The organism is Brevundimonas sp. 01N35 (genome assembly GCF_056399785.1).
The window spans coordinates 1-56056 of the sequence record NZ_JBFTRZ010000003.1 but is presented as its reverse complement, the minus strand read 5'-3'; the positions used below and the strand labels follow the sequence as shown (position 1 = coordinate 56056).

Sequence of the window (56056 nt, the reverse complement as noted above, 5' to 3'; positions counted from 1 at the left end):
GTAGCTGACGTCCACGCCGGCGCTGGCGCGACCGCGTGTGAGGACGTCCGAGGTCACGCCCATCATCGGCGGCAGGTCGTCGACCGAATAGACGTCCAATCGGGCGTCGACGAACGGTTCCCAGCGCAGGCCCATCGGCGAGATCAGGGTGCGGCGCCAGTCGACCTGGCCCGTGACGCGGCGGCTGTCCACCCCAGGAAGGCCGTCGGTCGGTCCAGAGGGAATCAGTTCGGGAGACAGCGTCGGGAAGCCGACATAGGCGTCGCGCGTCAATGCGACCGCCGAGCCGTGCAGACGCAGCCGGCCCCCGAACACGGGGCCTTCGGGTTCCCACCGAGCGTCGATCAGCGGCGCGACCAGCGGCAGGGTCTTGTCGTCCTCGAAGATGTTCAGGGCGGGCGTGACGGCGTTGAACTGCGCGACCCGCAGGCTCTGGATCGAGAAGGCGGCCACCGACAGATAGGACCGCTGGGTCTGACGCTCGGCGTAGATCTGGCTGATCAGACGGCGGCGGTCGCCGTAGTAGAGGCCGTTGTCCTGATAGGGATCGCGCACATTGTAGCGGTCGAAGAGGGTCTTGTCCGAGGTGCGCTCGGCGGTGAAGCCCCAGCGCCAGGGCCCCTCGAGGTCGAATTTACCGTGCGCCAGCACGTAGCTTCTGCTGGTGCGGTCGCCGAAGCGGACGTTGCTCTCGGCGTTGCCGTCGCCGTTCAGATCGAAGTCGCCGAAGTTGCGCTCATAGGTGTAGCCGCCCCGGACCACGATCATGCCGTCGTCGAAGCGCCGCCGCCATTGCAGGTTCAGCAGCGGCGCGACCTTGGTGTTGATCTGCGGGCTGATCAGCCAGTCTTCGGACGGGGAAACGACGTGGAGATAGGGCGTCTCCAGCGAGAAACCCCGCCCTTCGTCATAGTCGGGGAAGGGGATCAGGAAGCCCGAGGCCCGGTCCACGCTGGGATCGGGGTGGGCGAAGACGGGCAGGTAGAAGACGGGGATTCCGCCGACACGGAAGACCACGTTGCGATACAGGATGGCCCGCAGATTCTCGTCCTGGACCGCCTTGTCGGCCTGGATCGAAATGCTGGGCTGTTTGGGGCCGTTCACGTCGCAGATCGGGCAGGGCGTGAAGATGACGCGGTTCAGTTCGCTGACGTTCTGGGAGCGGCGAACCGCCGTCGCGGCCATCAGGCTGGCGCCATTGGCGAGGCGCAGGGCCAGATCGGTGGCCACGCCGGCCTTGAAGTTGGAATCCAGTTCGATGCGGCTGGCGTGAACGACCGTGCCGTCCGGCGCGGTCAGTTCGGCGTGGCCGACAGCGGTGGCGGCGCCGGTCTTGAGGTCATAGGTGACGCCCTCGGCCCGCAGGCTGTGGTCGCGGAAACGCGCGAAGACCCGGTCCAGCGCCGTGCCGTCGGCGGTGATGACGTCGCCCTGGCGGCTGGCGGACGCGGCGTCCACATAGACGGCGCCCGGCTCCAGGCCGTCAGCGCCGGGCGCGGGCCGGGCGGCGGTCGTCGGGGCGGGGCGGGGCGTCGAGGCGGGGTCCTGGGCCATCGCGGGAAGGGCGGGCAGGCAGGCGATCGCAGCGGCGCCGGCCAGGAGCCGGGCGCGCAGGGCTCCCTCTCGGGATGTGCGGCGATCACTCATGCGGAATCCACTCATTGCCGGGCGACCGGAAACCGTCCGATTAGCCGTCTTCGGTATAGAACAGCAAGGTAAAGGCGGCGAGCGCCGTCAACACGGGCGGCAGCCAGGCGGCCAGGACAGGCGGCACGACCTCGGCCGAACCCATGGCCGAGGAAAACTGGTTCACGAAGAAGAAGGCGAAGCCCAGCACCACCGCCGCCACCGTCATCTTCGCCAGATCGCCCAGGCGCATCAGACGCAGCGAGAAAGCCGCCGCCAGAATCGACATGGCGGCGAACATCAGCGGCGTGGCCAGAAGCTGTTGCAGGCGCAGGCGATAGGCGGTCGAGGCGAAGCCTGCGTCCTCGATTCGCTGAATCTGGTTCGGCAGCGACCAGAAGGGCGTCGACTGCGGGCGGGCGAAGCGCTGGAACGCCTCCTTGTCCGCCAGGTTGGAGGGGAGGTCGAGCGTGGCGTAGCGCACGGCGCGCTGGCCGGTCTGCGCCCCCGTGGCGTCGGTTAGGCGCCAGCGTCCGGCGTTCAGGGTGGCGGTGGCGGCGTCGATCCGCTCGGTGAAGGTGCGGCGGCCGCCGGTCGTGGTCGTGTAGATGAAGAAGGTGGCGTCCAGCAGGCGTCCGCTGGCTTGTTCCTGACGCGCGCCGCGAATGATCATCTGGCGCGCGGCGTCGCCCTCGCGCAGCCAGACAGCTTCCTGTGTTTCGACGCCGGGGGTCGAGCCGGAGATGCGGCCCCGCTCGCGCTGCCACATGCCGTCGCCGGCGGCGGCCATGGGGCCGAACACCGTGACGGTGAGGACGCCGAGCACCAGGGCCGCCGCGGCCGCGGGCAGGACGAAGCGCCAGGCCGAGACGCCGGCTGCGCGCATGGCGATCAGTTCGCTGCGCCGGTTCAGGCCCACGAAGGCCGCCAGGGTGCCGAACAGGAAGACGAAGGGCAGCAACTGGACGATCACGGTCGGCGACTTCAGCAGCACCAGGCCGAAGATGCGGGCGCTGGAAAGCTCGCCGGACGAGTTCAGCCCGCGCGACACCTCGACGAAGTCGATCAGCATCACCAACGTCGAGATGATGGCCAGGGCGACGGCCAGGGCGCGCAACTGCTGGATCAGCACATAGCGCTCTATGCGGCCGAGACGGACCCTCATGCGAACCTCGCCTTGAAGCGCTCATAGGGCGCCCAGATGCGCCGCCGGTGCGGCTTGAGCGCGCGGAACAGCAGGCGAAGGGCCACGAAACAGGTCGCCAGCGGCAGCAGATACTGAAGCAGGTTCAGCGCGCCGTTCCAGGCGCTGGCCGCGACCAGGCCGTAGCCGATGACCCGCACCACGAGGAAGACGCCCGCCGCCTTGGCGATCCGCCCGCTGTAGCCGGTGCGGCTGAACGATCCGCCGAGGATGGCCGTGAGCGCCAGCGCCATCGCCGCCAGCGCGTAGAGGGGCGAGGCCAGGCGAGAATGGGCCTCGGCCATCAGTTCGCCGCGGGTTCCCGCGCTTTCCAGCAGGGCCGGCGTGGGGTCGAACAGTTCGGTCAGCCACATGTCCGACGGCTTGAAACGAATGCGCTCGGTGGTCTGGGTATAGGGCGACAGGTCGAACACCTGTTGGTCGAACGACAGCTGGTTCAGCACGTCGCGCGACGAATAACGCTGCATCGACCCATTCTGCATGGTCAGGACGGGCACGCCGTCGACCCGGCCGAAGCGCGCGGTCTCGGCGTCCCAGGTCGTCACCGTCTTGCCGTTGTCCAGATAGACGAACAGGTTCTTGAGCAGGCCGTTCTGCTCGATCTGCTGCACATAAACGGTCAGTCCGCCCGGCCCCTGAACGAACTGGCCTTCCTCGACCAGCAGGGCGGCTAGGTCGGTGCGGATGGCGAAGGCCTGACGCCGCGCCTCGCGCTGGGCCCAGGGCTGGACGAAGACATTGGTGATCAGGGCCGCCACGGCGACGATGACGGCGATGCGGATGGCGGGCCGGATCAGCGACCAGCGACTGACGCCGGCGGCGTAGGCGGCGGTCAACTCCTGTTCGCGCTGCAGACGCGTCAGGGCGATCAGGGCCCCGACGAACAGGCCGATGGGCAGGATCACGGCGACCAACTGCGGCAGGGCCAGCAAGGTCAGCTTGGCCATGACCCAGACGCTCTGGCCGCGTTCGACGATGACTTCGAGCTGATCCAGGCTCTGGCTCAAAAGGCCGATTCCGGCCAGCGCCGCGCACGCCGCCACGACGGGCAGACCGATCTGGCGGAAAAGATAGCCCTGAATCAGCGTCATGGTCGGGAAAGAAAGCGTTTCGGGAGGCGAGCGAGTTGCAGCCGCGAGCGATGCGGGCCATGTAATACACATCCGAGCGCAACGGCGAAACAGCCGGTGCGCCTATGTCTGTTTCAAGCACGACCGGGGCACAGAACCTCGGCCTGGAGTAGGTTTAATGAAAATCGAGTTCGTCGCTTCGCCCGGCTCCGCCGAAATCCTTGCCGTGCTGGTCCATGACGGGCGCGCGCTGGTCGGCACGGGCTCGGCCCTGGACGCCGCAGCGTCGGGCGCCCTGACCAAGGCGATGACGAACAGCCGCTTCACTGGCGGCGCGAACAGCACCCTGACCGTGGCCGCTCCGGCCGGCGTCGACGCCAACTCGGTTCTGCTGGTCGGCGCGGGCGCGTCGGACAAGCTGGACGACCTGGCGGTCGAAACCGCCGCCGCCGCCGCCTATCACGCGACCAAGCTGTCGGGCGCGGAAGTCCTGACCTTCGACGCCGCCCACCTGTCGCCCGAGCACGCCGCTCGCGCCGCCTTCGCCGCGCGTCTGGCCGCCTACCGTTTCGCCAAATACCTGACCAAGGAGAAGGCCGACAAGATTCCCTCGGTCACGACAATTCGCGTCGTCACCTCGGACGTGAAGGCCGCCGAGGCCGCCTTCCAGCCGCTGTCGGCCGTCGCCGACGCCGTCCTGTTCTCGCGCGATCTGGTCGCTGAGCCGGCGAACGTCCTCTACCCGGCCGAGTTCGCGCGCCGCGTGAAGGACCTGGAAAGCCTGGGCCTGGAAGTCGAGATCCTGGGCGAAGCCGAGATGGAAAAGCTGGGCATGCGCACCCTGCTGGCCGTCGGCATGGGCTCGGTGCGTGAAAGCCAACTGGCCGTCATCAAGTGGAACGGCGGCAAGGCGGGCGAGGCCCCCATCGCCTTCGTCGGCAAGGGCGTCTGCTTCGACACCGGCGGTATCAGCCTGAAGCCGGCCGACGGCATGGAAGAGATGAAGTGGGACATGGGCGGCGCCGCCGCCGTGGCCGGCCTGATGCACGCGCTGGCGGGCCGCAAGGCCAAGGTCAACGCCGTCGGCGTCCTGGGTCTGGTCGAGAACATGCCTGACGGCGCGGCCCAGCGTCCGGGCGACGTGGTCGTGTCCATGTCGGGCCAGACCGTCGAAGTCCTGAACACCGACGCTGAGGGCCGCCTCGTTCTGGCGGACGCGCTCTGGTACACGCAGGAGCGTTTCAAGCCGAAATTCATGATCGACCTGGCCACCCTGACGGGCGCCATGATCATCTCGTTGGGTCTGGAATACGCGGGCGTCTTCTCGAACGACGACGGCGTGGCGAACGGTATCCTGGCCGCCGGTCCCAAGGTCGGCGAAAACGTCTGGCGCATGCCGATCCCGGCGCAATACGAGCGTCACATCGACAGTCCGATCGCCGACGTGAAGAACACCGGCAACGGCCGCGCCGGTGGCTCGATCACCGCCGCCCTGTTCCTGCAGCGCTTCACCAACGGCGTGCCGTGGGCGCACATCGACATCGCTCCGACCGCCTGGGTCAAGGACAGCCGCAACCCGACCGTGCCGGACGGCGCCGTGGGCTGGGGCGTGCGTCTGCTGGACCGTATGGTCGCCGACACCTACGAAGCCTGATCCGACGCATTTAGGGGGTAGGGCCGGGTGTCTGACGCAAAGCCGGAAATCTGGTTCTACCACCTGGAGCGCTCGACGCTGGATCAGGTGCTGCCGGGCCTGCTGGAGAAGACCCTCCAGCGGGGCTGGCGCGCGCTGGTGCGCGGGGCGACGTCGCACCGCCTCGACGACATCGACGAACATCTGTGGACCTATCGCGCCGACAGCTTCCTGCCGCATGGCCGGGCGTCGGACGACCACGCCGCGCGCCAGCCGATCCTGCTGTCCGAATCGGGCGACAACCTGAACGTTGCTCAGGCGCTGTTCATCGTCGATGAGTCAGAGCTGGGGGCCACGGAGGGGTACGAGCGGTGCTTCATCATTTTCGACGGTCGAAACGAACAGGCGTTGCAGTTCGCGCGGCAGCGCTGGCGCACGCTGAAGGCGGCGCACGCCAATCTGGCCTACTGGAAACAGACGGACGAAGGGCGCTGGGAAAAGGCGGCCTGATCGCCGCCCTGACCGTCTCGGGGCTGCTAGCGGTCGCCGGCTGCTCTTCTTCCTCGCCCGCGGCTCCGACCGCCCCCCGCATCGTTGAACAGCGCCAGAGCCAGCCGGTCGTCACGCGTCTGCCTCAGACCGACGCCGACATGTGCAAGGCGGGCGAGCTTCAGTGGCTGGTCGGGAAACCCAAAACCGAGATTCCCGTTCCGGTGGATGTGGTGAACCGAAGGGTGGCCTGCACCACCTGTCCCGTTACCGAAGACTACTCACCTTACCGATTGAATATCTTCTACAATCAGAAAACCGGCATCGTCGAACGCGTGGGCTGCGGCTAGGCCGAAAACGGAGAGAGACGCCATGAAGACGATGCTGATGCTGACCGCCTTCGCGAGCGCCGTGGCGCTCTCGGCCTGCGCCCCGAGCCAGAGCACGACGCCGACCCCGGGCGCCGAGGCGACGCCGGTGACCTGCAAGGCCAGCGATTATCAGGAATATGTCGGCCGCAACCGCTCGACGATTCCGACAGCGCCGGCCGGCCGTATCTTCCGCGTCCTGTGCAGCAGCTGCGCCGCCACGATGGATTTCCGCGAGAACCGCGTGACCTTCACCTACGACGACAAGAGCGATCTGGTGACGCGCGTCAACTGCGGCTGATGCGGCTCAGGGGGCAGGCTTGACCGTGATGCGGACCGCATCGGCCCCCTCGGTCCCGACTTCATAGCGCGCCGTTCCGCCGCGCCTCATCATCATACGTGGCGCGGCGATTTCTTCGCCGTTGCGCGCCAGGCTGATCTCGGTGACCAGCAGGTCGTCCGCGCCGTCGCCCTGCTGGGTGTAGATGTTGGCGTTGAACTCAAGCGCATCCTTGTCCGCGTTAAGCGTCAGGGTCGCCGGGTGGCCTTCCGCCACGAAGGTGCGCGCCACGACCACGTCCTTGCCGGCCTCCATCACCTGAAGCTCCACCGCGTAACGCTGCGGCGTGGCGTCTTGCGCCAGGGCGGCTGCCGGCGAGAGCAGGCTCGCGGTCAGGGCGAGCGCGACGAAGGTTTTCATCATGACGGCTCCATGGATCGGGTGAGCAAGCCGTCGCACGATTCTCGCGAATGAAAGAACGTGGGTATTACCGAAGCGGCGGCTCGTTTCGCTGCAGCGCATAGATGGCGTCGGCGATGTCCTCGGCCTTGGCCGCGACCACGGCCTGCGCGTCGGCCAGGCCGCGATTGTAGAACCAGCCGCCAATCTGCCCGCCGAAGAATTCCAGCACCATCTCGGCCTGAAGCTGGCTGATGTCCTGATCCAGTTCCTTGGCGAAAAAGTCGCGGATGCGACCGCCGATGGCGGCGCGCTCTTCCTTGGTGAACTGGATCGGCTTGGTCATCAGGAAGCTTTGTTCATCAGGAAACGGCGGCCAGGGCTTCTTCGGCCTCGACCCAGGCGGCCTCGGCGGCCTCCAGATCGGACTGGGTCTTGGCGCGGGCGCGCGTCAGGCCTTCCAGCGCCTTGGGATTGGACACGGCGGCGTTGGACAGGTCGTCGTCGATGCGAGCGACCTCGGCGGTCAGGGCGGCCATGCGCTCCTCGGCCTTCTTCACTGCGTGGCGCAGGGTTGAGGGCGAAGGCCCTGATTTCTTGTCGTTCTTCTTCTTGCCGCCTTGAGCGGGGGCTGCGGCTGCGGCCTCCTGCTTGATCTGGCTGGGCTTGACGGCGGCGGCCTTGGCGCGGTCGAGGACGAACTTCTGATAGTCGTCCATGTCGCCCTCATAGGGCTTCACCGTGCCGTCCGCGGCCAGCCACAGACGGTCGGCGACCATCTCCATCAGCGAGCGGTCGTGGGTAATCAGGATGACGGCGCCGTTGTAGTCGTTCAGCGCGTCCAGCAGGGCGCGGCGGCTGTCGATGTCCAGGTGGTTGGTCGGTTCGTCGAGGATCAGGACGTGGGGGGCGTCCATCGCCACCATGTTCAGCAGCAGTCGGGCGCGCTCGCCGCCCGACAGGCTCTCGACCGTGGTTTCCTGCTTTTCGTAGCCCAGGCCGAACTGAGCCAGCTTGGAGCGGCGGCTGCTTTCGTTGGCTTCCGGCATGGCCCGGCGGATGATCTCCAGCGGGGTGTCGGTCGGGTCCATGGCCTCGATCTGATGCTGGTGGAACCAGCCCACGCGCATCTTCTTGTCGCGGTGAAGTTCGCCCTCGGAGACGTTCAGTGCGCCGGCGATCATCTTGGCGAAGGTCGACTTGCCGGCGCCGTTGACGCCCAGCAGGCCGATGCGGTCGTCCAGGTCCATGCGCAGGTTCAGATTGCGCAGGATCGGCTTGCCGGTCTCATAGCCGACGTTGGCGCGTTCCAGACGGATCAGCGGCGGCGCCAGAGGACGCGGCGGCGACGGCAGGGTGAAGGGGGCGACGCGTTCCTCGATCGTCGTCGAGACCGGCTCCATCTTGGCCAGGCGCTTCATCCGCGACTGGGCCTGAGCGGCCTTGGAGGCCTTGGCCTTGAAGCGGTCCACGAAGGCTTGCAGGTGAGCCCGCTCGGCGTCCTGCTTGGCCTTGGCCGACAGTTGCAGGCGAGCCTTCTCGGCGCGCGCCTTTTCGAACATGTCGTAGCCGCCGGTGTAGAGCTCCAGCTTGCGGTTCGCCAGGTGCAGGGTGTGGGTGCAACTGTTGTTCAGCAGTTCGCGGTCGTGGCTGATGATCAGGGCCGTGTGCGGATATTTCTGCAGCCGGCTTTCGAGCCAGAGCGCGCCTTCCAGGTCGAGGTAGTTGGTCGGTTCGTCGAGCAGCAGCATGTCCGGCTCTGAGAACAGGGCCGCGGCCAGGGCTACGCGCATCCGCCAGCCGCCCGAGAACTCGGACATGGGGCGCTGCTGGTCCTCCTGGCTGAAGCCGAGGCCGGCCAGGATTTCACCGGCGCGGGCGGGCGCCGAGTCGGCGTCGATGTCGATCAGTCGCGCCCAGATCTCGCCCATCTCTTCCGGCGGCGCGGTTTCCAGCCGGGTCAGCAGGTCATGGCGTTCGGCGTCCGCTTCCAGAATGGTGTCCAGCACGCTGTCGGGCGTGGCCGGGTGTTCCTGATCCACCGAGCCGACGCGGGCGGTCTTGGGCAGGCTGACTTCGTCGCCGTTGGCGGCCAGTTCGCCCAGGATCAGCTTGAACAGGGTCGACTTGCCGATGCCGTTGCGGCCCACTAGGCCGACTTTGGAGCCCGGCGGCAGGCTGACGGAGGCGTCGTCGAGGAACTGGCGGCCCCAGGCGTTGAACGTCAGGTTGGTGATCTGGAGCATTGCGAGCGTCTGACGTTCAGGTGGCGGTTGGAAAGCGGGGAGGGCGCCGCTATAAGCCCGCGACCCTCAATCCTCCAAACTGCAAAGAGTCTTCGCCATGACCGAACGTACTTTCTCGATCCTGAAACCCGACGCCACGCGCCGCAACCTGACCGGCGCGATCAACGCCGTCATCGAAGGCGCAGGCCTGCGCATCGTCGCTCAACGCCGCATCAAGCTGACCGAAGCCCAAGCCAAGAAATTCTACGAAGTGCACGCCGAGCGTCCCTTCTACGGCGAACTGGTCGGCCAGATGATCGCTGAGCCGGTCGTCGTGCAGGTGCTGGAAGCCGAAGGCGCCGTCGCCAAATACCGCGAAGTCATGGGCGCCACCAACCCGAACGACGCCGCCGAAGGCACCATCCGCAAGCTGTTCGCCCTGTCGATCGGCGAGAACTCGGTCCACGGTTCGGACTCGCTGGAAAACGCCGGCATCGAAATCGCCCAGTTCTTCACCGACGCCGACATCGTTGGCTAAGGCTTTCTTGTTGGGCCGCGGTCAAAAGGCTCCGCCTTTTCGACCCGACGCGGCCTGGCAGGGATAAAGCGGCCCGCCTTCGGAAACGGAGGCGGGCCTTTCTTTTGGGTCGCGGGCAAAAAGAAACGGCGTCGGCTTTGCAGCCGACGCCGTTCTCATGTCCGTAGGGAGGTCGCGCCTACCAGATGCGGGCGCGCTTGTCCGGAGCGAGGTACTCCGCCTGACCCGGCTTGACGCCGAAGGCCGTGTACCAGGCGTCGATGTTGCGCGGCGGAGTGGCGGCGCGGGCGGCGCCCGGCGAGTGCGGGTCGGTGGTCAGTTGCTCCTTCAACGCCGCCTCGCGCGACTTCTGGCGCCAGACCTGGGCCCAGCCCAGGAAGACGCGTTGATCGCCCGTCAGGCCGTCGATCACCGGGGCCGGCTGGCCGTTGAGGCTGCGATGATAGGCGTCCAGCGCCATCAGCAGGCCGCCAAGATCGGCGATGTTCTCGCCCATGGTCAGGTCGCCGTTGATATGCACGCCCGGAATGGGCTCCTGAGCGTCGTAGAGGGCGCCCAGGACCTTGGCGCGGGCGTCGAAGCGGGCGGCGTCCTCGGGCGTCCACCAGTCGCGCAGCACGCCGTCGGCGTCGGACTTGCGACCCTGATCGTCGAAGCCGTGGGTGATCTCGTGGCCGATGACGGCGCCGATGCCGCCGTAGTTGATCGCCGGGTCCGCCTTGGGATCGAAGAAGGGCGGTTGCAGGATGGCGGCGGGGAAGACGATCTCGTTGCGCGGCGGGTTGTAGTAGGCGTTCACCGTCTGAGGCGTCATGATCCATTCCAGCGGATCGACCGGCTGGCCGATCTTGCCGCGCTTCCACGCCCAGTCGAAGGCCGAGGCCCGCTCGACATTGCCGTAGAGGTCGCCCGCCGACAGCTCCAGCCCGTCATAGCTGCGCCATTTCTCGGGGTAGCCGATCTTCACGCCGAACTTGGACATCTTGAGCAGGGCCTGCTCACGCGTCGGCTCGCTCATCCAGTCCAGGTTCTTCAGGCGCTCGGTCATGGCGGCGCGGAGGTTGGCGACCAGGGCCTCCATCTGCGTCTTGGACGAGGCCGGGAAGTGCAGGCGGACGTATTCCTGGCCCAGCACCTCGCCCAACTGGTTGTCGACCAGGGCGACGCCGCGGTTCCAGCGCGGGCGGTTCTCGGGCTGACCGCGCAGGGTCTTGCCGCGGAACTCGAAGCGCGAGTTCACGAAGGCGTCAGACAGGTAGGGGCTAGCCTGATCGACGATCTGGAAGGCTGCCCACGCCTTCAGCGTGTCCAGCGAGGTAGCAGCGAAGACCTGGGCGATGCCCGGGATGGCGGTGTTTTCCATCAGGACGATGGTGTCCACGTCGCCGATCTGGGCGCTTTGCAGGAAGGCGGCCCAGTCAAAGCCTGGGGCCAAATTGGCCAGGTTGGCGGTCGGGGCCGGATTGTAGATCTTGTCCATCTGGCGACGCTCGACCGTCGTCCACTGCTTCTCGGCGACCTTGGTCTCGAAGGCCAGGATGTCGGCGGCGGCCTGGGCCGGCTCAGCCCAGCCAGCGGCGGTCAGGGCGCGGGTGACATAGGCGACGTAGGCTTCACGCTGAGGCGCGAAATCGGGTTTCAGGTAATAGTCGCGGTCGGGCAGGCCGAGGTTGCCCTGACCCATATAGGCGGTGTTGAACTGGGGGTTCTTCAGATCCTCGGCCACGTCTATGGCGAACAGCGAGCCGCCGAATTTCGCGTGGCTCTCGCCCATCAGGCGGGCGATGTCGGAACGGTCCGCAGCGGCGCGCACGGCGGCCAGATCGGCGGCCAGGGGCTGGGCGCCCAGCTGGTTGACGCGGGTCTCGTCCATGAAGCTGGCGTAGAGGGCGCCGACCTTCTGGGCGTTGGCGTTGGTCGGGTTGGCGGCGCTGGTCTCGATGATCGACTTCAACTGGCCTTGGGCGTTCTCATAAAGGGCGTCGAACGGGCCGAAACGGGCCTTGTCGGCGGGGATCTGCAGGTTCCTGAGATAGGTCCCGTTGGCGTATTCGTTGAAATCGTCGCCCGGCTTCACCGCCAGATCGCGACCGCCCAGGTCAAAGCCCCAGGGGTGGATTTGGGGCGCGTCAGCAGCGGCATGGGCGGGGTGGGCGTTCTGGGCTGTGGCGGCCTGGGCGGAGAGCGCGAGGGCGAGCGCCAGGCCGGCGGCGCCCATAAGGCGGGTCTTGAGCATCGGGTCTTCCCCATGTGGAAACAGGCGAGCGCAGTCGCCGGCAGAGCCGGGTCGAGCTTGAGCGGCGAACCTGCTCCCGCCTGGAACCAACCGTCACATTAATAATAGTTAAGGAAAGCGTCGCCGTCAGTGCGCGACGAAGGCCGCTAGCGTCTGCGGATACAGCGTATGTTCCGCTGCCTTGACCCGTTCGGCCAGGGTTTCGGCGGTGTCGCCGGGCAGGATCGGCACGCGCGCCTGACCCAGGACGGGGCCTTCATCGACCCCTTCGGTGACGAGATGGACGGTGCAACCGGCCTCGGCGTCGCCGGCTTCGATGGCGCGGGCGTGGGTGTTCAGGCCGGGATAGAGGGGCAGCAAGGATGGATGGATGTTCAGCATCCTGCCCGCCCATTTCTGCACCAGCCAGGGCGTCAGCAGCCGCATATAACCGGCGAGGGAGATCACCTCGATGTTCCGCTCTACCAGCAGGGTGTCCAGCGCGCGCTCATGCGCTTCGCGGTCCTTGCCGAACGGCTTGTGTTCAATCGTCAGGGCCTCGACCCCGGCGGCGCGAGCCTTTTCCAGACCGGCTGCGTCCGCCACGTTGGAGACCACGACCACGACCTCATAGGGGGCGTCCGCCGCCTGTCCCGCCGCGATCAGCGAGGCCATGTTGGTGCCGGAGCCGGAGATCAGCACGGCCACGCGCGTCTTGGGCTTGGCGGTTTCAGTCGGCATGGGGCGGCTCGGGCGACGGATCGGGGAGGAGACGAGGGATGCGACCGCGACGGCGGCTTGGCAAGCCCCATGCCGCTATCAGGGGGGGCGTTACAAAGTCCGTTGCCGGATGGACCGGCTTGGCGCTAGCGTCCCGGCGCCGGGATATCCGGTGCGTGAGGGGGAGTTTCACAATGCGTCATCTGCTTACCGCTGTCTGTGCGACGGCGATTTTGGCCGTGCCGATGGTTTCTGCGGCTCAGGAAGCGTCCGGCGGAGGCTCTGGCCCCGTGCGCTCGGCTGCCGACCGGCTGCGCAACGCCACCGCCGAGCAGGTGGAGCGCAACTGGGCGCGCGCGACGCCCGAGGAAAAGGAGGTGACGACCAGCCATTCGATCACCGCCCACGGTCGCGCCATGCGCTACAAGGCCACGGCTGGCACCCTGACCATCCGCGACGACGCGGGCATGCCGACGGGCAGCCTGTTCTATGTCGCCTATACGCTGGACGGCCAGCAGGCGGGCAGCCGGCCGGTGACCTACCTCTACAACGGGGGTCCGGGCTCGCCGACCGTGTGGCTGCACATGGGGGCCTTCGGCCCCGTGCGGGTGCAGACCGACAGCCCGGTGGTCGAGCGCCCGGCGCCGTTCAACGTCGGCCCCAACGACATGACCCTGCTGGACAAGACCGACCTGGTCTTCATCGACATGGTCGGCGCCGGCTATTCGCGTCCGCTGGGCGAGACGCCGGGCTCGGCCTTCTGGGGCGTGGATCAGGACGCGGACGCCTTCACCCGCGCCATCATGCGCTACACGACCAAGTTCAACCGCTGGTCCAGCCCGAAATATGTGCTGGGCGAAAGCTACGGCACCCTGCGCACCGGGGCGGTGGCGCATCAGCTGGAAAGCCGGGGGATGTCGTTGAACGGCGTGATTCTGCTGTCCTCGATCATGAACTACGGCGTGCGCCAGCCGGGCTATGCGCAGAACTTCATCACCCTGCTGCCGACCTATGCAGCCACGGCCTGGTATCACAACAAGGTGCCGAACCGCCCAGCCACGGTCGAGGCCCACGTCCAGCGGACGCGCGAGTTCGCCATGGGGCCCTATGCTGCGGCCCTGGCCAAGGGTCACATGATCTCGAACGCCGAGCGCGCCCAGATCGCCCAGCAGATGAGCGAACTGATCGGCGTCTCGCCGACCTTCATCGACAACGCCAACCTGAGGGTCGAGCTGTCGCCGTTCCGCAAGGAACTGCTGCGTGACCGCCGTGAGACCATCGGCCGTCTGGACACCCGCTACCTGGGCATGGACGCCGACGCCGTGGGCGGCGAGCCGGAGGAAGACCCGTCGAGCAGCGCCGTCACGGGGGCCTATTTCGGCATCTTCAACGACTATGTGGCCAATACGCTGAACTACCGGACCGACATGGAGTATCGCCAGTCGGCGCGCGGCCTGCCGGGCTTCAACTGGAACTGGAGCCACCGTCCGCCGGTGGGTGGTCCGCAGACCACGCCGAACACGGCGGTCGATCTGGCCACGACGATGCGGCGCAATCCGCATCTGAAGGTGCTGTCGCTGAACGGCTATTACGACGGCGCCACGCCCTTCTTCTCGACCGAGTTCGATCTGGCCCAGATGATGCTGGAGCCGAAGCTGCGCCAGAACCTGGAGTTCACCTACTATGAGGGCGGACACATGATGTACACGAGCCGCCCCGCGCTGGTGGCCCTGCACCGCGATCTGGCCAAGTTCTACGAGGAAACCGAGAACGGCGGGGTTCGATAGGCCTCAGGCTGTGCATCTCCCTTCCCCCTCGATGGGGGAAGGGCTGGGGATGGGGTGTGCGCATGACATTTCGGATAGGGCTCATGTGACGCGTCGGCGCCTCCTGGGCTTTCTTCGGAAACGGCTTGCCCTCACCCCCACCCAACCCTCCCCCATCGAGGGGGAGGGCTCTTGATAAATCCGGCCCAAGAAAAAAGGCCCCGGTCTCGCGACCGGGGCCTTTGTCATTTCAGGCGCGAGGCGCGCTTCAGGCGGCTTCGAGTTGGCCGCAAACGAAGGCTCCTTCGCCCGCGTTCAGCAGGGCGGCCAGGACCGGCTCGGCGTTCTCGGGCGAGACGATCAGGATGAAGCCGACGCCGCAGTTGAAGGTGCGGCGCAGTTCGTGGTCGGAGATGCCGCCGACGACGCTCAGCCATTCGAAGACGGGGGGCAGGGACCAGGCGTTCCAGTCGAACGCGGCCTGCAGGCCGTCGGCGATGCAGCGCGGCGGGTTTTCGATCAGGCCCCCGCCCGTGATGTGGGCCGCGCCCTTGATCAGGCCGGCCTTCATCAGCGGCAGGACCGGCTTCACATAGATGCGGGTCGGCTCCATCAGGGCCTGGGCCAGGGTGCGGTCCTTGGCGAAGGGGGCGTCGTCGCCCCAGGCCAGGCCAGACTTTTCCACGACCTTGCGGATGAGCGAATAGCCGTTCGAGTGCGGGCCCGACGAGGCCAGGCCGATGATGACGTCGCCGGCCTTCTGCTGGTCCAGATAGGGCAGAACCTGACCGCGCTCGACGGCGCCGACCGAGAAGCCGGCCAAATCATAGTCGCCGCCCGAATACATGCCCGGCATCTCGGCCGTCTCGCCGCCGACCAGGGCGCTGCCCGACTGGCGGCAGCCCTCGGCGATGCCGGCGACGACGCGGCGCGCGGCGTCCACGTCCAGCTTGCCCGTGGCGTAGTAGTCCAGGAACATCAGCGGCTCGGCGCCTTGCGCCAGCAGGTCGTTGACGCACATGGCGACCAGATCGACGCCCACGCCGTCATGACGGCCAGTCTCGATGGCGATCTTCAGCTTGGTGCCGACGCCGTCCGTCGTGGTGACGATCAGCGGGTCTTGGAAACCGGCAGCCTTCAGGTCGAACAGGGCGCCGAATCCGCCCAGCGAAGCCTCGGCGCCGGGGCGGCGAGTCGACTTGGCGAGGGGTTTGATGGCGTCGACCAACATTTCTCCGGCGTCGATATCCACACCCGCATCGGCGTAGGTGAGGCCGGAATTCGGGGCTTTCGGGGTGTCGCTCATCGGTCACGGCTCGAAATCGGGGGCGAAAATCTGTCGCAGCGCTCTTGCCACGACGGCGTCGCGCGGGGCTATAGCATCGGAATGACGCCAATCACCACCAATGACGCGCTGATCGAGTTCTGCGAACGCCTGGCCAAGGCCCCGTTCATCACGGTCGACACCGAGTTCATGCGCGAGACGACCTACTGGCCCAAGCTGTGCCTGATCCAGGCCGCTTCGCCCACGGACGCCGCGATCATCGACCCGATGGCCGAGGATCTGGACCTCGAACCCTTCCTCGCGCTGCTGCGCGACGAATCGATCATCAAGGTCTTCCACGCCGCCCGACAGGACGTGGAGATCTTCAATCGCCTGGGCGCCATGCCCAGGCCGATGTTCGACACCCAGGTCGCCGCCATGGCCGCCGGCTTCGGCGATCAGGTCAGCTATGAACAGCTGGTCCGCCAGATGCTGCGGCAGGAACTGGACAAGGGCAGCCGCTTCACCGACTGGGCGCGTCGCCCGCTGTCGGAAGCGCAACTGGTCTACGCCCTGGGCGATGTGACCCACCTGGCCACCCTCTATCCCAAGCTGCTGGAGCGGCTGCAGAAGGAGGGCCGTCTCGACTGGGTCATGTCCGAAATGGCCGCCCTGACCGATCCGGCCCTTTACGACGCCACGCCCGAGAATGCGTGGAAGCGTCTGAAGCCCAAGAAATACGCCGCCAAATACCTGGCCGCTTTCGTCGCCGTCGCCGTCTGGCGTGAGCGCGCGGCCCAGGAGCGCGACCAGCCGCGTGGCCGTATCCTCAAGGACGAGGCGATCGACGAGATCGCGACCCAGGCCCCGACCGACCCCGACGCTTTCAACCGCCTGCGTTCGGTGCCCAAGGGCTTCGGCGGCTCGCGTCTGGGCATCGAGCTGGCGGCCGAGCTGAAGCGCGTCCTGGCCGACCCGGAAGCTCATGCGCCCAAGCTGGAGCGCCCGGCGCACGGCCAGCCGGCGCCCCCCTCGGTGGTCGAGCTGCTGAAGGTGTTGCTGAAGGCCAAGAGCGACAACGCCGGCGTGGCGACCAAGCTGATCGCCAACGTCGCCGATCTGGAAAAGATCGCCCTGGACGACAACGCCGACATCGAGGCCATGAAGGGGTGGCGCCGCCAGTTGTTCGGCGAAGACGCGCTGAAGCTGAAGCGCGGCGAGATCGCCCTGGTGCTGAACGGCGCCCGGGTCGAAGTGGTCGAAATCGAAGGCTAGGGATCAGGCCGGTGGCGAAGCCGGCTCCCACAGTTCGATCGGATTGCCCTCGGGATCGTGGATGCGCGCAAAGCGTCCGATCTCGGGGGCTTCCCATTCCGGCTTGGTGATCACCTCGATCCCGGCGGCCGTGAGGGAGGCGATCAGATCGTCCAGTCCCTCGACGCGCAGGTTCAGCATCCAGCGGTGGTCGGCGGCGAAATAGTCGCTGTCTTCCTTGAACGGAGCGAAGACGGTCGGGCCGGCCTGCTGATCCCAGACCCACACGCCCTCGGGCGCGCCGACGCCGAGGTGCGTCAGATACCAGTCGGCCAAGGCCTTGGTGTCCTTCGAGCGAAAGAAGAAGCCGCCGATTCCGGTGACTGGCATGGTCGTTCCTCCCAAAACGAGATCCGAGCGACGTCAGACCGACGCCGCATCCTGAATTTTCAAGCCTAGCCCCATGGCCTCGGCCAAGGCCTTGGCCCGGCGGCGCGTCTGTTCGCCCAGCAACATGTCAGCGTAGCCCTCGGCGGCCGTGATCCGCAACGCGCCCTTTTCGACGGTGGCGGCGGCGTTGGCGAGGAGTTGCGGCGAGCGGCCCGACAGGTCGCAGGCCAGCCGCATGGCCAGCCCGAGGGCGCGAGCGCGCTTCTGGCCCGTTTCGGACAGCAGCCGGTCCACGGCGCCGGGAGACGGCGTCTTGGCGTCGCCGCCGTAGCGGGCGTTCATCGCCACGGCCAGGAAGGCGCGTTCGGCGTGGGTCTGGCCCGGAATGGGCGAGCGCAACACCTGATCGAACACCAGTTCGACGCGATGGTCGGGGTGCAGCCGGGCGCCGAGGTCGGCCAGACGGCAGACCGACGAGGTCAGAACGGCGTCGCGTTCCTCGCCAAAGGCCTCAGGCATGGCTGAGACGACCGGTTGCAGCCAGCCGTCCAGCGCGCGCGGCAGGGCCGGGTCCACACCCTGACGCCCGCCCCAGGCCGAACAACCGGCCAGCAGCGGGTCGACGGCCGCCATGTCGGGCGACATCCCGGCGTAGAGCAGGCCTTCGCGCACGCCCCAGGCCGAGAAGGTCACGGATTTCAGCCCCAGGGCGTCGATCAGCCCATCCAGCACCAGAGCGGCGTAGGGCAGGGTTTCGGCCCGGCGCTTGGACACGCCCGGCAGCTTTTCCAGCGACGCCTTGGACTGGCGCGCCACCAGTCGGGCCAGATCGCGCGCGTCCGCGGCGGTCATGGCGTATTCGTGCACGATCCGCAGCGGATGGTTGCTCATGGCGATATGCATCTGGGCCAGGCTGCGCCAGGCGCCGCCGACCGCGTGCAGGGCGTCGGTGGCGAAGGGCGCAGCGACCGGCTCCAGCCGTTTGGCGATACGGGCGCGCAGGCGGTCGGCGTCGAACCCCTTGGGGTCGGCCAGGGCGAACGGCCCCAGAGGCAGGGTCACGCCCTTGCCCAGCGGCTGATGCCGGGCGCTGTCGCCGATGCGGGTCAACTCCAGGCTGGCGCCGCCCATGTCGGCGGCGACGCCGCGCGATCGCGGGGCGCCAGCCAGGACGCCGAGCGCTGAATAGCGGGCCTCTTCCTCGCCGCTCAGGACGCGGACCTTGAGGCCGGTCTCGGCGGTGACGCGGGCGCAAAACTCGGAGCCGTCCTGGGCCTCTCGCACGGCGGCGGTGGCGGCGACGATGGTCTGATCCGGCTGCACGCCTTCGATCAGGGCGGCGAAGCGGCGCAGAGCGATCATGGCCGAGACCACGCCTGGAACCGACAGATGCTTCGTGGCAGCCATGTCACGGCCCAGCCCCGCCAGAACCTTTTCGTTGAACATGGTCCAGACCGCCCGGCCTTCCAGCCGGTAGAGGACCAGACGCACCGAGTTGGAGCCGATGTCGATGACGGCGATCTGGCGTGACGGGTATTCGGCCTCGACGCCCATCAGCGGCGCTTCCGGGGCTTGAGACCCGCATAGGACAGGGCGCCGGGCAGGGTCTTCACCTTGCGGCCGCGGCCCGACAGGCTGGGATTGGTCATGAAATATTTGTGGGCCGAGAACGGACGTTCAGGACCGGAGGGCGTGACGCGACGATAGGTTCCGTCCGACTCCAACACCCAGCTCTGGGCGTCGTCCTTCAGATTGGCGACCATGATCTGGTCCAGCACCTGATCGTGGACGGTGGCGTTCAGAATCGGCGTCATCAGCTCGACGCGACGGTCGAGGTTGCGCGGCATCCAGTCGGCGGACGAAATGAAAAGGCGCGCCTTGTTGTTGGGCAGGTCGTGGCCGTTGGCGAAGGCGATGATGCGGCTGTGTTCCAGGAAGCGGCCGATGATCGACTTGACCCGGATATTCTCGGACAGGCCCGCCACCCCGGGGCGCAGGCAGCAGATGCCGCGAATGACGAGTTCGATCCGCACGCCCCACTGACTGGCGCGGTACAGGGCGTCGATGATTTCGGGGTCGACCAGGGCGTTCATCTTGGCCCAGATGGCGGCGGGCTTGCCCTTGGCGGCGGCCGACATCTCCTTGCCGATCATCTCCAGCAGGCTGGTCTTCATGTTCAGCGGCGAGACGATCAGGGCCTCCAGTTCGTCCGGGGCGGCATAGCCGGTGATGTAGTTGAACACCCGCGTCGCATCGCGCCCCAGCACCGGATCGCAGGTGAAGAGGCTGAGGTCGGTGTAAATCTTGGCCGTCGTCGGGTGGTAGTTGCCGGTGCCGAAGTGGCAGTAGGTCCGCAGGGCCTCGCCCTCGCGACGCACGACGACGCTCAGCTTGGCGTGGGTCTTATACTCGACGAAGCCGAAGACGACGTGGACGCCGGCCCGCTCCATCTGCCGTGCCCAGCGCAGGTTGGCCTCCTCGTCAAAGCGCGCCTTGAGTTCGATCAGGGCGGTGACGTTCTTGCCGTTCTCGGCCGCCTCGATCAGGGCGGCGACGATGGGGCTGTCCTTGGAGGTGCGATACAGGGTCTGCTTTATGGCGATGACGTTGGGGTCGCGCGCCGCCTGTCGCAGGAACTGCACCACCACGTCGAAGCTCTCGAACGGGTGGTGGATCAGCATGTCCTTTTCGCGGACCGCCGCGAAGATGTCGCCGCCGTTGTCGCGCACCCGCTCGGGATAGCGCGGCTCATAGCCCTTGAACTTCAGGTCCGGGTGGCCGCCGGGGATCAGTTCGGCCAGTTGCGCCAGCCCCAGCATCCCCTCGACCAGAACCACGTCCTGAGGCTGGGCGTGCAGTTCGGCGATGATGAACTGGCGCAGGTCCTCGGGCATGGAGGCCTGAATCTTGATGCGGACGACCGAACCCATCCGGCGCTGCTTCAGCGCCTCTTCGAACTCCATGACCAGATCTTCGGCTTCTTCCTCGATCTCGATGTCCGAGTCGCGGATCAGGCGGAACAGTCCCTTCTCCAGAATTTCGCAGCCGGGGAAGAGATGGTCGATGAACAGCAGCAGCAGGTTTTCCAGCGAGACGAACCGCTTGCGCCCCGGCGCTGAACGGCCGTCGGTCGCCAGCGCCCAGAAGCGTCGCACCTGGGTCGGCACCGGCACCAGCGCATAGAGCACCCGGTTGTCGCTGTGACGGCGCAGTTTGAGCGCCAGCGAGAAGCCGAGGTTGGGCAGGAAGGGGAAGGGGTGGGCCGGGTCGATCGCCATCGGCGTCAGCACGGCGAACAACTGGTTCAGGAACTCGGGCTCCAGCCGCTCGCGCTCGGTGCGCGTGATCTTGGCGCCGTCGACGACCTCGATCCCGGCGGCCGTCATCTCCTTGCGCAGCACGCGCCACTGGCGCTGCTGTTCGGCCATCAGGCCCCCGGCGGCGGCGTTGACCTGTTCCAGCTGTTCCGCAGGGGTCAGGCCGTCTGGCGAGACGACGCGGACGCGCTCGCGCACCTGGCCTTTCAGGCCCGCCACGCGGGTCATGAAGAACTCATCCAGGTTGTTGGCCGAGATCGACAGGAAGCGGACCCGCTCCAGCAGCGGATGGCCCTCGTTGGCGGCTTCCTCCAGCACGCGTCCGTTGAAGGCCAACCAGGACAGCTCGCGGTTGATGAAGCGCTCGGGCGAGGCCATCAGTGCCTCGGACAGCTCCAGCTGCGGCGCGCGCGAGGAGGGGACTTCCTCGCCGGTGGTGTCGACGGCGATGGGCGCGATTTCAGTCATGTAGCCGTTGTCGCGCGGCCCTGTGACGGCTGCAACCGTGATCTGGCCTGATCTTGCGTGATCAGTCGGACAGTTCGTCGCTGTCGTCCAGCACCTGACGGGCCAGGACGCGGGTGACCGGGCGGTGGAAGGCGTCCAGTTGGTCCACGATGTTCTCAACGGCGTCGGCCGAGCGGTCGATGCGGCGGGCCAGATAGTCCACGACCTCTTCGCCCGGCGTGATGTTGCGGGTGGCGAAGGCGCGCTTCAGCATGGCGGCCAGAACGGCGTCGTCGGGCGCCTCGATCCCGACGGTGCGGATGGCGTTCAGGCGCGAGCGCAGGTCGGGCAGGTCGCAGGCCCAGGCCGCCGGAGGGTCGCGCGACACCAGCAGCAGGGCGCCGCCCCCCGACTGGGTCAGGTTGATCAGGTGGAACAGGCTCTCGTCGTCGGCGTCCTGGGCGCGATCCAGGAGGACGAACTGGCCCTCCAGTTCCAGCGGATCCACCAGGGCGGCCTCGGCCCCGTGCAGGGCGACGGCGCCGGTGCGCTCGACCCAGGCGGCGGCCAGATGGCTCTTGCCGCTGCCGGGCGGGCCGAAGATCGACAGGACCGAACCGGGCGTCTCGGGCCAGGTCGCCAGGACCGAGGTCGCGCTGGAATTGGATTCGGACACGACGAAATCCGAGGCGCGCTGAGACGCCTCCTGCCGCAGGGGCAGGCGCAGTTGCTGGATGTCGGTGCCGAGGGCGGTCATGAAGGGAACCATAGCAGAGGCCGCCGGGCGTGCTGTGGGCAGGTTCCTTGCTGCGGTGGACAACCGCGCGGTGCTGTGGATTTAGCCGCCAGCCTTGACTTTCCGGGGCGATGGTGGGCCTTTCGCCCCTCCTAATTCACGCTGTTCTCCAGCCGTTTTCAGACGAAATCCGATCATGCACGCCTATCGCACCCATACCTGCGGCGCCCTCCGTTCGACGGATGCGGGCTCGAATGTTCGTCTGTCGGGCTGGGTTCACCGCAAGCGCGACCACGGCGGCCTGCTGTTCATCGACCTGCGCGACCACTACGGCTTGACGCAGCTGGTGCTTCACCCCGAGACGCCGGGCTTCGAAGCGGTCGAGCGCCTGCGGGCTGAAAGCGTCATCAAGATCGACGGCGAAGTGGTCAGCCGCTCGGCCGAAACCACCAACGCCAACCTGCCGACCGGCCAGATCGAAGTGCGGGTTCTGGCCGTTGAAGTCCTGTCGGAAGCGGCCGAGCTGCCGCTGCCGGTCTTTGGCGAGCCCGAGTATCCTGAGGAAATCCGCCTCAAGAACCGCTTCCTCGACCTGCGTCGCGAGACCCTGCACAAGAACATTGTCCTGCGCTCCAAGGTGATCCACTCGATCCGTCAGCGCATGGTCGAGCAGGGCTTCCTTGAGTATCAGACGCCGATCCTGACGGCCTCGTCGCCGGAAGGCGCGCGCGACTTCCTGGTGCCGAGCCGCATGCATCCGGGCAAGTTCTATGCCCTGCCGCAGGCCCCGCAGCAGTTCAAGCAACTGCTGATGGTGTCGGGCTTTGACCGTTACTTCCAGATCGCGCCCTGCTTCCGCGACGAGGACCTGCGCGCCGACCGTTCGCTGGAGTTCTATCAGCTCGACGTCGAGATGAGCTTCGTCACCCAGGAAGACGTCTTCGCCGCCATCGAGCCGCTGATGCACGGCGTGTTCAACGAGTTTGGCGACGGCAAGCCAGTCTCGCCGATCGATCAGACCCATACCTTCATCAACGACTTCGATCAGAGCATGGAGCACAAGGGCTTCGAGCGCCTGACCTATGCTCAGTCGATGAAGTGGTACGGCTCGGACAAGCCGGACCTGCGTAACCCGATCAAGATGCAGGACGTGTCGGAACACTTCCGCGACGGTGGTTTCGGCCTGTTCGCCAAGATTCTGGGCGCGGACGCCAAGAACGCCGTCTGGGCCATCCCGGCGCCGACCGGCGGCAGCCGCGCCTTCTGCGACCGCATGAACTCGTGGGCCCAAGGCGAAGGCCAGCCGGGTCTGGGCTACATCTTCTGGTCGGACGATCAGCAGGCCTGGGGCGGCCCCATCGCCAAGAATCTGGGTCAGGAGCCGACCGAGGCCCTGATGGCGAGCTTGGGCCTGGGCAAGGGCGACGCCGCCTTCTTCACCGCCGGCGACCCCGCCGTCTTCGCCAAGTTCGCCGGTCTGGCCCGCACCCGCGTGGGCACGGAGCTGAAGCTGGTCGACGAGGAGCAGTTCAAGTTCTGCTGGATCGTCGACTTCCCGATGTTCGAATGGTCGGAAGAAGAGAAGAAGGTCGACTTCAGCCACAACCCCTTCTCGATGCCGCAGGGCGGGATGGAGGCCCTGGAGACCCAGGACCCGCTGACCATCCGCGCCTATCAGTACGACATCGTCTGCAACGGCTATGAGCTGTGCTCGGGCGCGATCCGGAACCACAAGGCCGAGATCATGCTCAAGGCCTTCGAGATCGCCGGCTATGACGCCTCGGTGGTCGAGGAACAGTTCGGCGGCATGCTGAACGCCTTCCGCTTCGGCGCGCCGCCGCACGGCGGTCTGGCCCCCGGCATCGACCGCATCGTCATGCTGCTGGCCAACCAGACGGCCATCCGCGAAGTCATCGCCTTCCCGCTGAACCAGCAGGGCCAGGACCTGCTGATGAGCGCGCCCGCCGAGGCCGCCGAGAAGCAGCTCAAGGAACTGTCGATCCGCACGGCCCTGCCGCTCAAGATCTGAGCGGCGGCGGTCCGCTGACATGGAAAGGGGCGGCCTTCGCGGGCCGCCCCTTTTTTGTCTCGTGGTCAGTTGCCGGAGGCGATGACCAGGTTGCGCTGGCGCGGCGGAACGGGGGGCGCGGGTGCCGCAGGGTGGGCGCGGACGATGCGGACGCTGCCGCCGCAGGAGCGCACGGAGAGGCCGCTGGGCAGGCGCGTGGCGCCGTCGCCGCAGGCTTCCTGGATCTGTTCCTGACGCAGGCCCCGCGCGCCCGACAGGTCGGCGCCGCGAATGTCGGTGCGGTCCATGGAGGCGCCCGAGAAATTGGCGCGGTCGAAGTTTCCGCCGGTCAGGCGGGCGCTGTCGAGCGAGGCGTTGCGGAACGAGGCCCCGGCGAAATCGCCGTTGGTCAGGTTCGAGGCGTTGACCTCGGCGTTCGAGAAATCGGCGCCCTCGGCCCGCACATTGGCCAGGGTGGCGGCGAACATCTCGCTGCTGTTGAACTTGGCGCGGATCAGGACGGCGCGGTTGAAGTTCGCGCCGTTCAACTCTGCGGAAGACAGGTTAGCGCCTTGAAAATTGGTCTGGATCAGGGTCGCGCCCGTCGCTTCGGCACCGGTCAGGTTGGCGCTGGCGAACACAGCATCGGTGAAGTTGGCCCCGACCATCTCGGCGCCGCGCAGATCGGCGCGGCTGAAATCGCTGCCCGAGAAGTTCGAGCCGATCAACTCGGCGCCGCGCAGGATGGCGCCGACCAGGGTGGCGTTGGTGAAGCTGGCGCCTGTGAAGGTGGCGCCCGATAGATCGCGGCCCGACAGTTCGCAACGATTGCAACTGCCGCCCAAGGAGACCATGCGGGCGACGTCGCGATCCTGCATCTCGGCCATGTCCGCTGCTCCGGCAAAAGCGGGGGCGGCGATCAGGGCCCCCGACAGGGCGGCGGCTGCGGTGGCCAGGCGACGGAGGAGGGGACGCGTGCTTTTCATCACGTCACCTAGATGCTCTCACCTCCCGAAAAACCCTACTTAAATCGTGGTAACGAAGCCGGCCTTCAGCAGGCCGGAATGCGCAGGCCGGACGGCAGGACGGTCGCATCGTCGCCGCAGGCCTGATTGAGCTGGCTCTGGGTCAAGCCGATGGCTCGAGCCAGGTGGGCGCCCGACAGATTGGTTCCGCTCAGGCGGGCCCCGGCGAAGGTTGCGCCATCCAGGTAGGCGCCGACGAAGCTGGCGTTGGTCAGGTCGGCCCCGGCGAAATTCGAACCCGAGAAGACGCCGCCGTAGGCGTCGACGTCGCGCATGTCGGCGCGCGAGAAACGGGTGCGGTTCATCACCGTCAGGCTCAGGTCCGCCTGGCGCAGGCGGGCGCCGGCCAGATTGAGGCCGCGCACCTCCATGCCCGAGAAGTCGCCCTGGAACAGGTTGCAGCCGGGGCAGTCGCTGCCGCCGCGCACGCGGCTGATCTGGGAGGCGTTCTGGGCGGCCGCAGGCAGGGCCGTGACGGCGATCAGCGTCGCGGCGAGTGCGATAGCGAGACGGTTCATGCGAAGGCTCCGGGCTTTGAGGTCTCTAAGCAAGAAGCGGGCCGGAACGTTTCGCGATCAGCCCTGCATTTGCGGCGCGGCCCCGCAGGCGTCGCAGACCCAGCCGCCGCCTCGATTCTGCAGGGTGAAGTCGCCGCATTCGGGACAGGCGACGGCTTCGGTCGACGTCGTGGGACGCGGGGCCTCGGCCTTGCGGCCGAAGGGGACGACGACGAGGTTGTCGGGCGCCGCGCCGCGCGCGAAGCCCTTGGAAATGAACCGCGCCGCCGGCACCGGCTCGGCGTCGTTCGTGGTGACGGCCCCCAGACCATCGGGGTTTCCCTCAGGCTCGGCATTGGCCAGTTCTTGTCGCTCCAGATAGGAGACGCCCAGTTCGCGGAAGATGTAGTCGAGGATCGAGGTCGCCGAGCGGATCGAGTCATTGCCGGTCACGCGCCCGGCGGGCTCGAACCGGGTGAAGACGAAGGCGTCGACGAACTCGTCCAGCGGCACGCCGTATTGCAGGCCGATCGAGATGGCGATGGCGAAGTTGTTCATCAGGCTGCGGAAGGCGGCGCCTTCCTTGTGCATGTCGATGAAGATCTCGCCCAGTTCGCCGTCTTCGTATTCGCCGGTGTGGATATAGACCTTGTGGCCGCCGACAGCCGCCTTCTGGATATAGCCCTTGCGCCGGTCAGGCAGTTTGCGGCGGGTTCGGTCGCGCTCGATGACCTTCTCGACGACGCGCTCGACGGGCTTGGCTTCCGGCTCGGCGCGGCGCTGGATCGGTGCGTCGGATTCGATCAGGTCGAGGCGGAAATCGGCAGGCGGCGAGGCGCGGCGCAGGACGACGGCGCGGCGGCCGTCTCTCGCGGCCTGACCCAGGGCGCGGGCGGCCTGCAGCGCGCCGGCGCGCCAGCCGATCAGGTCGGGCGTGGCGTCGGGGGCGTCGCTGAACGGCTCGATGGCGCGGCGAAGTCCCGCCTCGAACACCGCAGGATCGCAGGACAACAGGGCGCGCAGGGCCTCGGGCGCGGCCTCCCAGCCGGACAGGTTGGGGTGGCCGAAGGCGGCGGCGCGGGCGGCTTCGATGGCGGCGGCGTCGAATCCGAGTCGGGGCAGCAGGTCGTCGCCGCCCTCGACCGAGAGGCCCAAAACGTCGCCGACGAAGCCGGCGTCCAGCACGGGCGGCGCGAAGACCGCAGACAACCGATCCGTTTGCGCCAGCGCGTCTTCGACGGCCTCAAGTTCGACATCGGTGAAGCCCAGTTCGCGCAGGGCTGAATGGTTCACGCCCGGCGCGCCCATCAGCGTGCGGCGACCGAACAGGCGGCGCTCGGCGTCTTCCACGTCCCCGCCGGCGCGGGCGATGGCGCGGGCCAGGGCGGGGCGCAGGCGGCGTTCGGTCTCGCCGTCGTCGGTCTGGAACAGGTCGGTGGGGGCGAAGGGAGAGGCGCCGAGGCGCAGGTCGATCTCGGCGTCGGCCACGAACAGGCTGATCGCCGCATGGCGACGGCCGTGGCGCGTCAGGGCCGACGCGTCCTGACCACGCTGGAGAGCGATGTCGACAGCCTCGTCCTTGGCCGTGTCCCATTCGGCGCAGGGGCCGAGGCGGGCGGCGATTTCGCTGGAGGCCGCGCCGGCGGCCGCTGAGACGCGCGCGCCGACCGAGGCGGCGAGGGTGGTTGCGTCCTCGGCCTTGGTCGCGACGGCCCAGTCGGCCAGACCGGACAGGCCGAGTGCGATGGGCCGGGCGGCTTCGCGTCGGCGGGCGGAGGCGGCGTCGGCGCAGAAGCCGATGGCGGTCTCGATCTCCAGCGCGAGGACCCAGAGGCGGACCAGATCGTCCAGCGCTTCGTCGAAGGTGTCGCCCGTCAAGGCCGCCAGCACGGGTAGGTGCAGGGCGGCGCGCGCCTCCAACTCGGCGTCGGCGAGGGCTTCGCCGTCGCGCGGCGTGAAGGTCAGGGCCAGATCGCCTTCCAGCGCCGCCTCGCCCACGGCCCGGGCTTCGGGCCCGCCCGAGGCGATGCTGTCGCGCGGGGCCAGCACCGGCTTCACGGCCCGGACAGGAAGGCCTGGCAGGGCGATGGCGGGGCTCTCGCCCTCGGCGGCGCGGATGATGTCGGCGTCAGTCGCGCCGCAGCGTCGGGCGGTCAGGGCGGCGCGGGCCAGGGCCGGGTTGCGGCCGGGATCGGCGCAGGCCTCGCGCGGGCCCTCGCAGCGGTCCACGGCGTCGGCGACGGCCTGCAGGGCGTCGGACAGGGCCTCGGCCGCGCGTCCCGCCAACCGTTCACCGCGTCGGGCGGCGGTCAGGTCGGCTAGACGTCGCGTCGCGCCGGGCTCGTTCAGCGAAATGAAGGCGGCGGCGCTGGGCGTCTGCTGGCTCGTCGAGGCCGGTCGGATCCCGTCACGCAGCACCGCGCTGGGTGCGGCGGCGCCCAGCAACAGGGCGGCTGACAGTTCTTCGGCGAAGGCGGCGGCGTCGGCGGCGATAGTGAACAGGCCCCGCACGCGGCCCCAGGCGGCGAGACGATGCGCCCAGCGGTCGGCGGCGCCCTCCAGCCAGGTTTCGTGATCTTCGCTCAGGCCGGCGGCGCCGTCTGGCAGGTCGGTCGGCAGGGCTTCGGCCCAGTCCAGCCAGGCCTCGACACGGGCGTCGGACCAGTCGGCGGGCGCCAGCGTTGGCGCCATGACGCCGGGGCGTTCGATCAGGCGGGGCTCCAGCGTCACGGTCGCGGCGAGGAGGGCAAATCGGGGCTTGATGCGCATCAGACGTCTCCGCGCGTGTCCTGATCGCGACATTAACGACGCCCTGTGAGGCGTTTCAATAAATCTTGGGTCTCGAGTGCGGGTTACCCCCAAGATGTTGATGTTCGGCCGTCACGCTAGGCGCTGGACGCGGGCGGCTGCGGTTTCTATGATCGCCTTGCGCCGCCGGACCTCCCTGGGCGGTGGAATTCAAGTGAGTTCGACGACGTGCTGAACAAGATTTTCGCATGGTGGAACGGCGCCACGATCGGCACCCTGTTCACCGTGGCCCGCCGCGGCCAACTGGTCGGCACGGACGAGTTCGGCAACCGCTATTACCAGTCGCGCGACAATGTCAGCTATGACGGGCGCAAGCGCCGCTGGGTCATCTATGACGGCTATGCCGAGGCGTCCAAGGTCCCGCCGGAATGGCAGGGCTGGATGCGCTACACCTATGATGAGGCGCCCAGCGAGAAGCCGCTGCCGCGTCGGTCGTGGGAAAAGGATCACCTGCCGAACATGACGGGCACGCCGATGGCGTGGCGCCCGCAGGGTTCGCTGGCCAACGAAGGCAAGCGCCCCGCCGCTACTGGCGACTACCAGGCCTGGAGCCCGGAATGAAACGACGCGTCCTGCTGATCGGCGTGGCCGTGGCGGGACTGGCGGTCTCGGGCGTCGGCATGGCCGGCGCCCTGATGGATCTGCCGCAGGATGCGGTGCCGGCCAAGGACCCGGTCGGCGACGTGCTGCGCGACGCCAACCGCGCGGCGAATCAGGCTGCGCCGTCGACATCGACGTCGTCCGCCGTTCAGCCTGCGCCGACCCCGACGGCCCCCGCCGGCGTTCCGGCTCCGGATTCGGGTGTGCCCGTCATCGTGCCCGGGACCGAAGTCGCCGCCGTTCAGGAGGAGGCGCCGCCCGAGGCTGCAACTGAAGCGCCCAGGCCCGAAGCGGCGCCTGAGGCCGCGCCCGGTCGTCGCCAGCGTCGTCCGGTCGCCATCATTCAGGCCATCGACAAGGTCACGGCCGAAACGATGCGGTTCGAGGTCGAGGTCGGAGGTCGTCCGGTCCGCTTCAACAAGACCTTGATCTTCAGCGCTCGTGCCTGCGAGGTCTCGGCGCCGGACGAACTGACCGAGGACGCCATCGCCTATCTGGAAGTCGGGGTTCAGCCGCGCGGCATCGCCGTGCCGACCGAGGCGCGCCAGATCTTCAAGGGCTGGATGTTTGCGTCGTCGCCGGCCGTCAGCGGCCTGCAACACCCGATCTACGACGCCTGGGTGGTTGGCTGTAAGGCATAGGTCACGGCCTCCGCGCCCGTTAGGGGCACGGTCAGGGCCAACTTGTCGGGCGTCAGGCGCAGGGCGGGCTTGAGCAGCCGCAAGTAAGCCGCCTGTGGCGTCTCCACCGCCCCGAACTGGCTGAGGTGCTCGGTCAGGAACTGGGCGTCCAGCAGACTCCAGCCGCCCCGCCGCAGGCGCGCCACCAGATGCACCAGGGCGACCTTGGACGCATCGCGCGCCCGGCTGAACATGCTCTCGCCGAAGAAGGCGCCGCCCAGGGTCACGCCGTAGAGGCCGCCGACCAGAACCTCGTCCTGCCAGCACTCGATGCTGTGGGCGTGGCCGCGCGCGTGGAGCTCTAGATAGAGGCGGCGGATCGGATCATTGATCCAGGTGTCCTCGCGCCCCGGCGTGGAGGCCGCGCAGGCGTCCAGCACGGCGGCGAAGGCCGTGTCGACCCGCACCTGGAACGGCTCGCGCCGGACGGTGCGGCGCAGGCGCGTGGGGATGTGGAAACGATCCAGCGGTACGACGCCCCGCTGGTCGGGCTCGACCAGGAAGACGCGCGGATCGTCGCGCGCCTCAGCCATGGGAAAGACGCCCCGAGCGTAGCAGGCCAGAAGTTCTTCAGGCCCGAAGGCGCTGGAGGGGCTGCTGGCGCTGAACTCGGGGTCTTCCAAGACGCCTTAGGCCTGAGCCTTCTGACGGGCGGCCCATTTTTCCAGCCAGTGGATGTCGTAGTCGCCCGACAAGATGTCCGGCTCCTGCAGCAGCTTCTGGAACAGGGGAATGGTGGTGTCGATGCCGCCGATGACGACTTCGCCCAGGCTGCGCTTGAGGCGGGCCAGGGCCTCCTCGCGGTCGCGGCCGTGGACGATCAGCTTGCCGATCAGGCTGTCGTAATAGGGCGGGATCGAATAGCCGGCGTAGATGGCGCTATCCAGACGCACGCCCAGGCCGCCCGGGGCGTGGAAGTCCGTGATCGTGCCCGGCGACGGTGTGAAGGTCTCGGCGTTTTCGGCGTTGATCCGCACTTCAATGGCGTGGCCGTCGAAGTGGATATCCTCCTGGGTGAAGGACAGGGGCAGGCCGGCGGCGATGCGGATCTGTTCGCGGACCAGATCGACGCCCGTGATCATTTCCGTGACCGGGTGTTCGACCTGCAGGCGGGTGTTCATCTCGATGAAGAAGAACTCGCCGTCCTCCCACAGGAATTCGATCGTGCCGACGCCCAGATAGCCGATGGCGGCGATGGCCTTGTTGACCGTCTGGCCGATAGCCTTGCGGCCTTCGGCCGACAGGGCGGGCGAGGGGGCCTCTTCCAGCACCTTCTGGTGGCGGCGTTGCAGCGAGCAGTCGCGTTCGCCCAGGTGGACGACGTTGCCGTGGCTGTCGGCGATGACCTGGATCTCGATGTGGCGCGGCTTCTGGAGGTAGCGTTCCATATAGACGGCGCCGTTGCCGAAGGCGGCCTTGGCTTCGGTTTGGGCCGTCTGCACGGCCTCGACCAGATCATCGGCGGTCAGGGCGACCTTCATGCCGCGACCGCCGCCGCCGGCGGCGGCCTTGACGATCAGGGGGAAGCCGATGGCCTTGGACGCCTCGATGGCGGCCTCGATGGTCTCGACTTCGCCGGCCGAGCCGGGAACGCAGGGGATGCCGGCGTCCAGAACGGTCTGCTTGGCGCTGATCTTGTCGCCCATGACCCGGATGTGCTCGGGCTTGGGACCGATGAAGGTCATGCCGTGGGCTTCAACGATCTCGGCGAAGCGGGCGTTCTCGGACAGGAAGCCATAGCCCGGGTGGATCGCCTGGGCGCCGGTGATTTCGGCGGCCGCGATGATCGACGGGATGTTCAGATAGGACTTGGCCGCCGGCGCGGGGCCGATGCAGACGCTTTCGTCCGCCAGCCGCACCCACATGGCGCCGCGGTCGGCTTCGGAGTGTACGGCGACGGTGGAGATCCCCATCTCCTTGCACGCGCGGTGGATACGCAGAGCGATTTCGCCCCGGTTGGCGATCAGGACCTTGGTGAACATGACGGGTCTCAGGCTTCCAGCATGACCAGAGCTTCGCCGTATTCGACGGGCTGGGCGTCGCCGACCAGGATTTCCGACACGACGCCGTCGCGCGGGGCCTGGATCGGGTTCATGGTCTTCATGGCTTCGACGATCAGCAGGGTCTGGCCCTTCTTGACCTTGTCGCCCGGCTTGACGAAGGCCGGAGCCTCCGGCGAGGCCTGCAGATAGGCGGTGCCGACCATCGGCGACTTCACCTCTTCGCCCTTGCGGGAAAGGATGGTGGCCGGGTCCGACGGCATGGAGGCCGGGGCGGCGGCAGCGGCGGGCGCAGCGTGGGCGGCCGGGGCGGCGGCATAATGCATCGGTGCGGCGGCGGTCATGGTGATCTCGCGGGCGACACGGATACGCAGTTCGCCGCGCTCGACCTCGATCTCGGTCAGGTCGGTTTCGTTGAGGATGTCGGCCAGGCTGCGGATCAGGCCGGCGTCGATGCCTTCGTTCTTGTGTTTGTCGTCAGACATGGCGGTGCTCTCTTCAGGTCTTGGGCGAACGGGCCCCGGCGTCTGCGCGTTCCCGCGCAAGCCGAAGGGCGGCCTTGACGGCCAGTTCGTAGCTGTGGGGGCCGAAGCCCGAAATTACGCCGGTCGCAACCAGCGAAACATAGGAATGACGCCGGAAATCCTCGCGCGCGGCGGGGTTCGACAGGTGACATTCGACGACGGGCACGCTGAGCGTCTTCAACGCGTCCAGCAGGGCGACCGAGGTATGGGTGAAGGCGGCGGGATTGATCACCAGGGCGCAGGCCTCATTGCGCGCCTCGTGGATCCAGTCGACCAACTGGCCTTCGTGGTTCGATTGGCGGAAGACCACGCGCACGTCGCCAGCGGCGGCCTCGCACAACGCCTGGACGTCGGCCAGGGTCTCGTAGCCATAGATGTCCGGCTCTCTAACCCCGAGGAGGTTGAGATTGGGACCGTTCAGGACGTAGAGGACAGGGGCTTCGGGCATTCGCTCGGAAAACTGGCGCTCACGACCGCGCGGATTCGGTCGGGCGTTGTAGCTCAGGTAAGGCGCGACGCAAAGCGCGTCGATGAAGAGGTTGACCTAACGTCATGCGTATCGAAGTCAACGGCGAGGTTCGGGATACTGTCGCCACCACGATTCTGGGTCTGGTTCAGGAGCTGTCGCTGGACCCGAAGAAGGTGGCGGTCGAGCGCAACCTGGAGATCGTGCCGCGTTCGCTGCACGGCGAAACGGCGCTGGCTGAGGGCGACAGGATCGAGCTGGTGCAGTTCGTCGGGGGCGGCTGACACTACTCTTCCGTCATCCTCGGCCTTGTGCCGAGGATCCAGAAACGCGCTCGTCGCCGGATGAAGCGCTTTGTTCCGATTTTCGAGCCTTGAGTCTCTGGATCCTCGGCACAAGGCCGAGGATGACGCGTAGGGGAAGACGGCGCGCCGTTAGCGAAGCGTGTCGGACAGCATCAAATCCCATGACGACGCTTTCCCCCCGAGCCGCACGGCGCTAGGTCAGGATCATGACCGATACCGCCCCCCGCACCGACAGCTGGACCGTCGCCGGCCGCACCTTCAACTCGCGCCTGATCGTGGGCACCGGCAAGTACCGGGACTACGCCCAGAACGCCGCCGCCGCCGAGGCCTCGGGCGCCGAGATGGTCACCGTGGCCGTGCGCCGGGTGAATCTGACCGATCCCAGCCAGCCGGTTCTGACCGACTTCCTCGATCCCAAGCGCTATACCTATCTGCCGAACACGGCGGGCTGCTTCACGGGCGAGGACGCGGTGCGGACCCTGCGTCTGGCGCGCGAGGCCGGCGGTTGGACCCTGGTCAAGCTGGAGGTCCTGGCGGATGCGCGCACCCTCTACCCCGACATGGAAGAGACCCTGCGGTCGCTCAAGCTGCTGACCGCCGAGGGTTTTGAAGTCATGGTCTATTGCACCGACGATCCGGTCTATGCGCGCAAGCTGGAGGACGCGGGCGCCGTGGCCATCATGCCGCTGGGCGCGCCGATCGGCTCGGGCTTGGGGGTGCAGAACCCCATCAACATCCGCCTGATCGTCGAGCAGTCCAAGGTGCCGGTCCTGGTCGACGCGGGCGTCGGCACGGCCTCGGACGCTGCTGTGGCGATGGAACTGGGTTGCGACGGCGTGCTGATGAACACCGCCATCGCCGAGGCGCGCGACCCGATCCTGATGGCCAGCGCCATGAAACACGCGGTGATCGCCGGGCGTGAAGCCTATCTGGCCGGACGGATGAAGAAGCGGCTTTATGCCGATCCGTCGTCGCCGCTGGCGGGCCTGATCTAGAAACCGCGACGACAGGCCGCGACTCTGGGGCGGCTTGCCGGGCCGTCGTCGGCGCCGCACTCTCCGGCCTGCTCTGGGGAGAGGGGTTCCATGCGTTTCGGATTGATGGCCTGCACGGCTTTGGCGGCGTGCATGATCGGGCCTATGGCGGTGGCCGACGCGACGGCGGACCGGGCCGTGCGCGACCTGCTGGATCAGCCGCAGGTCTGCGGTCCCGGCGGCTCGGCCATCGAGGCCATCCCCACCAGCGACATCGTCATGGTCGAGGGTTTCGGCAAGGGTGGCTTCAGGGTCGATACCGTCAACCCCGAGGCCCAGGCCTGGTTCGACCACGGCGTGCGGCTGCGCTGGGCGTTCGAGCACACCGAATCGGTGCGGGCCTTCCGCAAGGCGCGGGCGCTGGACCCGACCTGCGGGATGTGCGCCTGGGGCGAGGCCTGGGCCATCGGCCCCAATCTGAACGGCGGCGGTCAGGACAAGGCCTCGATCGAGGCGGCCCGTCGCGCCGCCCGCGACGCCCGCCGTCTGGCCCGCGACGCCACGCCGGTGCAGCGGCAGATGATCGACGCCCTGATCCAGCGCTATTCCGGCTCGGAAAAGAGCCGCGCCGACCGCTTCGCCGTTCGCATGGACCGCATCGCGCGCCAGAACCCCGACGACGGGGCCATCGCCAACATCACCGCCGACGCCTGGCTGCTGGCCGCAGACGAATGGTGGGACAAGGACGGCAAGGCCGCCGATCCGGGCATCATCCGCGCCATGGGCCTGCTGGAACAGGCGCTGGCGAAGAACCCGAACGATCCGGGCGCGATCCATCTCTATATCCACCTGACCGAGTGGTCTGACGACCCGCACAAGGCTATTCCCTACGGCGAGAAGCTGGCGCTGCTGGCCCCGGCGGCTAGTCATCTGGTGCATATGCCGTCGCATACCTATTACCGGGTCGGCCGCTATCGGGACGCCATGATGGCCAATGTCAACGCCGTGGCGCTGGACCGCCGCTATGACACCCTGGCCAAGCCGCCGGGCGGCGTTCCGGCGATGCGGCTGCATGGCCACAACATCCATTTCGGCATGGGCGGCGCCCTGATGGCCGGGGGCGGCGAGGAGGGGCTGAAGCTCGCCGACTGGTTCCTGACCACCTATCCGAACATCGGCGTTCAGGATTTCCGGCGTCAGATCATGGGCAACAACGCCTACGCCATCTATGGCCGCTTCGGCACGCCGGAACAGGTCGCGGCGCTGAAGGAGCCGCCGGAGACCCATCCGCTGCTACGCATCAGCTGGCGCTATGCCCGGGGCGAGGCCGCAGCTAGAGCGGGCGACGCCGCCGCCGTTCGGGCCGAGGCCGGGGCGATCAAGACGGTGCGCGAGGCGACGACCTTCGCCGGGCCGATGGCCGAGCAGCGGGCAGTCTTCGCCGAACTGTCCCAGCGCATTCTGGAAGGCCGCGCGGCCATGATCGAGGGCAATGCCACGGCCGCCGTCGCCGCCTTCACCCGCGCCGCCCAGATTCAGGCCATGGACGACGAGGGCGGCGATCCGCCGGTCATCTGGTACCCGACGCGCCGCAGTCTGGCGGCGGCCCTGCTGGCCAGCGGCGACGCAGCCGGGGCCAAGGCCAAGATCGAGGACCTGCTCAGCGACTGGCCCAGCGATCCCTACAGCTACTTCGTGCTGGCCGAAGCCGAGCGGAAACTGGGCAACACCGAAGCCGTGACTAATGCGACCCGACGCGCGAACGTCGAGTGGATCGGCGGCGAGCGGAGCCTAGCGGCAGCTTAGCGCTTCGCGGCTTCGATCAGCTTGGCGACTTCGCCCGGCTCGATGCTGGGGCTGGCCTTGCCGTTGATGAAGAAGGTCGGCGTGCCTTGCAGGCCCAGGGTCGCGGCCGTGGTGTGGATGTCCGTGACGTGGCGCGTCATCTCGGGCGAGGCGATGGCCGCCTGGGCCTTGGTCATGTCGACGCCGTGCTCGGCCAGGATACGGTCGATGGCGGCGCGGTCCAGCGCGCGCTCGTTCATCAGGGCATCATAGACGGCCAGATACTTGCCCTGCTGATGCGCGGCCAGGGCGGCGCGGGCGGCGTATTGCGACGTGACGTCGTCGCCCCGGTCCAGGATCGGCCAGTCCTTGAAGACGAAGCGGACCTCAGGGTGGGCGGCCATCAGGGCGCGGTAGTCGTGGGCCACGGCCTTGCAGCCCGGGCAGCGGAAGTCGAAGAACTCGATCACCGTCACCTTGGCGTCGGCGGGACCGAAGCTGGGATCGCGCGCGTCGGGGGCCAGCAGGGCCGGATTGGCGGCGGCGACGGCGTTGATCGCCTGGACGCGGGATTGCTCCTCATGCGTCTGGCGCGCCGCAAGGACCTCATCCAGCACCTGGGGGTTCTGGATCAGATAGGCCCGCACCCGTCCGCCGAAGTCGCCGCCGGTCAGATAGGGGGCGACCGTCACGCCCAGAGCCACGACCGAAACAGCCAGAGCCGCACCGCCCAGCGCCTTACCAGTCAGCCACGAAGGCGCAGCCTTGCGCGGGGCGGGCGAGGGCGGGATGGCGTCGGGGCGGGCGTTGTCGGTCATGAAGGTCTCGGTATCGGGAAGTTGGGCGGCGTCAGCCGTTGGGCAGGATGACGCCTCGGCTGTTGCGCTGCTCGTTGCGGCGCACGGCGTCGTCGATGTCTTTCTGCGAGGCGCCGGACGCGAAGACGATGTCCGTGGCGCGGCGCCATTCGATGGAATTGCGGTCCAGCATGTCGCGGGCGCGCATGGCGAACTGGGCGGCCTGTTCAGTGCGGCCCAGGGCGAACCAGTATTCGGCCGAGGCCAGGCGGGCGTCGCCCTCCTTGCTCTGGCTGGCGTAGGCCTGGGACAGCAGACGCCAGGCCAGGGTGTTGTCCTTTTCCAGAACGATGGCGCGCTTCAACTGGTCGATCGCGGCGTCCAGATTGGCGGCGTCGTTGGTTTCGATCAGGGCGTGGGCCAGGTTGATGCGCAGCAGGGGCGCGTCGGGCTTCAGTTCGACCGCCTTTTGGTGAGCGCCGATGGCTTCGGCCGGGCGGCCTTCCTCGAACAGAATCTGGCCCTTCAATTCCCAGAAGTAGGGATTGGCCGGTTGTTCGCTCAGCAGGACGTCGACCGCCGACAGCGATTTCTCCGTCTGGCCGTCGCGATACCAGGCGATGGCCCGGGCGTATCGGGCGGGCAGGGAGGTGTCGGACGACGGATAGTCGCGCAGGGTCGCGTTCGGCGCGTCCATGAAGGCATGGATCTTGGCCAGGACCAGCGCGTGCTGGGCCATCCGCTCGGGGCTGTCCTGGTGATTGTAGTGGGGCGCAGCCTCGACCGGACGACGCAGGGCCTCGATGCGTTGCGAGGACAGAGGGTGGCTGCGGAAATAGGGGTAGCGGCGCTGATCCGAGAAGATTTCCTGCGCGCGGAAGTTCTCGAAGAAATCGACCATGCCCTTGCCGGATTCACCGGCGCGTTCCAGCGCGCGGGCGCCGGTGATGTCGGCTTCGCCTTCCTGGCTCTGCATGTAGCGCAGGGCGCCCAGCGTGCCGAAATACTGGCTGGAGGCCAGAAGCGCGGCGCCCGCGTCCGGCGCGCCGGCGATCGCGGCCAGGGCGCCCAGCGCCATGGTCATGATCATCGGCTGCATGCCGGCGTTCTGGGCACCGTCGCGCAGGGTGTGGCGGCTCTTGATATGGCCGGCCTCGTGGGCGATCACGCCCAGAAGCTGGTTGGGGGTCTTGGTCTGCAGGATCAGGCCGGTGTTCAGCCCCATGATCCGCCCGCGCGTGGCGAAGGCGTTCAAATCCTGATCATTGACCAGCAGCACCTCGATCTCGGACGGCTCCAGCCCCATGGCCGTGAAGACCGGGTCGGACCAGTCGTGGATGATGCCCTCGACCTCGGTGTCGCGAATCAGACTCTGCGCCGAGGCTGATCCAGCCGCCGCCAGCACCGCCACGATGGCCGTGGCGGAGACGAGGATGCGGGATGCGACACGTGATGCGACACGGGGAAGCCTGGTCATGGCGTGCTCCAGAGCGACAGTCTTCCCCGTGTCTTCAAGCCTAATCGTGTCCGATCAACGGCGCCACCAGCCGCGCTTCGGCTTGGCGGGCGGTGCGCCGATCTGGTTCGGGTCTTCGGCGATGATGGCGGCCACGTCGACTTCGGGAGTCGGCGCAGGCGTCGGCTCGGGGACGACGACCGGCTCAGGTGCGGACTCCGGCGCCGGAGCGGGTTCAGGCTCGGGAGCCGTAGCCTGTTCGATGGCGGCCTCGATCTTGGCGGCGACCACGGGTTCCACGTCCAGCTGGGCGGGGATCATGGCAGGTTCTGCTTCTACTTCAGCTTCAGCCTCGGCCGGAGCTTCGATCACTGCTTCGGCGGCGATGTCAGCGCCGACCTTGCGGCGCACGCGGCGACGCTTGGGCGCCTCGACGGCTTCGGCCACCGCTGCAGGGACGTCTTCGACGGCGTCATCCGCAGGGATGATCGTGGCCATGGGCGTGTCCGGCGAGCCGACGGGGGGCAGGCCCTCGTTGACGGCGCGAGCCTCGACCTTGGCCTCGTGGGTCAGGCTGTCCTGGCCGCGATCACGACCCCGGCCGCGACCCCGACGACGGCGCGAGCGGCCGCCTTCGCGTTCAGAACGTTCGCCCTCATGGCGTTCGCCTTCAGGACGTTCGCCGACGATTTCCTCGACGTCACGGGCTTCCGAGGCCTCGACCGGGGCGCGTTCGTTGCGCGGGGCGGGGTTGATCGGGTCGAACCAGACGTAAGGGTCGTCCAGCGACGGCGTGCGGCCGCGCACCCAGGTGAAGGCGTCGCGTTCGCCGTCTTCGCGCATCCGGCGACCACCACGACGGCCGCGACGACGGCGACGGCCGGCCTCGCTATCATCGTCCTCGTCGTCAGCGGCGACGGCGACGATGTCGGTCGAAGCGGCTTCGGTTTCGGCGCCTTCCTCGTGACGACCGCCACGACGACGACGGCGGCGGCCACGGCCGCGGCCTTCGCCGTCTTGAGCTTCGGCACGCTCGCGCGGCTCGTCGTCGTCGTTGTCTTCGCGGTCGAGATCGGCGTCGTCCTCGTCGTCGCCGCTGATGATCTCCTCGTCTTCGTCCTCATCCTCGTGGTCGAAGGCGCTGTCGTCGAAGCCGTCGTCCAGTTCCGCCGCCGAGATGTGGGTGACGGTGGGGACGAAGTCTTCGTTGGTGTCGGTGCGCTCGATGGCGTGCTCGCCCTGGGCCAGGGTATCGTCGATCAGAATGACGACGTTCAGGCCGCGCTGTTCCAGCAGGCGCTGCAGATAGCCGCGCTTGTGGTTCAGGATGTAGAGGGCGACGGCGGTCGAGACGCGCAGGTTGACCGAACCGGCGCCGTTGCGGCCCGCTTCGATGTCCACGGCGCGCAGGGTCACCAGAGCCGCCGATTCCGCCGAGCGGATACGACCGGCGCCCTGGCAGTGGGGGCAGACCTCGGTGGCGCCTTCGATCACGCCCAGGCGACGACGCTGGCGGCTGATTTCCATCAGGCCGAATCCCGAGATGCGGCCCATCTGGATGCGGGCGCGATCCTTGGCCAGCGCGTCCTTCAGCACCTTCTCTACGGCGCGGTTGTTCTTGCCTTCATCCATGTCGATGAAGTCGATGACGATCAGGCCGGCGAGGTCGCGCAGACGCAGCTGGCGAGCGGCCTCGACGGCGGCTTCCAGATTGGTCTTGGTGGCGGTGGCCTCGACATTGCGTTCCTTGGTGGAACGGCCCGAGTTCACGTCGATGGCGACCAGGGCTTCGGTCTGGTTGATGACCAGATAGCCGCCCGACTTCAGCGGCACGACCGGCTGGTGAATCTGCGTCAGCAGTTCCTCGATGCCGTGGGCGGCGAACAGGGGCTTGGAGCCCTGATACAGGTGGATCTTCTTCGCCTGCGACGGCATCAGCACGCGCATGAAGTCGCGGGCTTCCTTGAAGCCCTCGAGACCCTCGACCTGAATGCCGTCGAAATCCTTGTCGTACATGTCGCGCACGGCGCGACGGACCAGGTTTTCTTCCTCATAGATCACGGCTGGCGCGTTCGAGCGCAGGGTGGTCTCGCGGATCGTCTCCCACAGGCGCAGCAGGTATTCGTAGTCGCGCTTGATCTCGGCCTTGGTGCGCTTGGCGCCGGCCGTGCGGATGATCAGGCCCATGCCCTTGGGCACCTTCAGCGCCGAGGCGGCGGCTTTCAGGCGACGACGGTCCGAGGTGTTGGTGATCTTGCGCGAAATGCCGCCGCCCTTGCCGGTGTTCGGCATCAGGACGCAGTAGCGGCCGGCCAGAGACAGCCAGGTGGTCAGAGCCGCGCCCTTGGCGCCGCGCTCGTCCTTGACGACCTGCACCAGCAGGATCTGGCGGCGCTTGATGACGTCCTGGATCTTGTAGCGACGCATCAGGCGACGCTTCAGGCGCTCCTCGTCGGCCAGGCCGCCTTCGGATTCGCCGTCGTCGCTGTCGCGGCCCAGGTCGTCGTGATCGTCATCGTCCGAGTGCGCCTCGGCCATGATGGCTTCACGGTCGGCGACCGGGATCTGATAATAGTCCGGGTGGATTTCGTTGAAGGCCAGGAAGCCGTGACGATTGCCGCCGTACTCGATGAAAGCCGCCTGCAGGCTGGGCTCTACGCGGGTGACCTTGGCGAGATAGATGTTGCCGCGAAGCTGACGGCGGGCCGTGGATTCGAAATCGAATTCCTCAACCTGACGTCCGTCCACGATTGCGACGCGCGTTTCTTCCGCGTGCGCCGCATCGATCAGCATGGTTTTTGACATGGGTGGTCTCTCTCTGGCGCGCCAGGCCGGGCCCTGCGGATACATCCGCGGACAAGGGGGCGGCTCGCCGAATGGAAATGGGGGCCAGGGCGCGCGTCATCCCCTCGCGGAATGCGAGAGCGGCAAAGGTCTGCCGGTCGGGAGCGCAGGCGGGTCGGCCCATGAGGTCTGTCGGTCCTGGATCCGAACGCGCCGTTCAAGGCCGCGTCCCGGACCCGTTCGTCGGATCGGCGGCCAGGCCGGGCGATCCTCGGAATAGGTGAAAGTCAGCGCCGCGAGGAGACCGCGCCCGCCCTGCGGAGAATGTGCAGAGGGCGCGATCGTTCGCTAGCGGATCACACCATAGGCCTAACTTATGGAAAATAAAAGAACCGCCGCCGTTACGTGACTTAACGAAATCCTTAGCACGTTCGGTCACCCTGTCGGCTGAACCAGAAGGGTGAAGTCCGTCCATGTATGGTCGGTGGCGTGACAATCTGGCCCGTTGGGGCGTGCGCGAATGGGCGATGACAGGCTTGGCCCTGGTCGTCATTTGCGGCGTCGTGCTGACGGCTGGGCGCGGTCTGGCGTTCGTCGCCGATGATCAGATCTCCGCCATCCGCTTCGGCGGGGACGCCGAGCGCACGCGGGTCGTGCTGGATCTGGGAAAAACCACACGCGGTCAGGTCATAGAGGATGGATCGGCCGGGCGCGTGATCGTCGCCCTGTCGGATGTCGCGCCTGGACGCGGACTGGACGGAAGCGGCTCGGGCCTGGTGCGCGGCTACGACGTCAGCGCCTCGGGCGGCTCGTCGCGCGTGCGGCTGGACCTGGCGCGGGGCGCCGAGATCGAGCGCCGCTTCCTGCTTCCGCCCGGCGACGGGGTGCAGCACTATCGTTATGTCATTGATCTGAAGGCGACGGGCGCGGCGGCGGCTGCTCCGTTGGCTCCGCCGCGTCGCGAGCAGGCGCGTAAGGAAAAGCCGCTGATCGTCATCGACGCCGGGCACGGCGGTCGCGATCCGGGCGCACAGGGCCAGCACGTGCAGGAAAAGGCCGTCACCCTGGCCGCCGCGCAAGAGCTGAAGGCCGCGCTGGAGCGTACGGGCCGCTATCGCGTGCGTCTGACGCGCGACAGCGACGTCTATGTCATCCACGGCCGGCGGGTGCAGGTCGCCCGCGACGCCGGGGCCGATCTGTTCATCTCGCTGCACGCCGACGCCGGGACTGATCCGGCGCTGCGCGGGGCCAGCGTCTATACACTGTCGGAGCAGGGCGCGGGCCGCGCGGTGCGCGAGTTCACGCGCGGCGAGGACTGGCAGCGTGAATTGCGCCTTCCGGGCCGCGACCCCTCGGTCGACCGTATCCTGTTGGACATGACCCAGCGCGCCACCCAGAACCGCTCGGCACAGTTCGCGCGCGTTCTGCTGACTCATCTGGAAGGTGCGGACCACCCTCTGCTGCGCCGCAGCCACCGCGACGCCGGTCTGGCCGTGCTGCTGGCGCCCGACGTTCCGGCTATCCTGTTCGAGATGGGCTTTATCACCAATCCCGAGGACGAGCAGGTCCTGACCGACGAACGCGCGCGTCGTCGCCTGATGCGCTCGGTCGCCGAGGGCATCGACCGCTATTTCCGCGAACCCTCGACGCCGGTGATGGTGGCCGGCGAGGTCGCCGGCGGCGCCTGACCTATTCCTCCAGCGCCAGTTTGGCGCGGTGGAAGATTTCCTCGAACATCTGCGGCGTCAGACGGCCTGTGTTCGTGTTCAGCCGCGAGCAGTGATAGCTGTTGATGATCGTATAGCCGCCCACCCTGCCTTCGACGCCATGTCCAGCCGGGATCGCCGTGCCGGGATAGCCGAGCGTGCGCAGGATGTTGCGCCGCGACACGTCGCCCAGGGTCACGATCACCTTCAGTCGGGGCAGAGCGGCCAAGCGGTCGATCAGGAAGGGGCGACAGGTGTTTTCTTCCGCCGGGGTTGGCTTGTTCTGCGGCGGGGCGCAGCGCACGGCGTTGGTGATCATGCAGTCGACCAACTCCAGCCCGTCGTCGGGATTGGCCCGGAACTCACCCTTGGCGAAACCCGTCTTTCTCAAGGTTTCGAACAGCAGCCACCCGGCGTGGTCGCCGGTGAAGGGGCGGCCTGTGCGGTTCGCGCCAGTGCGGCCCGGCGCCAGGCCCGCCACCAGCAGCCGCGCGTTGGGATCGCCGAAGGAGGGGGCGGGGCCGTTCCACCAGTCGGGGTTCTGACGGATGTTCTCTTGCCGATAGGCGACTAGGCGCGGGCACAGGGGGCAGTCGCGCGGCGGCTCGGGGTTCAGGGGGCGGCTCATGGGCGGTCGTCTCGTTCAAAAGTGCGCATCGTGGCCTGGGGCCCTGCGTTCTTGGGCTTGCTGAACTGGGTCATCACGTCCGCCAGATCAATGAAGGCGTCGGCCTGACGACGCAGTTCGTCGGCGATCTGGGGCGGCTGGGTTTTGGTGGTCGAGACCACGGTGACGCGCACGCCCCTGGCCTGAACCGCCTGCACCACCCGGCGGAAATCCCCGTCGCCCGAGAATAGGATCATGTGATCCAGATGTGGCGCCAGCTCCAGCATGTCGACCGCGATCTCGATATCCATATTGCCCTTGATGCGCGACTGGCCCTGGGCGTCGGTGAAGCGTTTGGCCGGCTTGGTCATGACCGTGAAGCCGTTGTAGTCGAGCCAGTCGACCAGCGGGCGGATGGGCGAGAACTCTTCGCCCTCGATCACCGCCGTGTAATAATAGGCGCGCACCAGTTGGCCCTTCTGAGCGAACCAGTCGGACAGCTTTTTGAAGTCGAGATCGACGTTGAGTGCGCGAGCCGCCGAATAGAGGTTGGCGCCGTCGATGAACAAGGCAATGCGGTCGCCCGAGTGGCCGGTCATGAATATGAGTCCGAGGAAATGGTCGAGAATATGAGCGTCCCGACCGAAATCCCCGAAGGCGACCTCGATCTGGAAAGGGCAGTCATCGTCGCGCTGGGCTGCAATGACAAGGGCGTCTGGGCCTCTTGCGAAGAGTCGCTGGAGGCGGCGTTGGCGCGTTTCAGGGCAGAGGGCATCGATGTTTTGGCGCGTTCGTCGTGGTGGTCGTCGCAAGCCTGGCCCGATCCGACCGATCCGCCCTTTCTGAACGGGGTCGTGATCGTTCGGACGGAGCATGACCCGCAGGCGTTGATGGGGAAGCTGGCCCGGATCGAGGACGTCTTCGGCCGGCGGCGCAGCGTCCGCAACGCGCCCCGCACTCTGGATCTGGATCTGATCGCCTATGGGCGGGTAAGCGGCGATCTCGACGGGTTGATCCTGCCGCATCCGCGCGCGGCCGAGCGCCTGTTCGTCATGGGGCCGCTGGCCGAGATCGCGCCGGAGTGGCGTCATCCAACGGCTGATGTTGCAGCGCAGCTATTGACGGCGATGTGCACTGTCGGGGTCGACGCTAGGCCGCAACGGCGTCTATAGGGGGCTTTGCGCCGCATTCCGGCCTTCGCGGCGTTGCACAATCACACCTAACCCTATATTTTGTGCGGTTCTCCCTGCCGCCAGAGGAATTTCATGGCCCGCGTCACTGTCGAAGACTGCATCGAGAAGGTGCCGAACCGCTTTGGTCTGGTTCTGCTGGCCGGCCACCGCGCCCGCAACATCGCCAACGGCGCCGCGCTGACCATCGACCGCGACAACGACAAGAATCCCGTTGTGGCCCTGCGCGAACTGGCCGACGAAACCGTCGTGCCGGACGAACTGCGCGAGAACATCATCACCACGCTGCAACGCGTCGATGAGCGCACCGAAGCCGAGGACGAAGCCGAAGTCGTGGCGCTGCTGGCTGAGCCGCAGCACATGAACATGGCCGAGGCCGAACTGATCCGCGCGCTGCAAAGCGACCGGGACGGCGGCCAGGAGGAACGCTACTGACGGCTGAGCCTGTCAACGGCGTAACCATCCTTCCGGCGCGGTCCCCCGCGGACACGTCGCCGGACCTAGCTGCGAATCAGCAAGACCAGTCGGCGTCGCTCCTTTCCGGGGCGGCGCCGAAGTCGTCTGAAGCCTCCTCTCAGTCCGAGTCCCACGTGTCCGAAACCAAGCGCGCGCCTATCATGCGCCAGTTCGAGCTGATCGAGGCGGTCAAGGCCTATGACCCGACCGCCGACGAGGCGTTGCTGAACCGCGCCTACGTCTATGCGATGAAGATGCACGGCTCGCAGTTGCGGGCCTCGGGCGATCCCTATTTCGCCCACCCCATCCAGGTCGCGGGCATCCTGACCGACTACAAGCTGGACACTGCGACCATCGTCACGGCCCTGCTGCACGACGTGGTAGAGGACACGTCGGCCACCCGCGACGACATCGCCGCCATGTTCGGCGAAGAGGTCGCGGTCCTGGTCGAGGGCGTGACCAAGCTGTCGCGACTGGAGCTTCAGGCCGAGCACACCCGCCAGGCTGAAAACTTGCGCAAGTTCATCCTGGCCATCTCCAAGGACGTGCGGGTGCTGTTGGTCAAGTTGGCCGACCGCCTGCACAACATGCGCACCCTCCAGTACGTCAAGCCGGAGAAGCGCGAGCGCATCAGCCGCGAGACGCTGGAAGTCTATGCGCCCCTGGGCCGCTCCATCGGCATCCACTCCATCGCTTCCGAATTGGAGGAACTGGCGTTCGAGCACCTGAACGCCACGGCCCGCGTCGCCATTCAGCGCCGTCTGGAGGCGCTGAAACTGGAGCACGGCCGCGCCATCGAGGGCGTGTCTCGCGAGATCGAGACTGTGCTGAGCGAGGCCGGCATCACGGCCCACGTCAAGGGACGGGAAAAGACGCCGTATTCGATCTGGCGCAAGCTGCAGCGCAAGTCGGTGGGCTTCTCGTCGCTGTCGGACATCTACGGCTTCCGGGTGATCGTCGAGGCCGAGGACGACTGCTATCGCGCCCTGGGCGTCATCCACCGCGCCTGGCCCATGGTGCCGGAGCGTTTCAAGGACTTCATCTCGACGCCCAAGTCGAACAACTATCGCTCGCTGCACACCACGGTCGTCGGCCCGGGCGGCCTGCGCATCGAGATGCAGATCCGCACCGAAACCATGGACCGCGTGGCCGAGGACGGCGTGGCGGCGCACTGGGCCTACAAGAACCATTCCTACGGCTTCGATCGCGAGGCGATGGAGGCGGACGGCGGGCGCGACCCGCTGCTGAACCTGCGCCATCTGGTTCAGGTCATCGAGCACGGCGAGGGCGGCGAGGACTGGGTCGAGCACGCCAAGCTCGAAATGTATCTGGATCAGGTCTTCGTCTTCACGCCCAAGGGCGCGCTGATCACCCTGCCGCGCGGCGGCATGGCGCTGGACTTCGCCTATGCCGTCCACACCGAGGTCGGCGACACGGCGGTGGGCGTCAAGATCAATGGCGAACTGAAGCCGATGCGCACGGCGCTGCAGAACGGCGACGTGGTCGAGATCATTCGCGGGACCAAGCGCGAGGTGCCGACCGACTGGCGCAGCCTGACGGTCACCGGCCGCGCCCGCTCGGCCATCCGCCGCCACATCCGCACGTCGGAACGCGATGAGTTCGTGCGTCTGGGCAAGGCGACGCTGGAACAGACGCTGGAGCGGGCCGGCAAGTCTCTGGCCGAGGTTTCACTGAAGCCCGTGCTGGAAACCCACGCCATCGCCTCGGAAGAGGACATGTTCGACGCCATCGGTCGGGGCCGCTTGGCCGCGACCAAGATCGCCGAGACCATGTTCCCGGCGCTGAAGGGCCAACTGAAGGCCGGGCCCGAGCGCAAGCGGATCGGCAATGAACACGCCCGCCTGTTCGTGCGCGGCAGCGGCCTGACGCCCGGCGTCAGCATCCATTTCGGCGCCTGCTGCTCGCCGGTGCCGGGCGACCGCATCGTCGGTATTCTGGAGCCCGACAAGGGGCTGACGGTCCACACCATCGACTGCCAGACCCTGGCCGACTTCGCCGACGACGACTCCGTCTGGCAGGATCTGCAATGGACGCCTCAGGCTGAACAGGATGCGGTGGCTGCGGCCCGTCTGCGCGCTACCATCCGCAATGCGCCCGGCGTGCTGGGGCAGGTGGCGACCATCATCGGCGAGGCCGGCGGCAATATCCTCAACCTGTCGATGGCCCATCGACAGCAGGACTTCTTCGACGTGGACATCGACGTCGAGGTCGAGGACGCCCGTCACGCGACCATGATCATCGCCGCCCTACGCGCCAATCCATCCGTCGACACCGTGGACCGGGCGCGCGGCTGATCGCCAAGGTTGGCGAGGGGGGACGACATGAGTTCTGAACAGCAAGATCCGTCAAACGCGTCGCAAAAAGCGTCGCCCTCCTATCGTCTGGCCGCGCTGGACCGGGATTTTCTGCTCAGTGACGGGATGCGCGGCGTGCGTTTCCTGATGGAGTATGAAAAGGCCGAAGAGGCCTTGCTGGCCTGGGGCGTACGCTCGACCATCGTGGTGTTCGGCAGCGCCCGCGTGGGCAGGAACGGCGACGGTCGGCACAGCCACTGGTACGAGCAGGCCCGTCGGTTCGGCCATATCGCCTCGGAACGGGGCGGCGCCCTGCACGGCGCGCCGGGCGAGGTGCGCGACAACGTCATCGCCACCGGAGGCGGCCCAGGCATCATGCAGGCGGCCAATCAGGGCGCGCATGAGGCCGGGGCGCCGTCCATCGGCTTCAACATCACCCTGCCGCATGAGCAGGAGCCCAATCCCTGGACCACGCCGGAACTGACCTTTCAGTTCCACTATTTCGCTATGCGCAAGATGCATCTGGCGATGCGGGCCAACGCCCTGGTGGTCTTCCCCGGCGGATTCGGCACGCTGGACGAACTGTTTGAAATCCTGACCCTGCGCCAGACAAACAAGTCGCCGCCCATTCCCATCGTCTTGTTCGACGAGGCTTTTTGGCGCTCGGTGATCAATTTCGACGTCCTGATCGAGCACGGCATGGTCAAGACGGCGGACATGGCCCTGTTCTCGTTCGCCGACGACGCCGAGACGGTCTGGTCCTGCCTGCTGAAGGGCGGGTTGAAGCCGGGGCAGGATCTGAAGTAGCGGCGGCTTGAGGGGGGGACCCCCAAGGTTTAAGGACGCGGGCATGAACACTGAAGACGTCCTCAACGAATTCCGCGACGCCGGCGCCCTGCGCGAAGGCCATTTCGTCCTGTCGTCCGGCCTGCACAGCCCGGTCTTCCTGCAAAAGAACCTGGTCTTCATGGACGGTCGCCGCTGCGAGCGTCTGTGCAAGGCCCTGGCCGAGAAGATCGTCGCCACGGTCGGCCCGGTGGACGTGGCCATCTCGCCCGCCGTCGGCGGCATCATCCCCGGCTATGAGACGGCGCGGCACTTGAACGTGCGCTCGCTCTACGTCGAGCGCGAAGGCGGCGAGTTCAAGCTGCGCCGCGGCTTCACCGTAGAGCCGGGCGAGAAGGTCGTCATGGTCGAGGACATCGTCACGACGGGCCTGTCGTCGCGCGAGTGCATCGCCGCCATCCAGAAGGCGGGGGGCGAAGTCGTCGCCGCCGCCTGCATCGTCGACCGCTCGGGCGGACGCGCCGACGTGGGCGTGCCGCTGATCGCGTTGGCGACCCTGGACGTGCCGGCCTATCCGGCCGACGCCCTGCCGCCCGAACTGGCCGCACTGCCGGTCGAGGATCCGGGCAGCCGCCGGCTGGCCAAGTAGGAGAGGCGGAATGAAGCGCGAGCGGGTTCGTCTGGGCGTCAACATCGACCACGTCGCCACGGTTCGTAACGCGCGCGGCGGCGCTCATCCTGATCCGGCCCGCGCGGCTGAGGCGGCGCTGGCGGCAGGGGCGGACGGCATCACCGCCCACCTGCGCGAGGATCGCCGCCACATCACCGACGCCGACATCGACGTGCTGACGGCCCTGTGCCGTCGCGCGAACAAGCCACTGAACTTCGAGATGGCCGTCACCGACGAGATGCTGGCCATCGCCCTGCGTCACCGTCCGCACGCCGCCTGCCTGGTGCCTGAGCGGCGCGAGGAGGTCACGACCGAGGGCGGTCTGGCCGTGGCCGGTCATGAGGCGCGCATCGCCCCCGTGGTGAAGGCGCTGACGGACGCCGGAATCCGCGTATCCCTCTTCATCGAGCCGTCTGAAGTCCAGGTCGAGGCCGCTGCCGCCGTGGGCGCACAGGTGGTCGAGTTCCACACCGGCCGCTATTGCCACCTGACCGATCCGGCGGAACGTGCGTTCGAGCTGGACCGCCTTGCCGCCGCCGCCGCCCAGGCCGACATCCTGGGGCTGGAGATCCACGCCGGACATGGCCTGGACTACGCCACCGCCAGCGTCGTTCTGGCCATCCCCGAGATCAAGGAACTCAACATCGGCCACTTCCTGATCGGAGAGGCGGTGTTTGTCGGTCTGGACGCCGCCATCCGCCGGATGCGGGCGGCGATGGACGAAGCCGTCAACGGAGTTGGTCGGTGATCATCGGCGTCGGCGCCGACCTGTCGGACATTCGCCGCATCCAGAAGTCGCTGGATCGGTTCGGCGAACGCTTCAAGCAGCGCTGCTTCACCGAATTGGAACGCACCCGTTCGGACCGCAAGCCGGACCCGGCCTGGAGCTATGCCAAGCGGTTCGCGGCCAAGGAGGCCTGCGCCAAGGCCCTGGGTACCGGCATGCGATCCGACGTCTATTGGCGCGACATGGGGGTGGTGAACCTGAAGTCCGGTCAGCCGACCCTGGCCCTGACCGGCCATGCCGCCGAACACCTGGCGCGACTGGTCCCGCCGGGGCATGAGCCACGCATCCATCTGACCCTCAGCGACGAACACCCGTATGCTCTCGCTTTCGTGGTGATCGAAGCCTTGCCCGAGGCGTAATCAGCGATTACGCCTCGACTATTCCAACCCCGCGTTCGGCGGGGGATTCGAGCAGACCATGAGCGACGACCCCAAGGCGAACGGCGGCGCCGGCAATCCTGCCATAGACCCTGCCGAGCAGCGACCGATCTGGAGCGACGACGGCGACGCTCCCTTCGACATGGGCGACGATCCCGAAGCCCTCGACAGCGACAAGCCGATTTACGCCACGCCGCGTCCCAAGAAAGCCAAACGTGTGAAAAAAGAGAAGTCCGCGAGCAACGAGACGGTTGAGATTATCAAGACCGTCGTCTTCGCACTGCTGATCGCCTTCGTGCTGCGGGTGCTGCTGTTCCAGCCCTTCACCATTCCCTCGGCCTCGATGGAGCCCAATCTCTATGAGGGCGACTACATCGTTGTCTCGAAGTGGTCCTACGGCTATTCGAAACACTCGATCCCGTGGAGCCCGCCGCTGTTCGACGGCCGCGTCCTGGGCAAGGACCCGACGCGCGGCGACATCGTGGTGTTCAAGCTGCCCCGCGACAACAAGACGGACTACATCAAGCGCGTGATCGGCCTGCCGGGCGACAAGGTGCAGATGATCGCCAATCAGCTCTACATCAACGGCGCTCCGGTGAAGGACGTCGTAGTCAGCCGCGCCGAGATGGCCGATATGTTCGGCCCGCGTCCGGTGACCCAGCTGCGCGAGACCCTGCCGAACGGCAAGAGCTTCATGACCCAGGACTTCGGTCCCGGCGGCGATCTGGACGACACCCCGGTCTATGAGGTGCCGGCCGGTCACTTCTTCATGATGGGCGACAACCGCGACAACTCGATCGACAGCCGCGTCGACATGTCGGCCGGCGTGGGCATGGTCCCGGCCGAGAACCTGGTGGGCAAGGCCGAGATCATCATGTTCTCCTGGTCGCCGGGTGCTTCGCTGTTCAATCCGGTCAGCTGGGTCGCCAACCTGCGTCCCAGCCGGTTCTTCAAGATCCTCGATTGATGGCGAATGTTCGGGCCGAGGCCGTCGCCGCGCTCAGGCGCCGGCTGGGCCATGATTTCGCCGATCCGTCGCTGCTGGAGCGCGCCCTGACCCACGCCAGTGTGGGCGAGGGCGCGGGACAGGCCGACGGCCGGCGCCCCGCCGACAACGAGCGGCTGGAGTTCCTGGGCGACCGGGTTCTCGGTCTGCTGGTCGCCGATCGGCTGACGCGGGACTTCCCCTCGGCGGACGAAGGCCAGTTGTCGGCGCGGTTGCACGCCCTGGTGGACAAGAGCGCTTGCGCTCGTGTGGGCGAGCGGCTGGATGTCGGCGCGGCCCTGCGCCTGTCGCCGGGCGAGACCAAGACGGGCGGCCGCAGAAAGGCCGGAGTCATCGCCGATGCTGTCGAGGCTATTCTGGCGGCCGTCTATCGCGACGGCGGCCTGACGGCGGCTAAGGCCATGTTCGACATCGCCTGGGCCGAGGAGTTCGCATCTCCGCCGGCTGCGGCCGTGACCAATCCTAAGTCCGCTCTGCAGGAGTGGGCTCAGGCGCAGGGGCGTCCTCTACCGACCTATCGGGTGGTGGAGCGCACCGGATCAGATCATGCTCCGACCTTCGTGGTCGAAGCGGCGGTGGTCGGCTTCGACCCCGAGAAACAAACAGGACGTTCGCGTCAGGAGGCGGAAAAAGCCGCCGCCATGGCGCTGTTGAAACGAGAAGGCCAAATTTGACCGAGATTCCGAACCCCAACCAGCACGCGGGCTTCGCCGCCATCATTGGCGCGCCCAACGCCGGCAAGTCGACGCTGGTGAACCGGCTGACGGGATCCAAGGTCTCGATCGTCACGCAAAAGGTCCAGACCACGCGCTTCCCCGTGCGTGGCATCGCCATGGAGGGCGACGCCCAGATCGTTCTGGTGGACACGCCCGGCATCTTCACGCCGCGGCGCCGTTTGGACCGGGCCATGGTCGCCTCGGCCTGGGGCGGGGCGCAGGACGCCGACGTGGTGGTCCACTTGATCGACGCCCAGTCGCATATCGACTCCGAAGGCAAGGAAGGCACGGCCGCTGACCGTCGCTCGGCCGAGGACACCGAAACCATCATCGCCAATCTGCAGTCGACAGGGACCAAGGTCATCCTGGCGCTGAACAAGATCGACGGGATGCGCCGCGACACCCTTCTGGCCCTGTCGCAGCGGCTGTTCGAAACTGGCGTCTATAGCGAGGTCTATATGATCTCGGCCCTCAGCGGCGACGGCGTGGAAGACCTGAAGCAGCGCCTGGCGCGTTCCATGCCCGCCGGTCACTGGCTCTATCCCGAAGACCAGTCGGCCGACGTGCCGGTGCGCGTCCTGGCCGCCGAGATCACTCGCGAGAAGGTCTATCTGCGCGTCCACGAGGAACTTCCCTATTCGGCGGCGGTCGAGACGACCTCGTTCGAGGAAAGGGCCGATGGTTCGGCCCGCATCGAACAGACCATCTATGTCGAGCGCGAGAGCCAGCGTCCCATCGTTCTGGGCAAGGGCGGCCAGACCCTGAAATGGATTGGCCAGAAGTCGCGCGAAGAATTGATCGAACTGCTCGACCGCCCCGTCCACCTGTTCCTGACCGTCAAGGTCGATCCCAAATGGCAGGACAGCCGCGCCCTGTACGCTCAGTTCGGGTTGGATTTCGACGTCTAAAAAACGTAGTTAAGTACCGTGTTTGAAGTTCCCACGTCCGCAGGCGGGCGGCCTTGGTTCCTCGGATCCTTGGTCGCCGTCGCCCTGGTTTGCGCCGGCGCCGGCGCCTGGATCGTGCACGCCATCGCCCCGGAAACCCAGGCGGCGGTTGCGAACCAGGCGAAACTGCCCGAGCGCCCGCCGGTCGAGGTGGTCGAGGCTCTGCCGCAACTGAAGATGCGGCTGGATTATCTGGCCGAGCGCAAGCAGTTCATGGGGGCCATCCTGGTGGCCAAGGGCGATCAGGTCCTGTTCCGCCAGGTCTATGGCAAGGCGAACTATGAGAACGACCAGCCGTTGAAGCTGGACACCCGCTTCCGCCTGGCCTCGGTGTCGAAACAGTTCACCGCCGCCGCCATCCTGAAGCTGCAGGACGAGGGCAAGCTGTTGGTCGACGATCCGATCTGCAAATGGATCGAGCCGTGCCCGGATGCGTGGAAGCCGATCAAGCTGCACCATCTGATGTCGCACACCTCGGGCATTCCTGACCTGATGGCCCAGGCCGAGTGGGGGCGTGTCCGCGTCACCCCGCACACGCCGGACGAACTGACCCAGGCCTCGGCCCGCTATGGTCTGCAGTTCCAGCCGGGGACCAAGATTCGCTACGACAACGCCGCCTTCAACCTGCTGGCGGTCGTGGTGGCCAAGGCCAGCGGCAAGCCGTTCGAGACCTATCTGAACGACGCCGTCCTCAAGCCACTGGGGATGAAGGACACGGGCTCGGACGCCCACGCCGACGCGAAGGGCCTGGCGATGGGCTACGCCAACTTCCCCGGCGGACTAGCGGCCCAGCCGATCGCCAACGTCAGCGTCGTCTTCGGCGCCGGCGCCCTCTATTCGACGCTGGACGACATGCTGGTGTGGAACCGGGCCCTGCATAAGGGCCACGTCCTGAGCCAGAAGTCCTACGCCGACATGGTGGCGGATCATGCGCCGGAGGACACGCCCAAGGAGCGAGGCCGCGCGCACCGCGCCTATGGCTATGGCATCTACGTCAACAGCCTGGGCCGGCAGGTTTCGCCGTCATTCGACGACAAGCAGATCTATCACACGGGCAGCTGGGCCGGGTTCCGCAACCTGGTCCTGTACCAGCCCGAGGCCGACGTGACCGTGGTGGTCCTGTCCAACAACTACCACCAGCGCGACCTGGTCTTCATGCTGAGCCAGCAGGCCATGGCGGAGGCCCTCGGCCGGCCGTTCCCGACAGGTCTGCACCGCTAGAGGTCATGATTTCCTCCCCATGAAATGGGGAGGTGGCGCGGCGGCGAAGCTGGCGTGACGGAGGGGCCGCCACGTGCCAGGCGCGACCGGGCCCCTCCACCGCTACGCGGTCCCCTCCCCACAGAGTGGGGAGGAAAAGAGCACGCTTTACCCCTTCATCGACCCCGTTTCGATGAAGCGCTGGTGCCACGACAGCGCCTCGCTGAGCAGGTGCGGCGTCTGCAGGCCGTAGGCCCCCTTCAGCGCGCGGTCGTAATAGTCCTTCAGCGCGTCGCGGTAATCGGGGTGGGCGCAGTTGGCGATGATGACCTGGGCGCGCTGCTTGGGCGACAGGCCGCGCAGGTCGGCCAGGCCCTGTTCGGTGACGATGACCTGCACGTCCTGGGTGATGTGATCGACGTGGCTGGCCATGGGCACAATGGCCGAAATCTTGCCGCCCTTGGCCGTCGACGGGGTGACGAAGCAGGAAATGTAGGCGTTGCGCGCGAAGTCGCCGGAGCCGCCGATGCCGTTCTGGATACGCGAACCCATGATATGGGTCGAGTTGACGTTGCCGTAGATGTCGGCCTCGATCAGGCCGTTCATGGCGATGCAGCCCAGACGGCGGATGATCTCCGGGTGGTTCGAGATCTCCTGCGGGCGCAGGATGATCTTGCCGCGGAACTGCTCCATCCGGCTGTTCAGGTCGGCGGCGGCCTCGGGGCTGAGCGAGAAGGCGGTGGCCGAGGCGACGGTCAGCTTGCCCGAGTCCAGCAGGTCCAGCATCCCGTCCTGAAGCACCTCGGTATAGGCGGTCAGGTTTTCGAACGGGCTGTCGGCCAGACCGGCCAACACGGCGTTGGCGACATTGCCGACGCCTGATTGCAGCGGCAGCAGATGGGCGGGCAGGCGGCCCAGTTTCACTTCATGCTGCAGGAATTCGATCAGATGGCCGGCGATGGCCGTGGCGCTGGCGTCCGGCGCGGCGAAGGGCAGGTTGCGGTCGGGCGCATCGGTCTCGACGATGGCGGCGATCTTGGACGGATCGACGCGGAACACGGTCTCGCCGATCCGGTCGGTGGGCTTGGTCAGCGGGATCGGCACCCGGTTCGGCGGCAGGGCCGTGCCGTAGTAGATGTCGTGCATCCCCTCCAGCGCCGGGTTCTGCCAGTTGTTGACCTCCAGGATGATGCGGTCGGCGCGGTCCAGCCAGGTCTTGTTGTTGCCGATGGAGGACGAGGGGATCAGTGACCCGTCCTCGCGGATGCCGGACACTTCGACCACCGCCGTTTCCAGCGGGCCAAGGAAGCCCTGCCAGGCGACGGGCGCCACCTGCGACAGGTGCATGTCCAGGTATTCCATCTCGCCCCTGTTGATCTTCTCGCGGGCGATGGGGTCGGAGTTGTAGGGCAGGCGGAACTCGATACCGTCGGCTTTCGCCAACGCGCCGTCCAGTTCCGGCCCCGTCGAGGCGCCGGTCCAGACCTTCAGCCGGAACGGATGGCCCGCCGCGTGCTCGGCTTCGATCCGGGCGGCCAGCGCCATCGGCACGACCTTGGGATAGCCCGAGCCGGTGAAGCCGCTCATGCCCACGGTCGAGTTCGCCGGGATCAGGGCGGCGGCGTCCTGGGCGGACATGATCTTCGACTGCAGGGCGGCGTTGCGGACGCGGGACATCGGAAACCTGACGACGGCGGCCCCTGAGGGCTCGGGGAGAGAGGCGGACATAGGCGCCGCATCACCCTGATTCCAATACGGCTTTGGTCGTAACGATCCGTGATCACAAAGGCGTCAGCCGCCGGGCTTCCAGTCCGCCGCCGGGTTGGTGTTGATCATCCACGGGATGCCGAACTTGTCTGTCAGAGTGCCGAAGCCGGGGGACCAGAAGGTCGGGGCGAAGGCCATGCCGACCTTGCCGCCTTCGGACAGGGCGTCGAACACCGTCTTGGCCTTGGCGGCGTCGTCGGTGTGATAGGCGACGTCGAAGCCGTTCTTGGGCTTGTCGATGTTCGGCGCGAACTCGGGAGGCATGTCGGCGCCCATGATCGCCTGATCTCCGACCTCCAGCCAGCCGTGCATCAGCCAATCCTTGTATTTGGGGTCCACCGGCATGTCGGGCGGGCCGTCGCCGAAGGGAAAGGCGGCGGTGACCTTGCCGCCGAGAACGCGGGCGTAGAATTCCAGCGCCTCGCGGCACTGGCCCTTGAAGCTGAGACTGGTGACGATCTTCATGGGATCTCTCCTGTTGGCGGGTTGGAGGTCTGAACGCGCGAGAGCGGTGAAGGGCGCCGAAGTTGTCCTTCTCCCCTTGCGGGAGAAGGTGGCCGAGCAGAGCGAGGTCGGATGAGGGGTTGCTGAACAGAAGGTCTGGACTTCCTTTCTTTCAATGTCGCGAGACCCCTCATCCGACCCTGATGGGCCACCTTCTCCCGCAAGGGGAGAAGGAAACATCTTGGGTGCGCTACCGCCCTTCGGGCTGCTTGAGCGCCGACGCCCGCCTCGTGCTGGCACGGGCGGTGGAGGGCTGGGCGGGGCGCCGGGCCTTCGCCCGGAGAGGATGTAGTTTTACCGTTTCGACGAAAGCAAAGCGCCCCGCGCGAAGAGTTGGACATGAGCTCGGGGCAGGCGCCGCTGTTAGCGGCT

52 protein-coding genes (1 of these 52 cut by a window edge) are annotated in these 56056 nt (G+C 67.3%); 25 read left to right on the top strand and 27 right to left on the bottom strand.

Features of this window, described 5'->3' with window-relative positions:
* The 3 genes in view from AC1DJ5_RS03555 to AC1DJ5_RS03545 are tightly spaced (at most 40 nt apart) and all read right to left on the bottom strand, a layout consistent with a single transcriptional unit that may run on beyond the window.
* Positions 1-1647, bottom strand: the 5' portion of a protein-coding gene (locus tag AC1DJ5_RS03555) for an LPS-assembly protein LptD (protein WP_477019713.1). 813 nt of this gene lie to the left of the window's left edge; the window shows 1647 of its 2460 coding nt (coding positions 1-1647); its start codon is at positions 1645-1647; the stop codon falls past the left edge of the window.
* A gap of 40 nt (positions 1648-1687) precedes the next feature.
* Complete coding sequence (gene lptG, locus AC1DJ5_RS03550; RefSeq protein ID WP_441453059.1) at positions 1688-2791, bottom strand: LPS export ABC transporter permease LptG; 1104 nt, start codon at positions 2789-2791, stop codon at positions 1688-1690.
* Positions 2788-3921, bottom strand: coding sequence for an LptF/LptG family permease (locus tag AC1DJ5_RS03545; RefSeq protein ID WP_441453061.1), 1134 nt, complete (start codon positions 3919-3921; stop codon positions 2788-2790). Before AC1DJ5_RS03545 ends, lptG begins: the two co-directional genes overlap by 4 nt.
* A gap of 157 nt (positions 3922-4078) precedes the next feature.
* On the opposite strand from AC1DJ5_RS03545, the gene AC1DJ5_RS03540 reads away from it, so the two are divergent.
* The 4 genes from AC1DJ5_RS03540 to AC1DJ5_RS03525 all read left to right on the top strand — a co-directional run bounded on the left by AC1DJ5_RS03540 (position 4079) and on the right by AC1DJ5_RS03525 (position 6691).
* Positions 4079-5554: a leucyl aminopeptidase gene (locus tag AC1DJ5_RS03540; RefSeq protein ID WP_477019712.1), complete on the top strand. Its 1476-nt coding sequence runs from the start codon at positions 4079-4081 to the stop codon at positions 5552-5554.
* A gap of 27 nt (positions 5555-5581) precedes the next feature.
* Positions 5582-6043 (top strand): DNA polymerase III subunit chi, encoded by a 462-nt coding sequence (locus tag AC1DJ5_RS03535; RefSeq protein ID WP_441453065.1) that lies wholly within the window; start codon positions 5582-5584, stop codon positions 6041-6043.
* Positions 6044-6183: 140 nt separating this feature from the next.
* Positions 6184-6372 (top strand): hypothetical protein, encoded by a 189-nt coding sequence (locus tag AC1DJ5_RS03530; RefSeq protein ID WP_477019711.1) that lies wholly within the window; start codon positions 6184-6186, stop codon positions 6370-6372.
* A gap of 22 nt (positions 6373-6394) precedes the next feature.
* Positions 6395-6691 carry a hemolysin gene (locus AC1DJ5_RS03525; RefSeq protein WP_477019710.1) on the top strand — a complete coding sequence of 99 codons (297 nt, stop codon included), beginning with the start codon at positions 6395-6397 and terminating at the stop codon, positions 6689-6691.
* A 6-nt stretch (positions 6692-6697) separates the two neighbouring features.
* Here AC1DJ5_RS03525 and AC1DJ5_RS03520 read toward each other — a convergent pair whose 3' ends face one another.
* From AC1DJ5_RS03520 to AC1DJ5_RS03510, 3 genes are all read right to left on the bottom strand, one after another.
* On the bottom strand, positions 6698-7093 hold the full coding sequence (locus AC1DJ5_RS03520; RefSeq protein WP_477019709.1) for a hypothetical protein: 396 nt from the start codon (positions 7091-7093) through the stop codon (positions 6698-6700).
* A gap of 64 nt (positions 7094-7157) precedes the next feature.
* The gene (locus AC1DJ5_RS03515) at positions 7158-7415 is read right to left on the bottom strand and encodes a DUF2164 domain-containing protein (protein ID WP_477019708.1); all 258 of its coding nucleotides are present in this window, start codon (positions 7413-7415) and stop codon (positions 7158-7160) included.
* A 16-nt stretch (positions 7416-7431) separates the two neighbouring features.
* On the bottom strand, positions 7432-9315 hold the full coding sequence (locus AC1DJ5_RS03510) for an ABC-F family ATP-binding cassette domain-containing protein (protein WP_477019707.1): 1884 nt from the start codon (positions 9313-9315) through the stop codon (positions 7432-7434).
* A gap of 97 nt (positions 9316-9412) precedes the next feature.
* On the opposite strand from AC1DJ5_RS03510, the gene ndk reads away from it, so the two are divergent.
* Positions 9413-9832: a nucleoside-diphosphate kinase gene (ndk, locus tag AC1DJ5_RS03505; protein ID WP_477019706.1), complete on the top strand. Its 420-nt coding sequence runs from the start codon at positions 9413-9415 to the stop codon at positions 9830-9832.
* Between the two features lie 178 nt (positions 9833-10010).
* On the opposite strand, the gene AC1DJ5_RS03500 is transcribed toward ndk, so the two are convergent.
* Both AC1DJ5_RS03500 and purN read right to left on the bottom strand, forming a co-directional pair.
* Complete coding sequence (locus AC1DJ5_RS03500; RefSeq protein WP_477019705.1) at positions 10011-12068, bottom strand: M13 family metallopeptidase; 2058 nt, start codon at positions 12066-12068, stop codon at positions 10011-10013.
* Positions 12069-12194: 126 nt separating this feature from the next.
* Positions 12195-12788: a phosphoribosylglycinamide formyltransferase gene (gene purN / locus AC1DJ5_RS03495; protein WP_477019704.1), complete on the bottom strand. Its 594-nt coding sequence runs from the start codon at positions 12786-12788 to the stop codon at positions 12195-12197.
* Positions 12789-12961: 173 nt separating this feature from the next.
* Between purN and AC1DJ5_RS03490 the strand changes: the two genes are divergently transcribed.
* Positions 12962-14554 (top strand): S10 family peptidase, encoded by a 1593-nt coding sequence (locus AC1DJ5_RS03490; RefSeq protein WP_477019703.1) that lies wholly within the window; start codon positions 12962-12964, stop codon positions 14552-14554.
* 247 nt (positions 14555-14801) lie between these two features.
* On the opposite strand, the gene purM is transcribed toward AC1DJ5_RS03490, so the two are convergent.
* The gene (gene purM, locus AC1DJ5_RS03485) at positions 14802-15839 is read right to left on the bottom strand and encodes a phosphoribosylformylglycinamidine cyclo-ligase (protein ID WP_441453082.1); all 1038 of its coding nucleotides are present in this window, start codon (positions 15837-15839) and stop codon (positions 14802-14804) included.
* Between the two features lie 81 nt (positions 15840-15920).
* Between purM and rnd the strand changes: the two genes are divergently transcribed.
* Positions 15921-17072, top strand: a complete 1152-nt coding sequence (rnd, locus tag AC1DJ5_RS03480) for a ribonuclease D (RefSeq protein ID WP_477019702.1) — start codon at positions 15921-15923, stop codon at positions 17070-17072.
* Between the two features lie 3 nt (positions 17073-17075).
* Here the strand turns inward: rnd and AC1DJ5_RS03475 are convergent, their stop codons facing one another.
* The 4 genes from AC1DJ5_RS03475 to AC1DJ5_RS03460 form a co-directional block, all read right to left on the bottom strand.
* A complete protein-coding gene (locus AC1DJ5_RS03475; protein WP_477019701.1) occupies positions 17076-17441 on the bottom strand; it encodes a VOC family protein in 366 nt (121 codons plus the stop codon).
* Between the two features lie 33 nt (positions 17442-17474).
* Entirely contained in the window at positions 17475-18995 is a 1521-nt protein-coding gene (locus AC1DJ5_RS03470; protein ID WP_477019700.1) for a Ppx/GppA phosphatase family protein, read from the bottom strand.
* On the bottom strand, positions 18995-21226 hold the full coding sequence (locus AC1DJ5_RS03465; protein WP_441453090.1) for an RNA degradosome polyphosphate kinase: 2232 nt from the start codon (positions 21224-21226) through the stop codon (positions 18995-18997). The genes AC1DJ5_RS03470 and AC1DJ5_RS03465 overlap by 1 nt, the downstream gene beginning before the upstream one ends.
* A 61-nt stretch (positions 21227-21287) precedes the next feature.
* A complete protein-coding gene (locus AC1DJ5_RS03460; RefSeq protein ID WP_441453092.1) occupies positions 21288-21962 on the bottom strand; it encodes a P-loop NTPase family protein in 675 nt (224 codons plus the stop codon).
* A 175-nt stretch (positions 21963-22137) separates the two neighbouring features.
* Here AC1DJ5_RS03460 and aspS point away from each other — a divergent pair, with 175 nt between their 5' ends.
* Entirely contained in the window at positions 22138-23970 is a 1833-nt protein-coding gene (gene aspS, locus AC1DJ5_RS03455) for an aspartate--tRNA ligase (RefSeq protein ID WP_477019699.1), read from the top strand.
* Positions 23971-24035: 65 nt separating this feature from the next.
* Here the strand turns inward: aspS and AC1DJ5_RS03450 are convergent, their stop codons facing one another.
* The 3 genes from AC1DJ5_RS03450 to AC1DJ5_RS03440 form a co-directional block, all read right to left on the bottom strand.
* On the bottom strand, positions 24036-24935 hold the full coding sequence (locus AC1DJ5_RS03450) for a pentapeptide repeat-containing protein (protein ID WP_441453096.1): 900 nt from the start codon (positions 24933-24935) through the stop codon (positions 24036-24038).
* Between the two features lie 65 nt (positions 24936-25000).
* Entirely contained in the window at positions 25001-25492 is a 492-nt protein-coding gene (locus AC1DJ5_RS03445; protein ID WP_477019698.1) for a pentapeptide repeat-containing protein, read from the bottom strand.
* A 57-nt stretch (positions 25493-25549) separates the two neighbouring features.
* A complete protein-coding gene (locus AC1DJ5_RS03440; RefSeq protein WP_477019697.1) occupies positions 25550-28240 on the bottom strand; it encodes a TSCPD domain-containing protein in 2691 nt (896 codons plus the stop codon).
* Between the two features lie 207 nt (positions 28241-28447).
* Between AC1DJ5_RS03440 and AC1DJ5_RS03435 the strand changes: the two genes are divergently transcribed.
* Together AC1DJ5_RS03435 and AC1DJ5_RS03430 are read left to right on the top strand one after the other, a co-directional pair.
* Positions 28448-28840 carry an NADH:ubiquinone oxidoreductase subunit NDUFA12 gene (locus AC1DJ5_RS03435; protein ID WP_441453102.1) on the top strand — a complete coding sequence of 131 codons (393 nt, stop codon included), beginning with the start codon at positions 28448-28450 and terminating at the stop codon, positions 28838-28840.
* Positions 28837-29520: a DUF2155 domain-containing protein gene (locus AC1DJ5_RS03430; RefSeq protein ID WP_477019696.1), complete on the top strand. Its 684-nt coding sequence runs from the start codon at positions 28837-28839 to the stop codon at positions 29518-29520. Before AC1DJ5_RS03435 ends, AC1DJ5_RS03430 begins: the two co-directional genes overlap by 4 nt.
* Here the strand turns inward: AC1DJ5_RS03430 and aat are convergent.
* Genes aat through aroQ form a run of 4 tightly spaced genes read right to left on the bottom strand, consistent with a single transcriptional unit; the run spans position 29487 to position 32531 of the window.
* Positions 29487-30182, bottom strand: coding sequence for a leucyl/phenylalanyl-tRNA--protein transferase (gene aat / locus AC1DJ5_RS03425; RefSeq protein ID WP_441453105.1), 696 nt, complete (start codon positions 30180-30182; stop codon positions 29487-29489). The two genes, AC1DJ5_RS03430 and aat, sit on opposite strands and share 34 nt — an antisense overlap.
* Positions 30183-30188: 6 nt before the next feature.
* Positions 30189-31541, bottom strand: coding sequence for an acetyl-CoA carboxylase biotin carboxylase subunit (gene accC, locus AC1DJ5_RS03420; protein ID WP_477019695.1), 1353 nt, complete (start codon positions 31539-31541; stop codon positions 30189-30191).
* A gap of 8 nt (positions 31542-31549) precedes the next feature.
* Positions 31550-32044 carry an acetyl-CoA carboxylase biotin carboxyl carrier protein gene (gene accB, locus AC1DJ5_RS03415; protein ID WP_441453109.1) on the bottom strand — a complete coding sequence of 165 codons (495 nt, stop codon included), beginning with the start codon at positions 32042-32044 and terminating at the stop codon, positions 31550-31552.
* A 13-nt stretch (positions 32045-32057) separates the two neighbouring features.
* A complete protein-coding gene (gene aroQ, locus AC1DJ5_RS03410; RefSeq protein WP_441453111.1) occupies positions 32058-32531 on the bottom strand; it encodes a type II 3-dehydroquinate dehydratase in 474 nt (157 codons plus the stop codon).
* 104 nt (positions 32532-32635) lie between these two features.
* On the opposite strand from aroQ, the gene thiS reads away from it, so the two are divergent.
* The 3 genes from thiS to AC1DJ5_RS03395 all read left to right on the top strand — a co-directional run bounded on the left by thiS (position 32636) and on the right by AC1DJ5_RS03395 (position 35634).
* On the top strand, positions 32636-32833 hold the full coding sequence (gene thiS, locus AC1DJ5_RS03405) for a sulfur carrier protein ThiS (protein WP_441453113.1): 198 nt from the start codon (positions 32636-32638) through the stop codon (positions 32831-32833).
* 227 nt (positions 32834-33060) lie between these two features.
* Positions 33061-33849 (top strand): thiazole synthase, encoded by a 789-nt coding sequence (locus AC1DJ5_RS03400; RefSeq protein WP_441453115.1) that lies wholly within the window; start codon positions 33061-33063, stop codon positions 33847-33849.
* Between the two features lie 90 nt (positions 33850-33939).
* Positions 33940-35634, top strand: a complete 1695-nt coding sequence (locus AC1DJ5_RS03395; RefSeq protein ID WP_477019694.1) for a tetratricopeptide repeat protein — start codon at positions 33940-33942, stop codon at positions 35632-35634.
* Here the strand turns inward: AC1DJ5_RS03395 and AC1DJ5_RS03390 are convergent.
* Genes AC1DJ5_RS03390 through AC1DJ5_RS03380 form a run of 3 tightly spaced genes read right to left on the bottom strand, consistent with a single transcriptional unit; the run spans position 35631 to position 40671 of the window.
* On the bottom strand, positions 35631-36431 hold the full coding sequence (locus tag AC1DJ5_RS03390) for a thioredoxin domain-containing protein (RefSeq protein WP_477019693.1): 801 nt from the start codon (positions 36429-36431) through the stop codon (positions 35631-35633). The genes AC1DJ5_RS03395 and AC1DJ5_RS03390 overlap by 4 nt on opposite strands.
* A 31-nt stretch (positions 36432-36462) precedes the next feature.
* A complete protein-coding gene (locus AC1DJ5_RS03385; protein ID WP_477019692.1) occupies positions 36463-37887 on the bottom strand; it encodes a M48 family metalloprotease in 1425 nt (474 codons plus the stop codon).
* Positions 37888-37941: 54 nt separating this feature from the next.
* A complete protein-coding gene (locus AC1DJ5_RS03380; protein WP_477019691.1) occupies positions 37942-40671 on the bottom strand; it encodes an Rne/Rng family ribonuclease in 2730 nt (909 codons plus the stop codon).
* A gap of 452 nt (positions 40672-41123) precedes the next feature.
* On the opposite strand from AC1DJ5_RS03380, the gene AC1DJ5_RS03375 reads away from it, so the two are divergent.
* On the top strand, positions 41124-42338 hold the full coding sequence (locus AC1DJ5_RS03375) for an N-acetylmuramoyl-L-alanine amidase family protein (RefSeq protein ID WP_441453123.1): 1215 nt from the start codon (positions 41124-41126) through the stop codon (positions 42336-42338).
* A 1-nt stretch (position 42339) separates the two neighbouring features.
* On the opposite strand, the gene AC1DJ5_RS03370 is transcribed toward AC1DJ5_RS03375, so the two are convergent.
* Positions 42340-42984, bottom strand: a complete 645-nt coding sequence (locus AC1DJ5_RS03370; protein WP_477019690.1) for a uracil-DNA glycosylase — start codon at positions 42982-42984, stop codon at positions 42340-42342.
* The gene (locus AC1DJ5_RS03365; protein WP_477019689.1) at positions 42981-43562 is read right to left on the bottom strand and encodes a LabA-like NYN domain-containing protein; all 582 of its coding nucleotides are present in this window, start codon (positions 43560-43562) and stop codon (positions 42981-42983) included. Before AC1DJ5_RS03365 ends, AC1DJ5_RS03370 begins: the two co-directional genes overlap by 4 nt.
* 30 nt (positions 43563-43592) lie before the next feature.
* Between AC1DJ5_RS03365 and folK the strand changes: the two genes are divergently transcribed.
* The 11 genes from folK (at position 43593) to AC1DJ5_RS03310 (ending at position 53434) form a co-directional block, all read left to right on the top strand.
* Positions 43593-44135, top strand: a complete 543-nt coding sequence (gene folK / locus AC1DJ5_RS03360) for a 2-amino-4-hydroxy-6-hydroxymethyldihydropteridine diphosphokinase (RefSeq protein ID WP_477019853.1) — start codon at positions 43593-43595, stop codon at positions 44133-44135.
* A gap of 93 nt (positions 44136-44228) precedes the next feature.
* Complete coding sequence (rpoZ, locus tag AC1DJ5_RS03355; protein ID WP_441453131.1) at positions 44229-44588, top strand: DNA-directed RNA polymerase subunit omega; 360 nt, start codon at positions 44229-44231, stop codon at positions 44586-44588.
* A 182-nt stretch (positions 44589-44770) separates the two neighbouring features.
* The gene (locus AC1DJ5_RS03350) at positions 44771-46924 is read left to right on the top strand and encodes a RelA/SpoT family protein (RefSeq protein ID WP_477019852.1); all 2154 of its coding nucleotides are present in this window, start codon (positions 44771-44773) and stop codon (positions 46922-46924) included.
* Positions 46925-46951: 27 nt separating this feature from the next.
* Positions 46952-47731 (top strand): LOG family protein, encoded by a 780-nt coding sequence (locus AC1DJ5_RS03345; protein ID WP_477019688.1) that lies wholly within the window; start codon positions 46952-46954, stop codon positions 47729-47731.
* Between the two features lie 43 nt (positions 47732-47774).
* The gene (gene pyrE / locus AC1DJ5_RS03340) at positions 47775-48359 is read left to right on the top strand and encodes an orotate phosphoribosyltransferase (protein WP_441453134.1); all 585 of its coding nucleotides are present in this window, start codon (positions 47775-47777) and stop codon (positions 48357-48359) included.
* Positions 48360-48369: 10 nt separating this feature from the next.
* On the top strand, positions 48370-49128 hold the full coding sequence (locus AC1DJ5_RS03335; protein WP_441453136.1) for a pyridoxine 5'-phosphate synthase: 759 nt from the start codon (positions 48370-48372) through the stop codon (positions 49126-49128).
* A complete protein-coding gene (gene acpS / locus AC1DJ5_RS03330; protein ID WP_441453138.1) occupies positions 49125-49526 on the top strand; it encodes a holo-ACP synthase in 402 nt (133 codons plus the stop codon). The genes AC1DJ5_RS03335 and acpS overlap by 4 nt, the downstream gene beginning before the upstream one ends.
* Positions 49527-49584: 58 nt before the next feature.
* Positions 49585-50511, top strand: coding sequence for a signal peptidase I (lepB, locus tag AC1DJ5_RS03325; RefSeq protein ID WP_441453140.1), 927 nt, complete (start codon positions 49585-49587; stop codon positions 50509-50511).
* A complete protein-coding gene (gene rnc, locus AC1DJ5_RS03320; protein ID WP_441453142.1) occupies positions 50511-51224 on the top strand; it encodes a ribonuclease III in 714 nt (237 codons plus the stop codon). The genes lepB and rnc overlap by 1 nt, the downstream gene beginning before the upstream one ends.
* Entirely contained in the window at positions 51221-52174 is a 954-nt protein-coding gene (era, locus tag AC1DJ5_RS03315; RefSeq protein ID WP_441453144.1) for a GTPase Era, read from the top strand. The genes rnc and era overlap by 4 nt, the downstream gene beginning before the upstream one ends.
* A 69-nt stretch (positions 52175-52243) precedes the next feature.
* On the top strand, positions 52244-53434 hold the full coding sequence (locus tag AC1DJ5_RS03310; RefSeq protein WP_477019687.1) for a serine hydrolase domain-containing protein: 1191 nt from the start codon (positions 52244-52246) through the stop codon (positions 53432-53434).
* Positions 53435-53581: 147 nt separating this feature from the next.
* Here the strand turns inward: AC1DJ5_RS03310 and AC1DJ5_RS03305 are convergent, their stop codons facing one another.
* Together AC1DJ5_RS03305 and AC1DJ5_RS03300 are read right to left on the bottom strand one after the other, a co-directional pair.
* A complete protein-coding gene (locus AC1DJ5_RS03305) occupies positions 53582-55090 on the bottom strand; it encodes an acetyl-CoA hydrolase/transferase family protein (protein WP_477019686.1) in 1509 nt (502 codons plus the stop codon).
* A 114-nt stretch (positions 55091-55204) separates the two neighbouring features.
* Entirely contained in the window at positions 55205-55645 is a 441-nt protein-coding gene (locus tag AC1DJ5_RS03300; RefSeq protein ID WP_477019685.1) for a VOC family protein, read from the bottom strand.
* Positions 55646-56056: the final 411 nt, after the last annotated feature.

Coding starts and splice junctions, on each gene's coding strand:
- rnc (WP_441453142.1), top strand. CDS start 50,511: ATGGCGAATGTTCGGGCCGAGGCCGTCGCCGCGCTCAGGCGCCGGCTG.
- AC1DJ5_RS03475 (WP_477019701.1), bottom strand. CDS start 17,441: ATGCCAGTCACCGGAATCGGCGGCTTCTTCTTTCGCTCGAAGGACACC.
- AC1DJ5_RS03440 (WP_477019697.1), bottom strand. CDS start 28,240: ATGCGCATCAAGCCCCGATTTGCCCTCCTCGCCGCGACCGTGACGCTG.
- AC1DJ5_RS03515 (WP_477019708.1), bottom strand. CDS start 7,415: ATGACCAAGCCGATCCAGTTCACCAAGGAAGAGCGCGCCGCCATCGGC.
- pyrE (WP_441453134.1), top strand. CDS start 47,775: ATGAACACTGAAGACGTCCTCAACGAATTCCGCGACGCCGGCGCCCTG.
- AC1DJ5_RS03350 (WP_477019852.1), top strand. CDS start 44,771: ATGCGCCAGTTCGAGCTGATCGAGGCGGTCAAGGCCTATGACCCGACC.
- rpoZ (WP_441453131.1), top strand. CDS start 44,229: ATGGCCCGCGTCACTGTCGAAGACTGCATCGAGAAGGTGCCGAACCGC.
- AC1DJ5_RS03460 (WP_441453092.1), bottom strand. CDS start 21,962: ATGACCGCCCTCGGCACCGACATCCAGCAACTGCGCCTGCCCCTGCGG.
- AC1DJ5_RS03530 (WP_477019711.1), top strand. CDS start 6,184: ATGTGCAAGGCGGGCGAGCTTCAGTGGCTGGTCGGGAAACCCAAAACC.
- AC1DJ5_RS03385 (WP_477019692.1), bottom strand. CDS start 37,887: ATGACCAGGCTTCCCCGTGTCGCATCACGTGTCGCATCCCGCATCCTC.
- AC1DJ5_RS03450 (WP_441453096.1), bottom strand. CDS start 24,935: ATGAAAAGCACGCGTCCCCTCCTCCGTCGCCTGGCCACCGCAGCCGCC.
- AC1DJ5_RS03430 (WP_477019696.1), top strand. CDS start 28,837: ATGAAACGACGCGTCCTGCTGATCGGCGTGGCCGTGGCGGGACTGGCG.
- rnd (WP_477019702.1), top strand. CDS start 15,921: ATGACGCCAATCACCACCAATGACGCGCTGATCGAGTTCTGCGAACGC.
- aspS (WP_477019699.1), top strand. CDS start 22,138: ATGCACGCCTATCGCACCCATACCTGCGGCGCCCTCCGTTCGACGGAT.
- AC1DJ5_RS03335 (WP_441453136.1), top strand. CDS start 48,370: ATGAAGCGCGAGCGGGTTCGTCTGGGCGTCAACATCGACCACGTCGCC.
- AC1DJ5_RS03365 (WP_477019689.1), bottom strand. CDS start 43,562: ATGACCGGCCACTCGGGCGACCGCATTGCCTTGTTCATCGACGGCGCC.
- AC1DJ5_RS03510 (WP_477019707.1), bottom strand. CDS start 9,315: ATGCTCCAGATCACCAACCTGACGTTCAACGCCTGGGGCCGCCAGTTC.
- AC1DJ5_RS03400 (WP_441453115.1), top strand. CDS start 33,061: ATGACCGATACCGCCCCCCGCACCGACAGCTGGACCGTCGCCGGCCGC.
- AC1DJ5_RS03375 (WP_441453123.1), top strand. CDS start 41,124: ATGTATGGTCGGTGGCGTGACAATCTGGCCCGTTGGGGCGTGCGCGAA.
- AC1DJ5_RS03470 (WP_477019700.1), bottom strand. CDS start 18,995: ATGGGCGTCGAGGCCGAATACCCGTCACGCCAGATCGCCGTCATCGAC.
- AC1DJ5_RS03345 (WP_477019688.1), top strand. CDS start 46,952: ATGAGTTCTGAACAGCAAGATCCGTCAAACGCGTCGCAAAAAGCGTCG.
- aroQ (WP_441453111.1), bottom strand. CDS start 32,531: ATGCCCGAAGCCCCTGTCCTCTACGTCCTGAACGGTCCCAATCTCAAC.
- lptG (WP_441453059.1), bottom strand. CDS start 2,791: ATGAGGGTCCGTCTCGGCCGCATAGAGCGCTATGTGCTGATCCAGCAG.
- ndk (WP_477019706.1), top strand. CDS start 9,413: ATGACCGAACGTACTTTCTCGATCCTGAAACCCGACGCCACGCGCCGC.
- lepB (WP_441453140.1), top strand. CDS start 49,585: ATGAGCGACGACCCCAAGGCGAACGGCGGCGCCGGCAATCCTGCCATA.
- AC1DJ5_RS03525 (WP_477019710.1), top strand. CDS start 6,395: ATGAAGACGATGCTGATGCTGACCGCCTTCGCGAGCGCCGTGGCGCTC.
- AC1DJ5_RS03395 (WP_477019694.1), top strand. CDS start 33,940: ATGCGTTTCGGATTGATGGCCTGCACGGCTTTGGCGGCGTGCATGATC.
- AC1DJ5_RS03390 (WP_477019693.1), bottom strand. CDS start 36,431: ATGACCGACAACGCCCGCCCCGACGCCATCCCGCCCTCGCCCGCCCCG.
- accB (WP_441453109.1), bottom strand. CDS start 32,044: ATGTCTGACGACAAACACAAGAACGAAGGCATCGACGCCGGCCTGATC.
- AC1DJ5_RS03520 (WP_477019709.1), bottom strand. CDS start 7,093: ATGATGAAAACCTTCGTCGCGCTCGCCCTGACCGCGAGCCTGCTCTCG.
- purN (WP_477019704.1), bottom strand. CDS start 12,788: ATGCCGACTGAAACCGCCAAGCCCAAGACGCGCGTGGCCGTGCTGATC.
- accC (WP_477019695.1), bottom strand. CDS start 31,541: ATGTTCACCAAGGTCCTGATCGCCAACCGGGGCGAAATCGCTCTGCGT.
- AC1DJ5_RS03305 (WP_477019686.1), bottom strand. CDS start 55,090: ATGTCCCGCGTCCGCAACGCCGCCCTGCAGTCGAAGATCATGTCCGCC.
- AC1DJ5_RS03490 (WP_477019703.1), top strand. CDS start 12,962: ATGCGTCATCTGCTTACCGCTGTCTGTGCGACGGCGATTTTGGCCGTG.
- AC1DJ5_RS03545 (WP_441453061.1), bottom strand. CDS start 3,921: ATGACGCTGATTCAGGGCTATCTTTTCCGCCAGATCGGTCTGCCCGTC.
- AC1DJ5_RS03370 (WP_477019690.1), bottom strand. CDS start 42,984: ATGAGCCGCCCCCTGAACCCCGAGCCGCCGCGCGACTGCCCCCTGTGC.
- thiS (WP_441453113.1), top strand. CDS start 32,636: ATGCGTATCGAAGTCAACGGCGAGGTTCGGGATACTGTCGCCACCACG.
- AC1DJ5_RS03540 (WP_477019712.1), top strand. CDS start 4,079: ATGAAAATCGAGTTCGTCGCTTCGCCCGGCTCCGCCGAAATCCTTGCC.
- folK (WP_477019853.1), top strand. CDS start 43,593: ATGAGCGTCCCGACCGAAATCCCCGAAGGCGACCTCGATCTGGAAAGG.
- AC1DJ5_RS03500 (WP_477019705.1), bottom strand. CDS start 12,068: ATGCTCAAGACCCGCCTTATGGGCGCCGCCGGCCTGGCGCTCGCCCTC.
- AC1DJ5_RS03445 (WP_477019698.1), bottom strand. CDS start 25,492: ATGAACCGTCTCGCTATCGCACTCGCCGCGACGCTGATCGCCGTCACG.
- AC1DJ5_RS03380 (WP_477019691.1), bottom strand. CDS start 40,671: ATGTCAAAAACCATGCTGATCGATGCGGCGCACGCGGAAGAAACGCGC.
- AC1DJ5_RS03300 (WP_477019685.1), bottom strand. CDS start 55,645: ATGAAGATCGTCACCAGTCTCAGCTTCAAGGGCCAGTGCCGCGAGGCG.
- purM (WP_441453082.1), bottom strand. CDS start 15,839: ATGAGCGACACCCCGAAAGCCCCGAATTCCGGCCTCACCTACGCCGAT.
- AC1DJ5_RS03465 (WP_441453090.1), bottom strand. CDS start 21,226: ATGACTGAAATCGCGCCCATCGCCGTCGACACCACCGGCGAGGAAGTC.